General features: G+C 55.4%; 38 protein-coding genes. All 38 read right to left on the bottom strand.

Annotated elements, in window-relative coordinates; genetic code table 11:
* Positions 1-45 precede the first annotated feature (45 nt).
* A complete protein-coding gene (locus WMO23_RS03330) occupies positions 46-1,251 on the bottom strand; it encodes an MFS transporter (protein ID WP_020310498.1) in 1,206 nt (401 codons plus the stop codon).
* Between the two features lie 119 nt (positions 1,252-1,370).
* On the bottom strand, positions 1,371-2,264 hold the full coding sequence (locus tag WMO23_RS03325) for a LysR family transcriptional regulator (RefSeq protein ID WP_020310499.1): 894 nt from the start codon (positions 2,262-2,264) through the stop codon (positions 1,371-1,373).
* Between the two features lie 141 nt (positions 2,265-2,405).
* Positions 2,406-2,678 carry a DUF1292 domain-containing protein gene (locus WMO23_RS03320; protein ID WP_302491090.1) on the bottom strand — a complete coding sequence of 91 codons (273 nt, stop codon included), beginning with the start codon at positions 2,676-2,678 and terminating at the stop codon, positions 2,406-2,408.
* Positions 2,679-2,689: 11 nt separating this feature from the next.
* Entirely contained in the window at positions 2,690-3,106 is a 417-nt protein-coding gene (gene ruvX / locus WMO23_RS03315; protein WP_020310501.1) for a Holliday junction resolvase RuvX, read from the bottom strand.
* Between the two features lie 7 nt (positions 3,107-3,113).
* A complete protein-coding gene (locus WMO23_RS03310) occupies positions 3,114-3,374 on the bottom strand; it encodes an IreB family regulatory phosphoprotein (RefSeq protein ID WP_020310502.1) in 261 nt (86 codons plus the stop codon).
* A gap of 45 nt (positions 3,375-3,419) precedes the next feature.
* Entirely contained in the window at positions 3,420-6,020 is a 2,601-nt protein-coding gene (alaS, locus tag WMO23_RS03305) for an alanine--tRNA ligase (protein ID WP_302420369.1), read from the bottom strand.
* Between the two features lie 158 nt (positions 6,021-6,178).
* Positions 6,179-6,922 (bottom strand): C40 family peptidase, encoded by a 744-nt coding sequence (locus WMO23_RS03300; RefSeq protein WP_020310503.1) that lies wholly within the window; start codon positions 6,920-6,922, stop codon positions 6,179-6,181.
* 42 nt (positions 6,923-6,964) lie between these two features.
* Positions 6,965-7,891 carry a glycosyltransferase family 2 protein gene (locus WMO23_RS03295; protein WP_292298610.1) on the bottom strand — a complete coding sequence of 309 codons (927 nt, stop codon included), beginning with the start codon at positions 7,889-7,891 and terminating at the stop codon, positions 6,965-6,967.
* Between the two features lie 36 nt (positions 7,892-7,927).
* Positions 7,928-8,299: a thioredoxin family protein gene (locus WMO23_RS03290; protein ID WP_020310505.1), complete on the bottom strand. Its 372-nt coding sequence runs from the start codon at positions 8,297-8,299 to the stop codon at positions 7,928-7,930.
* A gap of 182 nt (positions 8,300-8,481) precedes the next feature.
* A complete protein-coding gene (yihA, locus tag WMO23_RS03285; protein WP_020310506.1) occupies positions 8,482-9,117 on the bottom strand; it encodes a ribosome biogenesis GTP-binding protein YihA/YsxC in 636 nt (211 codons plus the stop codon).
* A complete protein-coding gene (gene lon, locus WMO23_RS03280) occupies positions 9,117-11,450 on the bottom strand; it encodes an endopeptidase La (RefSeq protein ID WP_292281413.1) in 2,334 nt (777 codons plus the stop codon). Before lon ends, yihA begins: the two co-directional genes overlap by 1 nt.
* Before the next feature lie 72 nt (positions 11,451-11,522).
* Positions 11,523-12,761: an ATP-dependent Clp protease ATP-binding subunit ClpX gene (clpX, locus tag WMO23_RS03275; protein WP_020310508.1), complete on the bottom strand. Its 1,239-nt coding sequence runs from the start codon at positions 12,759-12,761 to the stop codon at positions 11,523-11,525.
* Between the two features lie 17 nt (positions 12,762-12,778).
* Positions 12,779-13,375 carry an ATP-dependent Clp endopeptidase proteolytic subunit ClpP gene (gene clpP / locus WMO23_RS03270; protein WP_020310509.1) on the bottom strand — a complete coding sequence of 199 codons (597 nt, stop codon included), beginning with the start codon at positions 13,373-13,375 and terminating at the stop codon, positions 12,779-12,781.
* A gap of 41 nt (positions 13,376-13,416) precedes the next feature.
* A complete protein-coding gene (tig, locus tag WMO23_RS03265) occupies positions 13,417-14,760 on the bottom strand; it encodes a trigger factor (RefSeq protein WP_349173254.1) in 1,344 nt (447 codons plus the stop codon).
* Positions 14,761-14,996: 236 nt separating this feature from the next.
* Positions 14,997-17,423: a phenylalanine--tRNA ligase subunit beta gene (pheT, locus tag WMO23_RS03260; protein WP_020310511.1), complete on the bottom strand. Its 2,427-nt coding sequence runs from the start codon at positions 17,421-17,423 to the stop codon at positions 14,997-14,999.
* A gap of 13 nt (positions 17,424-17,436) precedes the next feature.
* On the bottom strand, positions 17,437-18,462 hold the full coding sequence (gene pheS / locus WMO23_RS03255; protein ID WP_292108141.1) for a phenylalanine--tRNA ligase subunit alpha: 1,026 nt from the start codon (positions 18,460-18,462) through the stop codon (positions 17,437-17,439).
* A gap of 277 nt (positions 18,463-18,739) precedes the next feature.
* On the bottom strand, positions 18,740-19,879 hold the full coding sequence (locus WMO23_RS03250) for an acyl-CoA dehydrogenase family protein (RefSeq protein WP_292108140.1): 1,140 nt from the start codon (positions 19,877-19,879) through the stop codon (positions 18,740-18,742).
* Positions 19,880-19,922: 43 nt separating this feature from the next.
* On the bottom strand, positions 19,923-20,366 hold the full coding sequence (locus WMO23_RS03245) for a PaaI family thioesterase (protein WP_020310514.1): 444 nt from the start codon (positions 20,364-20,366) through the stop codon (positions 19,923-19,925).
* On the bottom strand, positions 20,359-20,778 hold the full coding sequence (locus WMO23_RS03240) for a PaaI family thioesterase (protein ID WP_239639618.1): 420 nt from the start codon (positions 20,776-20,778) through the stop codon (positions 20,359-20,361). The genes WMO23_RS03245 and WMO23_RS03240 overlap by 8 nt, the downstream gene beginning before the upstream one ends.
* 507 nt (positions 20,779-21,285) lie before the next feature.
* Positions 21,286-21,864 carry an outer membrane beta-barrel protein gene (locus WMO23_RS03235; protein WP_020310516.1) on the bottom strand — a complete coding sequence of 193 codons (579 nt, stop codon included), beginning with the start codon at positions 21,862-21,864 and terminating at the stop codon, positions 21,286-21,288.
* A 26-nt stretch (positions 21,865-21,890) separates the two neighbouring features.
* On the bottom strand, positions 21,891-22,940 hold the full coding sequence (locus WMO23_RS03230) for a glycosyltransferase family 9 protein (RefSeq protein ID WP_020310517.1): 1,050 nt from the start codon (positions 22,938-22,940) through the stop codon (positions 21,891-21,893).
* Complete coding sequence (locus WMO23_RS03225) at positions 22,937-23,968, bottom strand: glycosyltransferase family 9 protein (protein ID WP_020310518.1); 1,032 nt, start codon at positions 23,966-23,968, stop codon at positions 22,937-22,939. The genes WMO23_RS03230 and WMO23_RS03225 overlap by 4 nt, the downstream gene beginning before the upstream one ends.
* Positions 23,955-24,476: a D-glycero-alpha-D-manno-heptose-1,7-bisphosphate 7-phosphatase gene (locus WMO23_RS03220; RefSeq protein ID WP_020310519.1), complete on the bottom strand. Its 522-nt coding sequence runs from the start codon at positions 24,474-24,476 to the stop codon at positions 23,955-23,957. The genes WMO23_RS03225 and WMO23_RS03220 overlap by 14 nt, the downstream gene beginning before the upstream one ends.
* Positions 24,473-25,438, bottom strand: coding sequence for an ADP-glyceromanno-heptose 6-epimerase (gene rfaD / locus WMO23_RS03215; protein WP_292260593.1), 966 nt, complete (start codon positions 25,436-25,438; stop codon positions 24,473-24,475). The genes WMO23_RS03220 and rfaD overlap by 4 nt, the downstream gene beginning before the upstream one ends.
* Positions 25,435-26,916 (bottom strand): D-glycero-beta-D-manno-heptose-7-phosphate kinase, encoded by a 1,482-nt coding sequence (gene rfaE1, locus WMO23_RS03210; RefSeq protein WP_292108138.1) that lies wholly within the window; start codon positions 26,914-26,916, stop codon positions 25,435-25,437. The genes rfaD and rfaE1 overlap by 4 nt, the downstream gene beginning before the upstream one ends.
* Before the next feature lie 22 nt (positions 26,917-26,938).
* Entirely contained in the window at positions 26,939-27,403 is a 465-nt protein-coding gene (gene nrdR, locus WMO23_RS03205) for a transcriptional regulator NrdR (RefSeq protein WP_020310522.1), read from the bottom strand.
* Between the two features lie 78 nt (positions 27,404-27,481).
* Entirely contained in the window at positions 27,482-28,519 is a 1,038-nt protein-coding gene (gene ftsZ / locus WMO23_RS03200; protein ID WP_020310523.1) for a cell division protein FtsZ, read from the bottom strand.
* Between the two features lie 119 nt (positions 28,520-28,638).
* The gene (locus tag WMO23_RS03195) at positions 28,639-29,487 is read right to left on the bottom strand and encodes a cell division protein FtsQ/DivIB (RefSeq protein WP_349173250.1); all 849 of its coding nucleotides are present in this window, start codon (positions 29,485-29,487) and stop codon (positions 28,639-28,641) included.
* A 62-nt stretch (positions 29,488-29,549) separates the two neighbouring features.
* Positions 29,550-30,488 (bottom strand): D-alanine--D-alanine ligase, encoded by a 939-nt coding sequence (locus WMO23_RS03190; protein ID WP_292260602.1) that lies wholly within the window; start codon positions 30,486-30,488, stop codon positions 29,550-29,552.
* 4 nt (positions 30,489-30,492) lie between these two features.
* Positions 30,493-31,881 carry a UDP-N-acetylmuramate--L-alanine ligase gene (gene murC / locus WMO23_RS03185; RefSeq protein WP_020310526.1) on the bottom strand — a complete coding sequence of 463 codons (1,389 nt, stop codon included), beginning with the start codon at positions 31,879-31,881 and terminating at the stop codon, positions 30,493-30,495.
* 28 nt (positions 31,882-31,909) lie between these two features.
* A complete protein-coding gene (gene murG / locus WMO23_RS03180) occupies positions 31,910-33,031 on the bottom strand; it encodes an undecaprenyldiphospho-muramoylpentapeptide beta-N-acetylglucosaminyltransferase (protein ID WP_020310527.1) in 1,122 nt (373 codons plus the stop codon).
* 33 nt (positions 33,032-33,064) lie between these two features.
* Entirely contained in the window at positions 33,065-34,432 is a 1,368-nt protein-coding gene (gene murD, locus WMO23_RS03175; RefSeq protein ID WP_020310528.1) for a UDP-N-acetylmuramoyl-L-alanine--D-glutamate ligase, read from the bottom strand.
* Between the two features lie 55 nt (positions 34,433-34,487).
* Complete coding sequence (gene mraY, locus WMO23_RS03170; RefSeq protein WP_020310529.1) at positions 34,488-35,453, bottom strand: phospho-N-acetylmuramoyl-pentapeptide-transferase; 966 nt, start codon at positions 35,451-35,453, stop codon at positions 34,488-34,490.
* A gap of 5 nt (positions 35,454-35,458) precedes the next feature.
* Entirely contained in the window at positions 35,459-36,829 is a 1,371-nt protein-coding gene (locus tag WMO23_RS03165) for a UDP-N-acetylmuramoyl-tripeptide--D-alanyl-D-alanine ligase (RefSeq protein WP_020723824.1), read from the bottom strand.
* Positions 36,829-38,334 (bottom strand): UDP-N-acetylmuramoyl-L-alanyl-D-glutamate--2,6-diaminopimelate ligase, encoded by a 1,506-nt coding sequence (locus WMO23_RS03160; RefSeq protein ID WP_349173256.1) that lies wholly within the window; start codon positions 38,332-38,334, stop codon positions 36,829-36,831. The genes WMO23_RS03165 and WMO23_RS03160 overlap by 1 nt, the downstream gene beginning before the upstream one ends.
* A gap of 99 nt (positions 38,335-38,433) precedes the next feature.
* A complete protein-coding gene (ftsL, locus tag WMO23_RS03155; RefSeq protein WP_292281403.1) occupies positions 38,434-38,802 on the bottom strand; it encodes a cell division protein FtsL in 369 nt (122 codons plus the stop codon).
* A gap of 39 nt (positions 38,803-38,841) precedes the next feature.
* Positions 38,842-39,774, bottom strand: a complete 933-nt coding sequence (gene rsmH / locus WMO23_RS03150; protein ID WP_020310532.1) for a 16S rRNA (cytosine(1402)-N(4))-methyltransferase RsmH — start codon at positions 39,772-39,774, stop codon at positions 38,842-38,844.
* A gap of 8 nt (positions 39,775-39,782) precedes the next feature.
* The gene (mraZ, locus tag WMO23_RS03145; RefSeq protein WP_020310533.1) at positions 39,783-40,223 is read right to left on the bottom strand and encodes a division/cell wall cluster transcriptional repressor MraZ; all 441 of its coding nucleotides are present in this window, start codon (positions 40,221-40,223) and stop codon (positions 39,783-39,785) included.
* Positions 40,224-40,563: the final 340 nt, after the last annotated feature.

Genomic DNA, 40,563 nt, shown 5'->3' with positions numbered 1-40,563 from the left:
CCAAAAGCCCTCGAATCTGGGGATAGGATCTATTGTAATTACGTATTATGCGTGGATGTAGATGCGGACGGCCCGGTTGATGAGGTTGATCTTGCGTCCGTAGAAAATGTAGTACATGGCAAAGCAGGCAATGGCTACGATAGCAGCGACGGCATAGAGCTGGGGGAACGTGAGCAGGCCGTGGAGGCTGCCGAGGACATACGGGCCTACGCCGATGCCAAGGTCGAGGGCGACGAAGTACGTCGACAGGGCGACGCTGATGCGGTACGACGGAGTCAGTTTGATGCAGACTGCCTGACCGTTGGACATGAACGTGCCATAGCCGAGGCCGACGAAGACGCCCGATAAGAGAAGCTGCCACGAAGCACCGGTGATGCTGAGGAGGAACAAGCCGATGGCCAGGCAGATGTAGCAGGGATAGAGGACGTAATTTTCGCCTTTATGGTCGAAGATGACGCCCGTCATCGGACGGGTGATGGTGATGACGACGGCATAGACGACGAAGAAGAACGTGCCGGCCTGGACCAGGTTGATTTCACGGGCATAAGCGGCCAGGAAAGTCAGGACGCTGGAATAAGCGAAGCCCATGAAGAAGCCGATGATGGAGATGACCATGACGCGATATTCGACGTAATTGTCGAGGCTCATGGCTTTCATCTTGGCCACCTGTTCAGACGTGAGGGTAATTTCGTCGATGTGGAGGGCGATGCAGCCAATCATGCACAAGCCGACGAGGATGGCGCAGAGGGTGATGATAAAGGTGAAGTTCGTGACGACGATGAGGAACATGCCCAGGAAAGGTCCGACGGCAGCGGCCAGGCTAGTGCTCAGGCCGTAGTAGTTGATGCCTTCACCCCGCTTATCGGCAGGAATACAGGAAGCGACAATCGTGTTCGTCGCTGTCGAGACGATGCCATAGGCCATGCCGTTGAGGAAGCGGATAGCAAAGAGAATAGCGAGATTGGGAATATAAAAATATAATAACGTCGTTACAAAATAAAGGATGATCCCGCCATATAACGATTTGCGGCGGCCATACAATTCAATGGCTTTGCCGAACTGCAAGCGGGCCAGCAAAGTGCCGACGATGAAGATGCCCGAAGCCAGGCCGGCTTCACCGAGAGAAGCATGAAGCTGGTCTTTGGCGACGACGGCGATAATAACCATCAATAAATAATAAATGAGATAGACTACAAAATTGATACCTGTGTCGAGAAGGAAGTCTTTGTTCCAAAGTGATTGATTCGACATTCTGTATTCACTGCTCCTTTCGTATTTGCAAGCTAGATTCTACACCTTCTCTCCCCGCTTGTATAACGCAAAAAAAAGATACCTGTCATCGTTTTTTACGATGGCAGATACCTTTATCATTATTTTTTGATATGATACACGCGGCGGATATAGTCGACGAAGACCTGTATCGTCGCGTACTTGGGATTGTCCTTCTTATAGACCAGATAACAGGGCAAGCGCAGCGGCGGTTCCAATGCACAGTAGCCCTGGGTGATGCCCATGGCCTGGAGGAATCGTTCCGGCAGGATAGCTCCGATGCGGTTCTGCTGGCAATAGTTCATCATGGCATAGGGCGTAGAGAACCAGGCCTGCGTTTCCTGAGGCGGGCAGGCATGGGCCGTGAAATAGTGATTGATGTAGTTATTCATTTCGTATTGCGGCGAATATTGCGCCAACGGCTGGGATGCCACGTATTGAGGCGTCACGGCATGTTCCGGCAGATCCAGGTTCGGCCCGTAATAGACGAGGTTCTCGATGCCAAAAAAGACCTTCTCGTAGTCTTCCAGGTGCAGTGCCGGCAGATAAAAGAGGGACACGATATCCAGTTTATCGTCTTTCAGCCATTGGATCATCTCCCGGACTTCCAGGTTGTAGACCCGGAAAGAAGCGCCGCTGTGGTGCTCCTGGAAATAAGCGAGGTGGCGGTTCATGTGGACGTCGCCTAAGGACAGCATGATTCCCACCGACAGGGGCTGGGTCTTCCCTGTCCGCCCTGGCAGTTCGCTCATGGCTTCTTCTAATTCACCTAAAATGCGGGCTATTTTCGTGTAGAACATCTTGCCAGCCGGCGTCAAGTGACTTCCCCTGTTCGAGCGCTCGATGAGGCGGACGCCGACGAGGTCTTCCAGTTTCTTCATCTGCGCACTGAAAGCCGACTGGGTAATGTTGGCGGCATTGGCAGCCGTCGTGAAATTTCCATACTTCCCGTAAATGACGAAATTCCGCAGCTGCTGTATCGACGGTAAATCCATGGGACCTCCTTTTTTCGTTCCTCGTAGGTCGTTCCTCGTAGGTCGAAAAAAAGCATCCCATCACGATGAACGACGAACGATGAACGATAAAGCAAAAAGGCCTTGCATGATGGCCGAAACCTTCATGCAGGGCCCCTTCAATTACTTATCTAAGAGTTCATCGAATTTTGCATTGGCTGCGTCGAACTCTTCGTCCGTCGGTGCGACGTAGACGTCTTCGCCGTCTTCCTGGTCGACGCGGGCGATGATGGCATCGCCGCCTTCTTCGTCTTCCGTGACTTCGACGAGCAGGGCGAATACTTTACCATCGAGGTCGAGGCGCTGTACTTCCTGATATTCCACTTCGTTGCCTTGGTCATCCGTAGCGGTCACGATGATGACTTCTTCCAATTCGTTGTTCATTTCTTCCGACATAGTAGTCCTCCTTAATGAGCATGAGCGTCTAAATAATTCTGTAAAATAAGGATTGCTGCCATTTTATCGACAAACTGCTTGCGCTTTTCGCGCCGCACATTGCCTTCCTTTAATACATTCTGGGCCATAACGGTCGTCAGGCGTTCATCCCAATAGACAATGTCTATATCCGGGACGGTTTGCTGGAATCGTTCGACGAATTCTTCGATTTTTTTCATATTATCGCTGTAGTCACCGTTCATATGACGCGGCTTGCCTACGACGATGCGGTGTACTTCTTTTTCTTTGATCAGTTCGCGCAGACGGGCAAAGTCTGCTTCATCGGATTTACGGCGGATCGTTTCTACGCCCTGGGCCGTAATCAGCAAGGCATCGCTGCAGGCGACACCGATGGTCTTGGAACCGACATCGAGTCCTAAAATTCTCATATGTCTCCTATAAGTTGTGCTGTTTGACGTACGAACGGACTAATTCTTCGATGAGTTCATCTCGTTCGATGCGCCGGATATTGCTGCGAGCATTGTTGTGGCTCGTGATATACGTCGGGTCACCGGACAGGAGATAGCCTACGATCTGATTAATCGGGTTGTATCCTTTTTCTTCCAATGCGTGATATACATCTTCCAGAATCATGGATGCAACGGTCTGTTCTTCACTTCGGTTTTGCATAATCATCGTTTCGTCGCTTACTGCCATGTTCACTCACATCCTTTTTATTCAACTGGCATGACTGCCAAAAATTTATGCTAACATATCGCGTACGGCTGCGGCACCGGCTTTAAGGGCATCGCCCAATTTTTCCGGTTCCTTGCCGCCGGCCTGGGCCATATCGGGACGGCCGCCGCCATTGCCGCCAGCTGCCTGAGCAGCAGCTTTGATGATCTTGCCGGCATGGAGGCCTTTCTTGGTATCGCTCTTGGCGACTTTGCAGACGAAGTTGACTTTATCGCCATTGGTCATCCCCAAGAGGACGACGCCGCTGCCGAGCTTGTCGAGGACCGTATCAGCCAGGTCGCGCAGGTTATCCATAGAATCAGCCTGAGTGACGGCTGCGACGACAGGAACGCCGCCGATATCTTCTTTAGCTGCCAGGATGCTGTCCATATCGGACAGGGCTGCGTCTTTCTTGAGCTGAGCCAATTCTTTTTCCGTATCCTTGAGCTGGGCCAGGAGAGCTTCCAGTTTGGCCGGCGCATCGCTGACCTTGCCTTTCAAGAGGCCTGCCAGCTGCTGCAGTTCCTGCGATTCATCCTTAGCCAGCTTGAGGGCAGCCGGACCGGTAACGGCTTCGATACGGCGGACGCCGGAGCCAGTCCCGGTTTCGCTGGTAATGCGGAACGTACCGATGACCGACGTGTTGGCCACATGAGAGCCGCCGCAGAGTTCGCAGCTGAAGTCGTCGACGGAGACGACGCGGACGATATCGCCGTATTTTTCACCGAACAAGGCCATAGCGCCCTTTTCTTTGGCCGCATCGAGGGCCATTTCTTCGATGGTGACGGGGACGGCCTTGAGGATTTCTTCGTTGACCAGGGCTTCGATCTTATCCAGTTCATCCTGCGTGACCGGCGAGAAATGGGTGAAGTCGAAACGCAGGTGGTCCGGTGTGACCAGCGAGCCGGCCTGGTTGACGTGATTGCCCAGGACTTTGCGCAGGGCAGCCTGCAAGAGGTGTGTTGCCGTATGGTTGCGGGCCAGGTTCATATGACGCTGCTTGTCGACAGCGATATCGACGGCATCGCCCGTGCGGAGGACGCCTTCAGTGATTTCAGCGATGAGGTATACCAGGCCATTGGGCAGAGCCTGGGCATCAGTGACCTGTGCCTTGCCTTCAGCAGCACAGAGGACGCCTGTATCGCTGAGCTGACCGCCGCCTTCGGCATGGAAGGGGTTGTCGTCGAGGATGATCGTCACTTCCTGGCCGTCGCGGGCTTCGCTGATTTCGACGCCTTCCTTGCCGAGCATGGCAATCGTCGCTTTGACAGCCGTTTCGTCGTTGACCAGTTTCGACTGGTCCAGCTTGGTCGTATCCGGCGTAGCGACTTTGGCCGATACTTTGGTATGGGCAGCGCGGGCCCGTTCCTGCTGTTCCTTCATGGCTTCCTGGAAGCCGTCTTTATCGACTTTGAAGCCCTGTTCGCCGGCGATTTCTTCGGTCAGTTCCATGGGGAAGCCATACGTATCGTAGAGTTTGAAGACTTCAGCGCCAGTGAGGACTTTGTCGTCGCCCACATGGGCCATCATATCGTTGAGCAGTTCCATGCCCTGTGCCAGGGTAGCGCTGAACTGTTTTTCTTCTGTATTGATAATCTGTTTGATGAGGGCTTCGTGTTCCCGCGTTTCCGGATATTCATCGCCGAGGATGTCCAATACCGTATCGACGAGACCTGCCAGGAAGAGGTCCTTGATGCCCAGGAGGCGGCCGAAGCGGACGGCACGGCGCAGGATACGGCGCAGGACGTAGCCGCGGCCTTCATTGGACGGCAGGATGCCATCGGAAATCATGAAGGTAATGGCGCGGATATGGTCAGCAATGACCTTCATGGCCATCTTCTGACGGGGGTCATTGTAGTCGCCGCCGGAAATGGCGATGACTTTTTCGATGATTGGGAAGATGAGGTCCGTTTCAAAGTTCGATTCTTTCTGCTGGATGACCGAAGCCAGTCGTTCCAGACCGCAGCCCGTATCGATGTTCTTCTTGGCCAGCGGTTCGTACTTGCCGTCTTTAGTGCGGTTGTACTGGGTGAAGACGAGGTTCCAGATTTCCAGGTAGCGGTCGCAGTCGCAGCCGACGGTACACGTCGGTTTACCGCAGCCTCGTTCCGGGCCGAGGTCATAGAAGATTTCACTGTCCGGACCGCACGGGCCTTCGCCGATTTCCCAGAAGTTATCGTCGAATTTGAAAATCCGTTCGTCAGCCAGGCCAATCATATTATGCCAGTAGTCATAGGCTTCTTTGTCATCGGGATAGATGGTGACATACAATTTATCCGTATCCAGTTCCAGGACTTTGGTCAGGAATTCCCAGGCCCAGGAAATGGCTTCTTTCTTAAAGTAGTTGCCAAAGGAGAAATTGCCCAGCATTTCAAAGAACGTATGGTGACGGGCCGTACGGCCTACGTTGTCGATATCGTCAGTGCGGATGCACTTCTGACTCGTCGTGACGCGGTACGACGGCGGTACGAGCTTACCCGTGAAATATGGTTTGAGCGGTGCCATGCCGGCGCCGATGAGGAGCAGGCTGGGGTCGTTTTCCGGAATGAGCGGAAAACTGTGCAGGATCAAGTGCTCCTTGCTCTTAAAGAACTGTAAATAGGCTTTGCGGATTTCATTACCCGTCATGTACTTCATATAGTAAACACTCCCTCTAAATATCTTTCTACATGGGAAAATTATACGCTCATTTCCCCCTGTTCGGCAACCTTTTCTTGTGATTTTTTATCTCACAGCCCGGTTGTATAAGGAAAGGCTAGAGGACGACTGTTTCCTAGCCAGTTTGCCTATCTCCGGACCCGTGTAGCACCGACATAGCGCGGCGACCAATAGCCGCTGTCGAGGCTGTCTACGCGGATGCCGCCACTGCTGGTGGCACTGATGAAATTGTTATTGCCGACATAGATGCCCGTATGGGATACACCCGGTTCATACGTCGTGAAGAAGACCAGGTCGCCCGGCATGAGTTCGCTGCGGCGGACCCGCTGGCCTACTTCATATTGTTCATCTGCCAGGCGCGGCAGATTGATGCCATTATGGGAAAAGACATATTTCGTAAAGCCTGAGCAGTCGAAGCCTTCAGCCGGCGTATTGCCGCCGAATACGTAAGGGATGCCCAAATACTGGTATGCCGAATCGACCAGCTGGTTGCCGAAAGCATCGCCGCCGCTGAAATGACGGTATTTGCTGATAGCGCCATTGTTGAAGCGCGTCCCCTGCCCTCTCTTCATGACCGGCTTAGGCGGCAGCATGGAACGATTGCCTGTCAGGAGATAATAGGTCCAGCCGCCGACTTTACCGCTGACCTGGATTTTCTTATCTTTCTGATACTGCGATACGGCCCGCGCCGTATCATTGGTGTAAACGCCGTTGACATTGACCCGGTAGCCTTTACTGCGAAGAATCTGTTGAATCGAACGGACTTCATCGCCCCGGCTGCCAATGGTCAGCGGAGAAGCTGCCAGCGCCGGCAGTGCGGCAAAAACGAAAAGTGCGGCAAATATCCAAACTTTACTGATTTTTTTCCACATAAATACTCCTCTCTGTCTCGAAGGCCATACAACGCACCGTTCCTACCTGTCTTTATGCTGGCCGAGTTCAGCCCGCAGCCAATACAGAGGCCTATGTTTCACCTCTTCAAATATACGTCCTATATACTCTCCGATGACACCAATAAAAATGAGCTGGAACCCACTGAACAGGCAGTCGACGATCATCGTCGTCGTCCATCCCGGCACGGCTTCGCCCATTATATTACAATAGATGACATGCAAAATCAGGAGCAGGCTCAACAAACCGCTCAGCATGCCGATATAAAAGGAAACCCGCAGGGGAATCTTGGAATAGGCCATGATCCCGTCCAGGGCAAAATGAAGCATCTTGCGTACGGAAAACTTCGATTTCCCGGCATAACGCTTGGGTGCTACGAAATGAATAAAAGTCTGTGTGTAACCGATGTCCCCGATGAGGCCGCGGATGAAACGGTCGTGTTCGCGGAACTGCTTGAATGTTTCCAGGACCCGCTTATCGATGAGGCGGAAGTCGGACCCGCCTGGTGTGATGTGGACCGGGGATACGGCATTCAGTATACGATAATACCATTTCGACGTTATGCGCTTGAGGAAGCCCGCATCGTCCGTCGCTTCCCGTATGGTCTGGACGACGTCGTTGCCTTCGCGCCATTTCTGGACCAATTCGGGAATCATCGACGGCGGATGCTGCAAGTCACCATCCATGGTGATGACGGCGTCGCCAAGGGCATGATCCATGCCGCAGGTAATGGCCAGCTGATGGCCGAAGTTACGGGCCAGGATAAAAGCCCGCACGTGCTCATCCTGCTGGGTCAAGCGGCTGAGGATGAGGGGCGTTGCATCTTTAGAACCGTCGTCGACAAAGATGATTTCATAATCCATATCGAGTGCCGCTGCGGCTTTCGTCGCCTCTTCATAGAATTTCTCAATGTTCGGCTGTTCATTGTATACAGGAACGACAATAGACAATAACTGTCGTCCCGTCCCTCTCGTTTCTGAATTCAATTATATCATCCCAATATTTTTGTTGTCAAAACCGGCAGCCTTGTTTTCTGCTACGACAGATGCCAGGAACTTGCTGATTTCCGCCTGCGAGGCATAGCCGATAATGCGTTTGAGTGGCTTACCGCCCTTAAAGAACAATAATGTCGGAACCGCCATGATTTCATATTTTTCGGCAATATTCCGCATCGTATCGACATTGATGCGTACTACTTTCACAGCATCGCCAAAATTCGCGGCAGCCTGGCTGATTTCCGAATGAACCATCTTGCACGGTTCGCACCAGGGAGCCCAGAAGTCTGCGATGACAATGCCCGGCTGATGAAGGACTTTCACAGAAAAATCAGCATCACTGTCAATCGAAACTACTGCCATGATTATACAACCTCCCATCTGGCCGATGTAAATCAAATCCATTATACCACTTTCGCTTAATGAAGCCAACTAGAAACATCGTTCGCTATAAAAGGAGCAAAAAAGGGGCTGTCCTTTGAAGACAGCCCCTTTTTAGGGGGTTAGCAGTTAGGGGTTCGTGGTTCGTGGCTAGCGGCTAACTGCTACCTGCTGACGGCCAGCACCCGTTCAAAGAGGTTCTTGGCCAGGGGGCCGAAGCCGTCGCGTTTTAGCGACGAGTAGGCCAGGGCCGGCCGGTCTGACGGGAAGAGTTTGTTGAGCTGGGCCAGGTTGCGGTTCTTTTCATTGGCCTTGAGCTTGTCCGCCTTGGTCCCTACGATCTGCAGGGGAACGCCGGCGCTGGCCAGCCAGTCATAGGCCTGCTGGTCGATGGCCAGGCCGGGATGGCGCAGGTCGACGAGCAGGCAGAGGACGCAGAGGTTCGGCGACTGCGTGACGTATTCGCCGATGAAGGCACTCCACATGTCACGGTTCCTGCCGCCAGTCTTGGCAAAGCCATAGCCCGGCAGGTCGACTAAGTAGAACGGCAGGCGCTGCTCCCCTTCTTCTTCATCGCGCCGCCGCAGGGCTGCGCTGAAGTAGTTGATAGTCTGCGTCTTCCCCGGTGCGCCGCTGACACGGGCCAGGCCGCGGTGGTTGCACAGGGAATTAATCAGGCTCGACTTGCCGACGTTGGAACGGCCGAGGAAGGCGACTTCCGGCACGTTCCCTTCGGGGTACTGGTCGCGGCGGACCGCCGTCGTGGCATAGGCCGCCTTGATGATATCATACGAAGCCATCAGGACTTCACCAGTGCCTGAGCCAGCACTTCATCCATATGGTGAACGAAGACGAATTTGACGTCTTTTTTGACCGACTGCGGCACTTCGTCCATGTCGCGCTTGTTTTCTTCAGGCAAGAGGATCTTCTTGATGCCTGCCCGGTGAGCGGCGATGACTTTTTCCTTGATGCCCCCTACGGGCAGGACCGTCCCGCGCAACGTGATTTCACCGGTCATGGCTACGTCGTGGCGGACGGCTTTGCCCGTCAGGGCCGACGTAATGGCCGTGGCCATGGTGATGCCTGCCGACGGACCGTCTTTAGGGATGGCTCCTTCGGGCAGGTGGATGTGCAAGTCCATGTTGGCGTAGAAATCGGCATCAATGCCCAGGACATCGGCCCGGCTGCGGACGTAGGTCACGCCGGCTTCAGCCGATTCCTTCATGACGTCGCCGAGCTGGCCCGTGAGCAGCAGGCGCCCTTTGCCCTTGACGGCAACGGCTTCCGTTTCCAGGACTTCACCGCCGACCTGGGTCCAGGCCATACCGGTGACGATGCCGACTTCGTCGTCTTTGTGGACCGTTTCCGGCAGGAATTTGACCGGACCGAGCAGTTTTTCCAGGTTCTTGACGGAGACGCTGAGCGGTACTTCGTCGTTCATGAGCAGGGATTTGCCGATACGGCGGCAGACCGTACCGATGGTCTTTTCCAGGCTGCGGACGCCCGATTCGCGCGTATAGCCTTCGATGATATGGCGCAGAACGGCGTCGGAGAACTTGGCCTGACTCGGTTTAAGGCCATTTTCTTTGATCTGTTTCGGCACCAGATAGCGCTTGGCGATCTGGACCTTCTCTTCTTCTGTATAACTCGTGAAGTCGATGATTTCCATGCGGTCCATGAGGGGCCGGGGAATATCGCCGAGGACGTTGGCCGTCGTGATCCAGAAGGCTTTCGACAAGTCGAAGGGCAGTTCCAGGAAATGGTCACTGAAAGTATTGTTCTGTTCCGGGTCGAGGACTTCCAGCAGTGCCGACGACGGGTCGCCGCGCATGTCGGACGTCATCTTGTCTATTTCGTCGAGGAGGAAGACCGGGTTCTTGACGCCGGCCTGTTTCATACCGGCCAGGATACGGCCCGGCAGGGCACCGATATAAGTCCGGCGATGGCCGCGGATTTCAGCTTCATCGCGGACGCCGCCCAGGGATATGCGGACGTACTTGCGGTTCATGGCCCGGGCGATGGATTTGGCGATACTCGTCTTGCCCGTGCCCGGAGGACCGACAAAACAGAGAATCGGCCCTTTCAGGCTGTGCGTCAGCTGTTTGACCGCTAAATATTCGATGATTCGGTCTTTGACCTTCTTCAGGCCGTAATGGTCTTCATCGAGGACTTTCTGCGCTTCGTTGAGGTCCAGGCGGTCCTTGGTTTCCTTCTTCCAGGGAAGGGCCATGGCCCAGTCGAGGTAGGTGCGGATGATGGCCGATTCCGCCATCATGGGCGGCATGGAGTCGAGGCGGTCCACTTCCTTGAGCAGGGCCTTTTCGATGTCTTCGTCGAGCTTCATCTTCTTGATCTGGTCGCGGAGTTCCTGGACTTCCGTGTCCTTGTCGACTTTGTCGCCCAATTCTTCATGGATGGCCTTGATCTTTTCCCGCAGGTAGTATTCTTTCTGCTGCTGGTCCATCTTGCCGCGGACTTCCATGTTCAGCTTCGATTCCAGGTTGGCAATGTCGACTTCCGTATCCAAGAGCGACGCAATGCGGCGCAGGCGGGCTTCGACGTCAGCCGTTTCCAGGAGCTGCTGGCGGATGACCAGGCGCAAGGGCAGCTGGGATGCAGCGAAGTCAGCCAGGACGCCCGGTTCGTCGATGTTCTTGGCATTTTCGCTGGCTTCTTCGCCGTCGCGGAGATTGCCCATCCAGTCCAGGAGCCGCTTGAGGACGACCCGGCGCAGGGCTTCTTCTTCGACTTCGTTGCGGCTGATTTCAGCCACTTTGACGGCAGCCCCTTCGAGGTAATCGGCTTTCTGGGAAAAGCCCTGCATGCGGACGCGGGAAATGCCGTTGACCAGGATGCGGACCAGGCCGCCAGGCATGCGCAGGAGCTGTTCAATCTTGACCAGGCAGCCGATGGTATAGACATCGTCAAAACCCGGATTGTCTTCGTTTTCATCGACCTGGGTCGCTACCAGGAGCTGCCGGTCGTGTTCCATGGCGTAGTCGACGGCAGCCAGGGACGTATCGCGGCCGATGTCGATGTGGCTGACCAGCTTCGGATAGACGACGATGCCCCGGAGCGGGACAAAAGGCAGGGCCAGGATATCTTGCTCGTTGAGCACAACGTTTTCGTTCATACACTTCACCTTCTTCTATGGAAAAATAAAACTCATTTCCGGTTTAAGAAATGAGTTTTATTGTACATTATATCATTTTGCCTCTTTCAATACGAGGTCGGGCTCAGCGCCTTCTTTGACGCATTTTTCCGTGACGATGCACTTGGCTACGTCGTCGCGGCTCGGTACATCAAACATGACATCGAGCATGATCCGTTCGATGATGGAGCGAAGCCCGCGGGCACCGGTATTGCGCCGCAGCGCTTCCTTGGCAATGGCCTGGAGAGCTTCCGGCGTAAATTCGAGATCTACGTCGTCCATGGACAGCATCTTCTGATACTGTTTGACCAGGGCGTTCTTCGGTTCTGTCAGGATGTGTACCATCGCATCTTCATCGAGAGGATTGAGAGTAACCAATACGGGCAGGCGGCCGATCAATTCCGGGATGAGGCCGAACTTCTGGAGGTCCGTCGGGATGATTTCCTTGAGGAGCGATTCCATGGAGTGTTCGGACTTGGAGTGGATGTCCGCACCGAAACCCATATTCTTGTCCGTCGTACGGTTGAGGATGGTCTTGTCGATACCATCGAAAGCGCCGCCGCAGATGAACAGGATGTTCGTCGTGTCGATCTGGAGCATTTCCTGGTGGGGATGCTTGCGGCCGCCCTGAGGCGGAACGCCGGCAACGGTCCCTTCGAGGATCTTCAACAAGGCCTGCTGGACGCCTTCACCGGAAACGTCACGGGTAATGGACGGGTTTTCCGATTTGCGGGCAATCTTATCGATTTCGTCGATGTAGATGATGCCCCGTTCAGCTTTGGCAATATCGTAATCAGCGGCCTGGATGAGCTTGAGCAGGCAGTTTTCGACGTCTTCGCCGACATAGCCGGCTTCGGTCAGGCTCGTCGCATCGGCGATGGCAAAGGGCACATCGAGGAGGCGGGCCAGGGTCTGGGCCAGGAGGGTCTTGCCGCTCCCAGTCGGGCCGACCATGACGATATTCGACTTCTGGAGCTCTACATCATCATCAGAGGCACTGAAATTGGTCTGGAGCCGCTTGTAGTGGTTGTACACTGCAACGGAAAGGGTCTTCTTGGCTGCTTCCTGGCCGATGACGTATTCATCAAGGGTAGCCTTGATTTCATGCGGCGTCGGCAGGTCCTTGAGCTGGAAGTCCGGCGTTTCTTCCGCCTTTTCTTCTTCCATGATGTGCTGCGCTACGGCAACACATTCGTCGCAGATATAGACACCCGGGCCGGCAATGAGCTTCTGTACTTCGCTCTGGGGCCGGCCGCAGAAACTGCAACGCGGTTCATCATTCCTATCGTTCATCTTGTCTTCCTCCTGTCCTATTTCGTTTCATCCGGCAGCGGACGGGTCAGGATTTCATCGATGAGGCCGTATTCCTTGGCTTCTTCGGCAGTCATGAAATTATCCCGTTCCGTATCCTTCTGGATGACGTCAATGGGTTGTCCTGTGTGTTCAGACAAGATACCGTTCAATTCCTTGCGCATGCGCAGGATTTCGCGGGCATGGATTTCGATTTCCGTAGCCTGGCCCTGGACACCGCCGAGAGGCTGGTGGATCATGACCTGGGAATGCGGCAGGGCGAAGCGTTTGCCCTTGGCACCGGCCGTTAGGAGTACCGACGCCATGCTGGCAGCGGAACCGACGCAGATCGTCGAGACGTCCGGCTTGATGTACTGCATGGTATCGTAGATGGCCATGCCTGCCGTGACGACGCCGCCAGGACTGTTGATATATAAGTGGATATCCTTGTCAGGATTTTCTGCTTCCAGGAAAAGGAGCTGGGCGATGATGCTGTTGGCAACGGTATCATCAATCGGGCCGCCGAGGAAGACGATGCGGTCTTTCAACAGGCGGGAATAGATATCATAGCTCCGTTCCCCTTGTGCCGTCTGTTCGACGACGATGGGTACATACATATTTGTCAAAACTAACACCTCCGGAGAATGCGTTTCCGGGATTAGTCTTCAGCCTTTGCGTCTTCAGCTTTAGCTTCTTCTTTTTTGTCTTCGTTCGGGTCGACGGCATTTTTCAGGATGAAGCTGGCTGCTTTTTTACGGCCGACAGACTGTACGAGCATGGGAACGCGATGTTCTTTCAAAATGATCTTGTAGACTTCTTTCGGATCGGCACCGAAGTTCTGAGCCATCGTGATGATTTCAGCCTGGAGATCGATGTCTTTGACTTCGATGTTTTCAGCTTTGGCGATAGCTTCGAGGACGAGGTCCATCTTTACGTTTTCTTTAGCCGGTTCAGCGTAATGTTCTTTGAGTTTGTCCATATCCTGGTTCATGTATTTGAGATAATCGTCGAGGCTCATGCGCTGTGTTTCCAGTTTCATGGCCAGTTCTTCGATCATCTGGTCGATTTTGTCGTCGATCATGACCTGCGGGATATCGACTTCGGCATTGTTGACAGCCGTCTTCAGGACTTCAGAGTTGAATTTTTCCAAAGCCTGGAAGGATGCTTTCGATTCGAGGCGTTTGCGGATGTCGGCTTTGAGGTCGTCGACGCTGTCGAATTTGCCGGCTTCTTTAGCGAATTCATCGTCGATGGCCGGGAGTTCGCTGCGTTTTACGTCGTTGACTTTAACGGCGAAGACAGCTTCTTTGCCAGCCAGGGATTTTTCAAAGTAATCTTCCGGGAAGGTGACTTTGACGTCTTTTTCGTCGCCAGCTTTGCAGCCGATGAGCTGATTTTCAAAGCCCGGGATGAAGCTGCCGGAGCCGATCTGGAGCGGATAGGATTTGCCTTCGCCGCCTTCGAATGCGACGCCGTCGACAGTGCCTTTGAAATCGATGACAGCGAAGTCATCTTTTGCAATTTCCGTGCCTTCCGGAGCTACGACGAGTTTCGCATGCTGTTTCTGGAGGTTAGCCAGTTCTTTGGCTACGTCTTCGTCGGTTACGTCGACTTTGTCTTTGGCAACGGTAATGCCCTTGTATTCGCCGAGTTTGACTTCCGGTTTCTTGGTGACCGTAGCTTCAAATACGACGTCTTTGCCTTTTTCGTCGGTAATGACGTTCAATTCCGGTTCAGTTACAGGAACGATGCCTTCCTGGTCGAGGGCGTCGCTGTAGGCTTTATTGGCAATAGCTTCAAAAACTTCCTGTTTGACAGCATCTTTGCCCAAGAAGCTTTCCAGTACCATGCGCGGTGCTTTCCCCTTGCGGAAGCCCGGGATATTGACACGGCTTGCCAAGTTCTTGCAAGCTGCTGCTGCCTGTTTGGAAGCGTCTTTAGCAGGCACTTCAATGTGCAGGGTTACTTTGTGCTGGTCTACTTCATTCACTGTTACGTTCATTCTAAGTATGTCCTCCTTATGGGCCGGTAGAGCCCTGAATATCTCTAAAATACCATATTACGCTCTACATCATACCACAACTTTACTTTTTTTACAATATGGGTAAAGGCGCTGTCGCATAAAGACAGCGCCTTTTTGAGTTTGAAGTTTGTAGTTTTTAGTTTGCAGTGAAATGGTTAAAAATTAAAGGCCATCTTCTACAAACTACAAACTTTGTATTACAAACCAATCACTCCCTACCGCAATTCGCAGCCGAATTTTTCTTTCAGGTCTTTGACGATGGCGTCGACCGGGGCCTGGATGTCGGCGTCGGTCAGGGTCCCTTCTTCGGAACGGAAGACTAAGGAATAGGCCAGGCTCTTGTAGCCCTGCGGTACCTGTTTGCCCGTGTACATGTCGAAGAGGTGGACGGCTTCCAGGTTGTCGCCGCCGTCTTCTTTGATGACGCTGACGATGTCGGCATTGGCCGTAGCCAGCGGTGCCAAGAAGGCCAGGTCGCGGCTCGATGCCGGGAACTTGGCGACTTTATGGTAATCCGGCAGGAGGTTGACCAAGGGCAGGATAGCGTCCATATGCATTTCAAAGACATAGACCGGGCCGGCGACATCGTAATTGTCGATAGCCTTGGGGTGGAGTTCGCCGAAGTCGCAGAGGACTTTGCCGTCTTTGACGTAGCGGGCAGCCTTGCCCGGATGGAGCAGCGCCCAGTCGGAGACTTCCAGGTCGGCCTGGATGCCCAGTCCCTGGAGGACGGCTTCGACGAGGCCCTTGACGTCATAGAAGTCATAATTTTCCGCTTTGGCCGGCCATTCAGCAGGCGTGCGCTGGCCGTAGAGGAGGCCGCTGACATAGAATTCCTGTTCCGGCAGTTCCGTCAGGGGCAGCTGTTTCGGCCGATAGACCGGTGCGATTTCGTAGATGCCGACAGACGGATTCTTGACGGCCTGGTTGCGGACCAGGACATCCATCAAGGTCGGTACCAGCGTCGTCCGCATGAGCGGGAAGTCTTCCGTAATCGGGTTGAGGATGGGCACGGCGTTGTATACGGCATCGCCGTCCTTGAAGAGGAGCTTCTTCAGCTGGTCCGGGTGCATGAAGCTGAACGTGACCGTTTCGTTGAGGCCGCTGCTGCTGAGGATGGACGAAATCTTTTCGCCTACGTCGTGGTGGAAGCCGGCTTCGCCTTTGGAAATGGGAGCGGCCGGGCGCGTAGACGGGATGTTTTCATAGCCGTAGACGCGGGCTACTTCTTCGGCGATGTCCGGCATTTCCGTGCAGTCGCCGCGATAGCTGGGAACGACGGCCGTCAAGGTATCGCCGTCTTTTTCAATGCCGAACTGCAGCGTTTCCAGGATATGGACCATGTCGGCTTCCGGGATTTCCGTGCCCAGGAATTTGTTGACCTGAGCCGCCGTAAAGGCGATGCGCGTCGTAGCCTGCGGTTTCGGATAGACATCGACGACGCCTTGGGCTACGTCGCAGGCGCCCATTTCCTGGAGGAGCTGGGCACAGCGGTCGATGGATTTGATGCAGCTGTCCGAATCGAGTCCTCGTTCAAAACGGCCGGAAGCTTCGGAACGCAGGCCGAGCATACGGCCCGTATGACGGATGTTGGAGCCTTTGAAGGAAGCACATTCGAGGATGACCGACGTCGTCTGGTCCGTGACTTCCGTATCCATGCCGCCCATGATGCCGGCGACGCAGCAGGCTTTTTCTTCATCGGCGATGACCAGCATGTTGTCGGTCAATTTACGGTCTACATCATCCAGAGTCTTCAAGGCTTCATCGGCTTTGGCCCGGCGGGCGATGAGGTGATGGCCGGCGACTTTATCGTAGTCATAGGCATGGAGTGGGATGCCCAGTTCGATCATGGTGTAGTTGGTAGCGTCGACGACGTTGTTGATGGGACGGACGCCGGACTTGCGCAGGCGCTGCTGCATCCACATAGGCGACTTGCCGATCTTGACGTTCAGGAGCAGGCGGGCGGCATAGCGGCTGCACAGTTCTTCGTCGTCAATGGATACTTTGACCTTGCCGTCGATGGGCGTGTCACATTCTTTGACGGAAATATCCGGGTAACGGGCTTCTTTGCCGCTGAGGACGGCGAATTCACGGGACAGGCCGACCATGGAGAAGCAGTCGGCGCGGTTGGCCGTCAGTTCATATTCATAGACGACGTCGCGGACCTGGAGATAGTCGGCCGCATCGACGCCGAGGGGCGTATCGGGCGGCAGGATCCAAATGCCTTCCCGTTCTTCCGGCAAGAGCAGGCTGTCGTCGAAGCCGAATTCGTGGGCCGAGCAGAACATGCCGTTGGACAAGACGCCGCGCAGCTTCGAGCGCTTGATCTTAGTGCCGCCCGGCAGATGAGCGCCGTGGACGGCGACGGGGACGATCTGGCCGACGCGGACGTTGGTCGCAGCCGTGACGATCTGGAGCTGTTCATCCCCCATGTCTACCTGGCAGACGACGAGTTTATCCGCATCGGGGTGCTTGTCGATCTGAAGGATCTTCCCGGTCTTTACTTTCTTGACTTCTGTCCCCCAGTATTCCACCTGTTCGACAGGGATACCGGCAATGGTCAATTTATCGGCAAATGCCTGCATGTCCTGGTTCATGTCGACGTCGACATAATCCTGCATCCAAGTTAAAGAACTTTTCATTATTCATACCCTCCTAGAACTGGTTCAAGAACCGCATATCGTTTTCATAGAACAAGCGCAAATCATCGATGCCGTATTTCAACATGGCAATGCGTTCGACGCCCATGCCGAAGGCAAAACCCGTGACGACGTCCGGGTCATAGCCGTTCAGGCGCAGGACGCTGGGATTGACCATGCCGCAGCCGAGGATTTCCAGCCAGCCCGTGTGGGAGCAGACACGGCAGCCCTTGCCGCCGCACATGACGCAGGAAATATCGACTTCGGCGCTCGGTTCCGTGAAGGGGAAGTAGCTGGCGCGGAAGCGGACTTTCGTCTGCGGTCCGAAGATGTCGCGCAGGAAGTCTTCGAGCATGCCCTTGAGGTCGGAGAAGCGGATGTCCTTGTCGATGATCATGCCTTCCATCTGGTGGAAGACCGGCGAATGGGTCGCATCGTAGTCGCAGCGGTATACCTTGCCCGGTGCGATGATCTTGAAGGGTTCGTTAGGCTTGTGGGCCTGCAAGGTCCGTGCCTGCATGCCCGATGTATGGGTCCGCAGGAGGATGTTATCCGTAATGTACATGGAGTCCTGCATGTCCCGGGCCGGATGGTCTTCCGGCAGATTCAGGCATTGGAAGTTATAGTAATCCGATTCGATATCCGTCCCTTCGACGATGGAGAAGCCCATGCGCAGGAACGAGTCTTCCATCAGGCGCAGAGTCTGATGAAGGGGATGTTCGTGGCCCATGACCGGTTTGCGGCCCGGCAGGGTAATGTCGATTTTTTCCGATTCGATCTTCGCAGCCAATTCCTTGGCCTTGACTTCTTCCATCTTGGCCTTGATCTGTTCTTCGATGGCATTGCGGGCCGTGTTGACGAGCTGGCCGACTTTAGGCCGTTCTTCTTTGGAAAAATTCTTCATTTCCTTCATAATTGCCGTCAGTTCCCCTTTTTTACCCAGGAACTTGACGCGGATATCCTGTACGTCCTGAAGATGTTCGCTCTTGGCGAGCTGTTCATTGACGGCCGCTTTGATGGCCTCGATCTTATCACTGATCATACTTTCTTCCTCCTACTGGCAAGTACAAAAAAAATAGACTCCCGCCCCCTAAGGGGCGAAAGTCTCATTCGCGGTACCACCCTACTTGATTCTCGATTGTCCTGTAACGGGAACCCCCGTCCTGCCTACTCCGTTCAGCAGGAGGCTCTAAAGTGAACGCATGGAACATCCGGCACGAGGCTCTCAATCTGCGGCCTCGATTCCCTGTAGGCGGAGTCAGTTCCATCCCCTCTTTATCATTGCCATAAATCCCTCTATGGGTTTGTTATATATTGTATCAGTAAAGTGTCTTATTTGCAATAACCAACCGCTGAATTTGGTTGGTGCCTTCGAAAATCTGCATGATTTTGGCGTCACGCATGTATTTTTCGACAGGGTATTCCTTGATATAGCCATAGCCGCCCATGACCTGGACTGCATCGGTCGTGACCTGCATGGCCACGTCGGACGCGTTGCACTTGGCAATGGCCGCTTCACGGCTGAAGTCCATACCCTGGTCTTTCATCCAGCAGGCGCGGTGGACCAGGAGGCGGGCTCCTTCGACTTTCATGGCCATATCGGCAATCATGGCCTGGACCATTTCAAAGGAAGCGATGGGTTTGCCGAACTGTACGCGGACCTTGGCATATTCGCAGCAGGCACGGAAAGCGGCTTCGGCAATGCCGACGGAAACGGCACCGACGAAGGGACGGGCTGCATCCAAAGTATCCATGGCGATGCGGAAGCCATGGCCTTCGCGGCCGAGACGGTCTTCGACAGGGACGAAGCAGTCCTGGAAGATGAGCTCCGTCGTATTGGAAGCGCGGATGCCCATTTTATTTTCAGCCTTGCCGACTGTGAAGCCCGGCGTCCCCTTGCGGACGATGAAGGCCGTCAAGCCGCGGATGCCGCTGCTCTTGCGGGTGTTGGCGAAGACGACGAAGACTTCGGCCAGGGCGCCGTTGGTAATGAAGCATTTCGTACCATTGAGGATATAGCCTTTGCCGTCTTCGGTCTTCATGGCCCGCGTCGAAACGGAACCGGCATCGGAACCGGTGCCCGGTTCAGTCAGGGCAAAAGCGGCCAGGTTGTCTTCATTGATGATATCGAAATAGCGTTTCTTCTGGTCGTCGTTACCGGCAATAATGACGGGATACGAGGCCAGGGCATTGGCAGCGACGGTCGTAGCGACGCCGGCACAGCCTTTGCCTAATTCTTCATAAATAGCGGCGATAGTGATGGCGTCGAGGCCGGCACCGCCGAATTCTTCCGGAATGGCGACGCCCAGCAGGCCCTGGGCTGCCAATTTTTCCAGGAGCCCTTCATGGAGTTTTCCCGTTTCATCCATTTCCGAAGCGTAGGGGACGATTTCTTTTTCCACCAGGTCGCGGACAACCTTGATGATTTCTTTCTGTTCGTCGTTATAAGCAAAATCCATCTTTGTACTAACCAACCTTCCCTATAATTACATGATTATCCTATCAATCGAGTTTTTTCAAAATATAAAAAGACGACCGCCCTTTTACGATAATATTACCGCTGGCATCATAACATTCACATTCGACGACAATGGTCTTCCGGCCGTGGTGAATGACCTGGCCCACGCCGGTAATGTGCTCGCCGCCTTTGACACTGCGGATATAGTTCATGTTGATTTCCAGCGTCGTCACCTGGAAGCCCAGGGTCCGGCTGGCCATGCCCATGAGGGTATCGCAGAAAGCGGCCAGGACGCCGCCCGAGGCAATGCCCCGGTAATTGCAGGAATGACGGCTGATATCGAAGCCGATGCGGACGCGGCCGACGTCGAGCTTTTCTACCGTACAGGGCATGCTCTGGAAATAAGGTGTATGCGAATAAATACTGTCCAGCATACGATGCAGCCGTTCTGCCACTTCCGGGCTCACTGCTTCTTCTGGTTCATTCATCCGTATGCCCCCTTTCTCCCTCAAAGACGTAGGCCCCTGTCACAAAGAAGGTGCCCTTGCCATGAGCTAAATAGCGCTGGTCATTATCGTAAAAATCACAGAGGGCGACCATCGTCGTACGGCCGTTATGGATGATCCTGGCTTCGGCCCGGATGACCGTATTGGCAAAAGCCGGACGCAGGTAATTCATACCCAGGTCCAGTGTGAGGACGGCTTTGCCACAGACAGCACAAGCAGCCTCCATCGCCGAATCGGCCATGGAATAGAGGACACCGCCGTACATGGTACCATTGGGATTATCCCATTTCGAGCCTTTATTCTCAAAAGTGAGGATCGTACTCTCTGGTTCAGCCTTTTCGACGTGGAAATCCATAAAGGTATCGAAGGGATTTTTGTGAATTTCTCGTTCCAACCGCTTAGCATCCATTATGACTCCACTCCTTAGGCTAATAACATAAATACCCTTACATTTTACTATACGAACAATCATCCGTCAAACGAAAATACAAAAAAGAGGCTGTCACATCAAGACAGCCTCTTTTAAGGGGCTAGGGGCTAGGGGCTAGTGGTTAGCGGATGGTTTGAAATTTATGGCCATCTTCTATAAACTACAAACTATAAAGAAAAAGGGACTGCGCATGATGGCAGAATCCTTCATACGACAGCCCCTTTCCCTGACATGCCTGACCTGGTCTTTACCCCCACACTCGCCTGCTGGGACGTTCGCTCATAGACTGCTGTCCCCCACTACTAGCCCTCTCGCGGTATTTCCGCGGCAGGTCTTACTTCTAGGCCGCACTATGATCAGCACCGCTTTGGGTGCCTTACGTGGATCGCTTGGTCTGCGACTGACATCGACTTTCAACCACAGCACATGTCATTGGTACATTATACGGGACGGATCCGCCCCTTGTCAATATCAGAACTTATAGCCCATGCCGACCTGCCAGCCTTTGACATCGTCGTCGTAGTTATCGACGTCGACGCTGCTGCTGCGGTATTTTACGTGGGCATCCCAGTTCGGCGTAATGTCGTAGCCGACACCGACTTCATAGGTATTGACGTCATCGCCGACACCGACGGACGCAAAGCCCTGCCAGCGGGCTGCCAGGGGAATCTGGCCTTTGAGGCCGACCTGATAGCCATAGGACTTGGTCGTATTATACGTTTCCGTCTTGACGTAGGAGCCGCCGGCAAAGGCCGACAGATACGGCGTAAAGCGGTAATTGCCGACGAGATAGTTTTCGTTGATCTTGTTGTCGTTGTCGCCCTTGGTGTAGTTGTTGACGTACTGGATATCCCAGTGGTTGCTCAGGACGTAGGTGACGTCGCCGCCAGTCAGAAGGCTCTTGGCACTGCGGCCGCCTTCTTTCTGGTCGAAGCCATAGTTGGCGTTGGCCTTCAAGTCACCGGGCTGAGGATCGCGGATGGGCGCTGCCATGGCAGCCGAAGTCATGGCCAGGGCGGCCAGGGTCGCTGCGATAATAAGTTTTTTCATAACCTTCCACCTCCATATAATACGGGTTATTTTCTTCCATAATAACGGCTCAGGAGTTCTTCGCCGGCGGCGATGACCTGGCTCATGGGAATAACCGAAATACCTTTATAATTACCTTCGCGGATAATCTGTTTCATGCTCTTGCCCACTTCATAATGGTTCGTCGATTCCAGGACGATGGCCCGGTCCGTATAGGGGCCGTAAAGCTTGGGATTGCTCGGCCCGTAGAGGGCGACCAGGGGAACGCCCTGGCTGACAGCGACGTGCATAGGGCCACTGTCGTTGGTGATGAACAGCGAGCAGCAGCGGATGGCCGAGGCCAGTTCGCCGATGGTGAATTTCCCGGTGGCAATGATCGGGTCCGATTCCATCTGGGACGTCGCTTCTTTGACCATGGCTTCATCCATGGGTCCGCCAAAGAAGACGCACTTGAAACCGCGGCGGGCGAAGTAGTCGGCAACGGCGGCAAAGCGCTTGGCCGGCCAGCGTTTCTGCGGGACGGCGCTGCCGATATTGAAGCCGATGAGGGCATCGCTGTTGTGGACGCCCTGGGTACGGTAGAATTCCGTCGCCTTGTCATCCCAGGCCTTGCAGGTGAAGAACTGCAGGCCGTCGCTGCGGTAGTCGTCGATGCCCAGCTGGGCCAGGACGTTGATGTACATATCGGCCGCGTGGAGATGGATACGGTCCAGGCGGGTATAGCGGTCCATCAGGGGCCGGACCAGGAAATGGCTCATGCCGACGAACTGCTTGGCGTGGATGACGGCCGCCAGGAAGGACGTCCGTTCATTGGGATGCAGATTGATGAGGATATCGTAGTGATGCTGATGCAAGTGCCGCCCGATACGCCACAGGGCCCGGACGGAATTGTCTTTACCCTTCTTGTCGACCGTGACCAGGTGGTCGATATTGGGGTTGTAGCGGACGACGTCGGCCACTTTCTCATCGACGACGAGGGTAATTTCCGAGCCCTGGGCATGACGGCGCAGGACCTGCAGGAACGGGGTGATGAGGATGAGGTCGCCTAGATGCATGAGAAAGGTGACGATTATTTTTTTGTTGCGCAGATTAATCATAGTTCCACCTTCTTCAGGACGCCTTCATAGACCTGCCACAGCGCATCGGGCGTAATCTGGGCCATGCAGTCCGGATCATCGACCAAGGGCCGTTCCGGCGTCGCCTGGGACGTCGGCGACAGGACCATGTGGATGTAGGCGTCGTCGTTTCCGCCGTAAGGGCCGGTCCGCTGGGGACACGTCGGCCCAAAGAGGGCGATGAGTTCTTTTTTCAAGGCATTGGCCATGTGCAGCGGCCCCGTATCGGCACTGATATAGAGGGCGCTTTCAGCAATGGCCGCCATGAGCTGCCGCAAATCGGTGCGGCCTGTATAGTCGAAGACCTGGCCCGACGAATCATGGTCCTTCAGGGCCTTCCCTTTGGGGACGTCGTCGCCGCTGCCTAAGAGGACGGCGGCCATGCCGGACGCCGTCAGGCGCTGCAGGAATTCCTGCCAATGGGACAAGGGCCATTCCTTGACGCTCCAGCGGGCACCGGGCACGATGGCCACATAGGGTCCGGTCAGGCCGTCCGCCGCCAGACGCTGGCGCCAGGCCCGTCTTTCACCGGTAATATCGGGAAGCGGGAATTCGATGGCATCGACGCGGCCGCCGAGGACGCGGACCGTATCGAGATAGCGTTCGATGACGTGGTCGTACTTGTGGGGACCCGTGAGGCCCTTGCTGACCAGGAAACTGCCTTCGCGCATTTCCCAGTAGCCATAGCGTTCTTCAGCACCGCTCAACCAGGCGACGATAGCGCTCTTGGCCAGGCCCTGGAGGTCAAAGGATACGTCGAAATGATAGGCATGGAGCGTCCGGCGCAGCTCTTTCCAGTACGACAGGGATTTCAGTCGCTTCTTGTCGATATAGATGACTTCATCGATATAAGGTTTTCCCGGCAGGACCGGCGCGAACTGTTCATGGACGGCCCAGACGATGCGGGCGTCCGGGCAGTTCTGACGCAATGCGTAGAGTGTCGGCAGGGCGTGAAGGACGTCGCCGAGAGAGCTCATCTTGATGACCAGTATGTTCTTATATGCTTTCACGGCCCTTCCTTTCTGCGACGATGGCCCGGACGAAATCGTCCAGCCTGCCGCCAGTAAATAAATAGCCATCCATGCCGGCCCGCTGCCCACATTCCACATCGCGGGGCATATCGCCGATCATGAAAGAGTGTTTCAAATCGATATCGTAATCTTTCGCCGCCTGCAGGACCATGCCCGGCGCCGGCTTGCGCCAGTCGCTCTTCTTGTCATAGGCCTTGACCGGCGCCCCTTCAAGATAAGGGCAGTAGTAGACGGCCGTAATGATGCCGCCGGCTTTGGCCGCTTCCCGGCACATCCAGTCGTGGAGGACCTTCACGTCGTCTTCCGTATAATAACCGCGGGCGACGCCGCTCTGGTTGGTGACGACGATGATGGCATAGCCCTCTTCCGTCAGATAGGCCAGGGCCTCTTTGGCCCCGTCCATCCATTCAAAATCCTTGATGAAGCCCAAATAGGATTTGTCGACGTTGAGGACGCCGTCGCGGTCGAAAAAGACGGCCTTCCTCATTCGTAATACCCGTCGCTCTTTTCCAGGATGCTGCAGTATTCCTTGACGGCTTCCGGGAGCAGGGTAAAGCCGCGGTCATAGCCGGCTTCCATGAGCTTCGTCGTGTCGGCCTGGGTATAACTCTGGTACTTGCCCTTGAGGATGTCCGGGAAGGGGACGTATTCGATATGGCCTTTGCCGCAATAATCGATGACGCCCTGGACGAATTCATTGAACGTATGGCCGATGCCGGTGCCGCAGTTGTAGATGCCTGACAGTTCCGGATGTTCCCAGAAATAGAAGATGACGTTGACTACGTCGTTGACGTAGATGAAATCGCGGATCTGGCCGCCATTTTCATAGCCTGCCGTCCCTTCAAAGAGGGTAATCTTCCCTTTTTCCTGGAGTTCATGGTACTTCTGGTAGATGAGCGAAGCCATGCGGTCCTTGTGGTTTTCCTGGGGACCGAAGACATTGAAATAGCGGAAGCCGACAATCTGGCTCTTGGCCAGGGGCATGACGCGGCGGACGAAGCGGTCGAACTGGAGCTTGGAATAGGCATAGGGATTCAGCGCCTGTTCGCAGGCCGGGTCTTCGCGGAAGCCGTGCTTGCCGCTGCCATAAGTCGAAGCCGACGAAGCGTAGAGGAAGGGAATCTTGCGCTGCATGCAGTAGCGCAGGAGATTCTTGCTGCCTTCATAGTTGTTCTTCATCATGTAGCGGCCGTCGTAGTTCATCGTGTCCGAGCAGGCCCCTTCATGGAAGACGACGTCGATGTAGCCGCAGTCGAAGGTGTCGTCGGCCATCTGTTCGTCGAAGTCGGCATAGTCCATGTAATCAAAGAAATCGAGGCCCTGGAGGTTGCGGCATTTGCGGCCGTCCGTCAGGTCGTCGACGATGAGGATGTCGTTGATGCCCCGGTTGTTCAACTGTTTTACGATATTGCTGCCGATAAAACCGGCACCGCCTGTTACAATTTTCATAGTTTCCCCTTCTTTACTAAATCAGCTATTTTCTGGATCAGGCCTGTCGTCGAATATCCGTCTTCAAAGGAAATGATCTCGACGCGCTCGACCGATTCCCGGCCGACGACTTCATCAGCTTTGTAATCGCCGCCTTTGACCAGGATATCCGGACGCAGGACCTGTAAAAGTTCTTTCGGTGTATCTTCCTCGAAGATGACCACTTCATCGACGCAGGCCAGGGCACTCAAAAGGATGGCCCGGTCTTCCTGTTTGACCAGGGGCCGCGTTTCCCCTTTCAGGCGCCGCACGGACGCATCGGAGTTGAGGCCGACGACGAGGTGCTGGCCCAGCATGGCCGCCTGCTGCAGGTAGAGGACGTGGCCGCGGTGCAGGATGTCGAAGCAGCCATTGGTAAAGACGACGGTATCGCCCTTCTTCTGCCATTGGCGTATCTTTTCAGCCGCTTCTTCCCGACTCAGGGGCTGATACGGATGCCAGTGGGCCGGCTGCCATTCCTGCCATAATTTGAGCAATTCGTGGCGATGGATGGGATAGGTCCCGACCTTGGTGACGACGATACCCGCTGCGGCGTTGGCGATCTGCAGGCTCGTGCGAATCGACAAGTGGCCGGCAATAGCCGACAGGAAAGCTGCGGCTACGGTATCACCGGCACCGGATACGTCGAAGACTTCCTGCGCCGTCGCCGGGTTGTTCCACACCTTGCCGTCCCGGCCGATGACGGTGATGCCCTTTTCCGAGCGGGTCACCATGAGGTGGGCGAACTGATACTGCTCATGCAGGATTTCCGCTGCCGCTACGACGGCCTGTCCTTCATTGGCTACAGGCCGTCCCAGGCAGTCGCTCAGTTCTTTCATGTTCGGCGTCACGAAATCGGCGCCGTTGTATTTCGTCCAATCGCTGCCCTTGGGGTCGACCAGGACGGGAATCCCGGCCCGATTGGCTTCTTTGATGATGCTCTGAGCCAGGGAATCGGTGAGGACGCCTTTCTTATAGTCCGACAGGATGATGCCGTCCAGGCCGGCTGCCACGCAGTTGTACAGCCAGGTCATGAGTTGTTCCTCTTCCGTAACGGCCAAGGGCGTCACTTCTTCAAAATCCAGGCGTACCATCTGCTGGCGGGCGCCGAGGATGCGCATTTTCGTCGTCGTCGCGTGGTCCTGGCGCACGACCAGGCCCGACCCGTCGATATGGGCGTCTTCCAGCAGCTGGTGCAGGAGAGACGCGTTTTCATCGTCGCCGATGAGGCCGCCCAGAAAGACGTGACAATCGAGATTGGCCAGGTTCGAGGCTACGTTGGCAGCCCCGCCCAGGACGGACGTCATGTGGTCGACTTTATTGACAGGTACGGGCGCTTCCGGCGAAATGCGTTCCACTTTACCGAACACATAGCGGTCGACCATGATGTCGCCGATGACGGCGATGCGCAATTCCGGCAGGACATGGTTCAAAAAATGATCGATATAATTTTCTGTCATAATGTTCCTCGATTCCGGTCTCTTATTTCTTTTCTTTCGTGCCCATGAGATGCTGCAGTTCAGCCATGAAACTGTCCAGATCGGCGAATTCGCGGTATACGGAAGCAAAGCGGATATAAGCGACTTCATCGACAGAGCGCAGCTCGCTGAGGACCATTTCCCCTATCTTTTCACTGGACACTTCCTGGGCCAGGGTATTGCGGATGTTACGCTCGACCTTGGTGACGATGTCCTCCAGCTGCTGCCGCGTGACTTCCCGCTTGTTGCAGGCCCGGAGCAGGCCGTTCAATAATTTGTTGCGGTCGAATAATTCATGACGGCCATCTTTCTTGACGACGACGAGCGGCACTTCTTCGACCATTTCATACGTCGTGAAACGGCGGCCGCACTGCTGGCATTCGCGTCGGCGACGGATGGCCTTGCCGTCATCGGTAGCCCGCGAATCCGTTACTTTTGTATCTGCACATTGGCAAAATGGGCATCTCATGTTTTTTCCTCCTACCTTCTTCTCGACGGTATTTTTAAAAAAAAGCGGGTCCGCCGGGATCCGCTTTTTTCATGCTGATTATCTCATCCACGTAGGAATTTCTACGCCGCCGGCATTGTCTTTCGTATCGCCGGCTTTGGCTGCTGTACCAGTGCCCTGGCCAAATGCGGGAATCGAAGACGGTTCTTTGCCAAAACCCGTAGCCACGACAGTGATGCGGATGGAATCTTCCATATCCGGATCAATGACGGAACCAAAGATGATGTTGGCTTCCGGATCGACAGCTTCAGCCACTTTTTCAGCTGCTTCGTTGATTTCGTACAAGCTGATATCCGGGCCGCCGGTAACGTTGAGCAAGATGCTCTGGGCACCGTCGATGCTCGTTTCCAGGAGGGCGCTGTGGATAGCTCCATCGACAGCTTCGACAGCACGGTTTTCACCGGAGCCGACGCCGATACCCATGATAGCTTCGCCCTGGTCGGACATGATGGTCTTGACATCGGCGAAGTCGAGGTTGATGAGGCCTGTCGTCGTAATCAAATCGGAAATGCCCTGTACGCCCTGGCGGAGGACATCGTCAGCGACGAGGAATGCGTCCTTGAGGGGCGTCTTCTTGTCGATGATCTGGAGCAATTTATCGTTAGGGATAGTGATGATCGTGTCGACCTTTTCTTTCAAGTAGTCGGCACCTTTATCAGCGACTTCCTTACGGCGTTTCCCTTCAAAAGAGAACGGCTTGGTAACGACAGCCACCGTGAGGGCCCCCATTTCCTTGGCACATTCGGCAACGATAGGAGCTGCACCGGTACCGGTACCGCCGCCCATGCCGGCTGTGACGAAGACCATGTCGGCACCCTGCAGGGCCTTGACGATTTCTTCTTTGCTTTCCAGGGCAGCCTGTTCGCCGACCTGGGGATTGGCACCGGCGCCGAGGCCGCGCGTCAATTTTTCACCGATCTGGATCTTGACATCGGCTTTGGATACTTCCAGGACCTGGTCTTCCGTATTGACCGAAATGAACTGGACGCCCTGCAAGCCGCTTTCTATCATACGGTTGACAGCGTTGTTACCGCCGCCACCGACACCTATTACTTTTATGTTTGCAAACTCTGCCATATCGCATTTTCCTCCTTCAGACTCTATAACGCACACCCTGTGCAGTAGGATTCCTTATTATTTTACACTATCTTAGAAAATTTATCTACCTGTTTTTGAAAATCAAGGCCCTATGCGCCTTATTTCGTCTTGACAAGGGGCGAGCGCACATCCGTGTCGATGTATTGGACGGCCAGATGATTTTCCTGAACTTCGGCCAGCAGCGTTTCCGTCAGCTTCGCCCGTTCTGCCGGTTCATCGCCGCTGCCCAGGTGGATAGGGATGGAATCGGTCGTATAGGCGACGATGCTTTCGGGATTTCCCACGTTGATTTCAGCGATATTCTTGAGAATATCCGGCGGCAGGCTCTGGAGATAGACCATGGCCGAATGGAGGGTCGGATCTGTCACCGTATCGCCTAAGAGCAGGTTATCGACTTTCTTGCCCGTCATGATTGGCAGGGATACACCCTTGATCTGCGGCCCCAGTTCGATGACCCGCCCCGTCTTGTCGACATAGGCGAAGCCGTATAGCGTCGTGATGACAGCGGCTGGCTTGCGTTCTGTCAGGGTGACGTGGATCGTCGCCGGGAATTCCCGCGTCACTGTCGCCTCGGCAATGCGCAGGTCTTTCTTCAACCGTTCTTCCACATCGTCTGTCGACAACTGGACGACGTTGACATAGGAATAAGCCCCGCAGGCCCGGTAGACGTCTTCAAAGGACATGTTCTCGTTGCCATCGACGATGATCGTCCCGAAAGAGACCGGCGCCAGGCGCAGGAAGAGCCAGATAACGAAGACGCCGAGGACCGTAAAGATACAGCCGATACGGCGGCGCCGGGCCCAAATCTGTTTCTGCCGAGCCTTTTTCTTCTTCAGCCGTGCTGCCTGGCGGGCCTTGCGGCGGCGCTGGGCTTCTTTCTTGGCGGCCAGGGCTTCCCGGTCCGGTTCGTTCAGCGGGTCGTTCTCAAGATGAGGAGGAACAAACACATCATGAGAATCGTTAGGCAGCACGACCCGTCGCTGCCCCGTATGATATGATTTCTTTCCCATTAAAACTTACCTACCGATGCTTCCAGCAAAATCTTTTCACACAAATCTTCAAAGGACATTCCCATGGCCCGGGCGGCATCGGGGACCAGGCTGGTCGCCGTCATGCCCGGGACGGTGTTGATTTCCAGGACGAACGGATGGCCTTCTTTGTCGGTCATGATATCGACGCGGGATACGCCGCTGCAGTGGCACAGATGGAAGACATTCAGGGCCAGGTCCTGCATTTCTTTGGTCAGTTCCGGCGAAATCGGAGCCGGGCAGAGATGCTTGGCGACGCCAGGGGCATACTTGGAATAGAAGTCGTACTTGCCCGTGCTGGACACGATCTGGATGACCGGGAAGGCGACGTCGTCCATGACGGCGACGGTGAATTCATCGCCATCGATGAAGGCTTCGGCTACCAGCGAAGCGCTGTACTTGAAGGCTTCTTCCAGGGCCGGACGGAGTTCCTCCTTGGTCTGGACAATGACCGTGCCGATACTCGAGCCCTGACCGGACGACTTGATGACGACAGGCAGGTCGAAGCGCTGTTCAATGTCGGCAGCGATGGCTTCGCGGTCCTGAGTGGCGAAATAGTAGGCAAAGGGCGCTGTAGCAATGCCGGCCCCCTGGAAAGCGGCCTTGCTCATGACCTTGTTCATGCCAACAGCACTGGCCATGACGCCGGGACCGGTATAGGGGATCCCCATCATTTCACACAAGCCCTGGATGACACCGTCTTCGCCGTAGCGGCCGTGAAGGGCGTTGAAGACGATGTCGATACCCTTTTCGGTCAAGGTCTTGGCGAATTCTTTCGGTACGAGTTCGATCGTTTCGATGTGATATCCCTTTTTCGTCAAAGCGTCAGCAATGGCAGCCCCAGTGCGGCGCGATACTTCTGCTTCTGTCGAAGGACCGCCGACGACGACGGCAATTTTTTTATCTTTCATGTCTTCCATTTCCTTATTTCTCCATTTCTTTAGCTTCAGCGAGATAGGCTTCGCCGACTTTATAAATGTCTCCGGCCCCCATGGTGATGACCAGGTCGAGAGGCCGGGAATTTTCCTTTAAATAAGCCACTAAGTCTTCTTTGTGCGGGATATAGGTGACATCTTGTCCCGTCGTTTCCTTGACCTTCTTGGCAATGAGTTCCCCTGATACACCGGGGATGGGGTCTTCACCGGCACTGTAGACGTCGGTGACGATGAGTTTATCGGCTTTGGCAAAGGCGCTGCCGTACTGGTCGAGGAGCAGCTTCGTCCGCGTGTAGCGGTGCGGCTGGAAGAGGCAGACGACGCGGTGCGTCCCCATATCGCGGGCAGCCGTCAAGGTCGCATTGATTTCCGTCGGATGGTGGGCATAGTCGTCGACGACCCAGACGTCACCGACGAAGCCCTTGGTCTGGAAACGCCGTTTGGCGCCGTGGAAATGGCTCATGGCCGACGCGATGCCGTCGAAGGGCAGGCCGCAGGCATCGGCGACGGCTGTCGTCGCCAGGGCGTTGAGGACGTTGTGGCGTCCCGGTACGTTGAGGACCATATCCCCCATCTTTTCGCCGTGCTTATAGACGGAAAAATGGAGCTTGCCCTTGAGGTAATGCAGGTCGCTGGCCTGATAGTCCGCCGGCTGTTCGATGCCGTAAGATACGTAGCGGCGGCCCGTCTGCGGGGCCAGGGCGCGGATCTTGTCGTTTTCAAAGCACAAGACGGCCAGGCCTTCTTCAGGGTCGAGCTTCTGGATGAACTGCTTGAAAGCGGCGATGACGTTTTCCAGCGAGCCGTAATGGTCCATATGGTCGGCGTCGATATTGGTGACGACGGCGATATAAGGGTTCTGCTTGAGGAAAGTCCCATCGCTTTCATCAGCTTCGGCGATGACATAGGCGCCTTTCCCCAGGATGGAATTGCTATGCAGGTAATCGACTTCGCCGCCGATGACGATGGTCGGGTCCTGATGACATTCTTCAAAGACCTGGCCCAGCATGGACGATGTCGTCGTCTTGCCGTGGGCACCGGCTACGGAAATCCCCTTCCCCCAGCTCATGATATGGACCAGGGCATCCGAGCGATGGATGACAGGAATACCGCGGCGGCGCGCTTCGGCCAGTTCCACATTGGTATCGCGGATAGCCGATGAAATGACGACGACCTGGGCGTCCTGCAGGTTTTCCGGACGCTGGCCGATACAGATACGGGCCCCTTTTTTGGCGAACTGTTCCGTTACCGGAGACGCTTTGAGGTCCGAACCGGACACATGATATCCTTTTTCAATGAAAACATTGGCAATTGCCCGCATCCCAGCGCCGGCAATGCCGATAAAATGAACGTTGGTAACATCGTTCAGATTAACCATAGGTTTATTCCACACCCTTCTTTTCCTCTTACGGACGACGTTTGCGGGCAATCGACAAGGCCAGTTCGGCAATATCGTGTGCCGCCTGTGGCTTGCCCATGGAGCGGCTGGCTTTCGCCATCGCTGCCAGTGCCTTCGGATCGTCTTTTAAATGAATGATTTCTTCTAACAATTCCCGGCCTGTCAGCATCTTGTCGAGGATCATCTTGGCAGCGCCGCACATGACCAGGGCCTGGGCATTGTAGCGCTGGTGGTCTTCGGCTGCATAGGGATAGGGAATGAGGATAGACGGCACGCCGCGGACGGTCAGTTCAGCCAGACCGACGGCACCGGCCCGGTAGACGGCCAGGTCGCAGGCGGCCAGGGCGTCGGGCATATGATGCAGGTACGGGATGATACGGCTTCCCTTGCCATAGCGGCCGCGGCATTCGATGCCCGGCAGCTGCTTGACGACGCGGTCGTATTCATGGTCCCCCGTGACGTGGAGAATCTGGATATGGTCGTCGTTGCGGAAATACTTGTGGACTTCGATCATCGCCGTGTTGATGCTGCGGGCGCCGCGGCTGCCGCCGGCGACGAGGAGCGTAAACTTATCCGGGTCCAGGCCCAGGGCCTTGCGCCCTTCTTCCCGCGTCACCGTGAGGATATCCTTGCGGACGGGATTGCCCGTATAGACCAGGATATCCTTGCGCTTGAAACGGGCCGCTGCCTCTTCATAGCCCAGGGCTACGCGGTTGACGAAGCGGCTCAAAATCGTATTGGTAACGCCGGGGATGACGTTCTGTTCCTGTATCAGTGTGGGCACACCACTCAGGCTGGCTGCCAAAAGGACCGGACCGCAGACGAAACCGCCCGTCCCGATGACGACGTCCGGTTTGAATTTGTGGATAATGCCTTCTGCCTTGATCAGACTGCCTGCCGTCTTGCCCAGGGTGACGAGGTTGCGGACGGAAATCTTCCGTTCCAGGCCCCGCACGTCGAGGGTGACGAAAGGCAAGCCTTCTTTAGGGATCAATGTATTTTCCAGGCCGATTTTGGAGCCGACGTAGAGAAATTCGGTGGGCTCAATGTCGGCAATCGCCCGGGCAATGGTAATCGCCGGGTAGATATGGCCGCCTGTGCCACCTCCGGAAATAATGACTCGACGCATGTTCCTGCCTCCTGTTGTTTCTTCTAAATATCGTTAAATGGCGTTGACGATGCCCTTGAAGACACGTCCGCGCTGTTCAAAATTATCATACATGTCAAAGCTCGAGCAAGCCGGCGACAAGAGGACGGCCTGCGGTGCCTTGGCAATTTTGCGGGCCAGCATGATGGCCCCTTCCATGCTGTAACCAGTGCGGCGGATATCCTGGATACCCGCCTTCTTGGCAGCGGCTTCGAAGCGTTCGGCCGCATCGCCGATGAGGATCAGCGTATCGACGCGTTTCGCCGCCAAGGCCATGAAGTCATCGAGGGGCGTCTTCTTGTCATAGCCGCCGGCAATGAGGATGAGGTGCCCCTGCGGGAAGGCTTCCAGGGCCTTCATGGACGCATCGACGTTGGTCCCCTTCGAGTCGTTGTAATAGGTGACGCCGTGGATGGTCCGCACTTTTTCCAGGCGGTGTTCGACGCCTTTGAAAGCCTTGAGGACCTGGCGGATGACGTCGAGGGGCGCTCCGGCAGCATAGGTCAAGAGAATCGCAGCCAGGCAATTCTGGATATTATGCTTGCCGAAGAGGTGCAGGTCCGTTTCGGCACAGACGACGGTATCCTGGCCATGGAGGCGCAGGATAAGCTGTCCGTCCCGATAAAAGGCCCCTTCCGGGACTTCGCCGCACGTCGAGAAATAGACGACCGTACCGGTCATGTCTTTCGCCATGGCCCGTACCCGTTCGTCATCGTAATTGAGGACAGCGTAATCGCCCTTGTCCTGGTTGAGGAAAATCCGTTCCTTGGCAGCGGCATAGCCTTCCATCGTATGATGGCGGTCCAGGTGGTCCGGCGTGATGTTGAGGATTGTCGCGGCCTTGGCCTTGATGCTGTGCGTGAATTCGAGCTGGAAACTGGACAGTTCAGCGACGACGACGGCTTCTTTTGGCAGGTTGTCGGCCTGGGCCGACAGGCCGTAGCCGATATTGCCGCCGACGACGGTCTGACGGCCTGTGGCCTTCATGATTTCGCCGACCAGGGTCGTCGTCGTCGTCTTGCCATTGGTCCCAGTAATGCCGATCATGTCAGCATCGGTGACCCGGCAGGCGACTTCGACTTCACTCCAGATTGGCAGGCCGCGGCGGGCCGCTTCTTTCATGATCGGGATTTCCGGAGAAATGACCGGCGACGGGACGACGACATCCATGCCGTCCAAAAGAGCCGTTTCCTGGCTGCCGAAGACCAGCTGGACGCCGGCGGCCTTTATATCCGGCCACGGCTGTTCCGCCGTATCGATGGCCTTCATATCATTCAGCGTAACGGACCCGCCATGACCTGCCAGGGCCAGAGAGGCAGCGCGGCCGCTGATGCCTGCGCCGATGACTAAGAAATGTTTTCCAGAAAAATCCATGATGCTCATTGCCAACACCTGCTTTATATAAAATATCGTAGTTCAATCAGAAAAGCCGCAGGCCCTATTTGCAGGCCAGTACGACGATAATGGACAGGATCGCCATGAGAGCCGAGAAGCTCCAGAACACAGTGACGACCTTGACTTCACTCCAGCCAGACAGCTCAAAGTGGTGGTGGATCGGGCTCATCTTGAAGACGCGGACACCGCGGGTCTTGAAGGAAATGACCTGGATGATGACCGACAGGGCTTCGATGACGTACAAGCCGCCAGCCAGGATGAGGAGCAGTTCCGTCTTGGTCAAAATGGCCATAGCTGCCAGGGCACCGCCCAGAGCCAAAGAGCCCGTATCGCCCATGAACATCTTGGCCGGATGCTGGTTATAGAAGAGGAAGCCCAGGCAGGCCCCGGTCAGGGCCGTGCCAAAGATAGCGAAATGGGTATAGCCCAGGGCGACGGCGATGACGACGTAGGCAACGGACGTAATGGCGCAGGACCCGGCAGCCAGGCCGTCGAGGCCGTCGGTCAGGTTGACGGCATTGCTCGTGCCGACGATCATGACGAAGACGAAGAGATAGTAGAACATGCCCAAATCGACAGTGATGGAAGTAAAGGGAATCCACAAGGTCGTCGGGAAATGGAGAAAGGCATCGAGGATGTAGCAGAAAATCGCGGCCATGACGAACTGGCCGGCCAGTTTCTGTTTCGCCGTAAGACCCAGGTTGCGGTGCTTGATGGCCTTGATGCTGTCATCGAGGAAGCCGATGACGCCATGCCCCAAAGCCAGGAATAAGGCCAGGCCTTTGCGCAGGTCCATCGGATCGAAGATGAGGCACGATACGGTCAGCGCCGTCAGGATGAGGATGCCGCCCATAGTCGGCGTCCCGGCTTTATATTTGTGGCTCTGCGGCCCTTCTTCCCTTTCGGACTGGCGGGCATGGAATTTTTTCAATTCCTTGATGACCAGCGGTCCGAAGACCAGGCCGATGACCAGGCTGACGATGAAGCTGAGAATCAGCATTTTAAACATTCACATTACTTCCTTTCAAAATAGGGCAGTATTTTTTCCATGGCAAAGCTCCGCGAGCCCTTGAGGAGGACTGTATCGCCATCGTGGAGGAGTTCTTTCAGCTGGCGCGCCGCCTGTTCATGCGTATCCGTCGTATAGACGGCCGTCATGCCTGCAGCTTTCGCCGATTGAGCGATATCTTTGGCTAAATCGCCCATCGTGATGAGGGCATCGAGACCGGTCTGGGCGACGAGGCGGCCAATGGTTTCGTGTTCCCGTTTCGCCCAGTCTCCCAGTTCGCCCATGCCGCCGAGGACGGCGATCTTGCGGCCCTTTGTCAGCAGGTCCAGCGTGCGGATGGCTTCGGCCATGGACGCGGGATTGGCATTATACGTATCGTTGATGAAGGTATACGGCCCGATATGCAGCAGTTCCTGGCGCATGGCCATGCCGTGGTACGATGCCAGGCCGCGCTGTATCTCAGCCGCGCTCAGGCCCGTCAGCTGGCCGACGGCAATGGCTGCCAGGGCATTGTAGACGTTGTGGCCGCCGATGACCGGCACGGAAACGTCGAAAGACTGGCCGGCGCCGCTGCAATGGAAGCGGACGCCCTGCTGGTCGCAGACGATATGGTCTGCCCGTACAGCCGCCTGGTCATCGGTCCCATAGAGGACAGTCTTCCCTTTGCACAAAGCCGTCATCGGGCGGACGAAGGGATCGTCGCCGTTGAGGACAGCCGTCCCCTTTTCATCCAGGGCCTGGACGAGTTCGGCTTTGGCCTTGGCGATATTTTCCTGCGAGCCCAGCAGTTCGATATGGCTCTTGCCGACGTTGGTTACGACGCCGATAGTCGGTTCGCCGATGGCAGCCAGTTCGGCAATCTGCCCTAAGCCGCGCATACCCATTTCTACGACGCAGGCTTCGTGGTCCGGCGTCAGCTGCAAGAGCGTCTTGGGCAGGCCGATTTCGTTGTTGAAATTCTTTTCCGTCTGCAAGACACGGTACTTTTCGCTGAGGACGGTAGCGATCATATTGCGCGTCGACGTCTTGCCGACCGAACCGGTGACGGCTACGACGGGGATGGCAAAGCGGCGGCGGTGGAAGCGGGCCAGGTCCTGATAGGCCTTGAGCGTGTCGGCGGCGACGAAAATCGGCGCCGTCAGCCCTTCATATTCCGGACGCACTTCCGATACGACTGCCCCGGCAGCGCCGGCAGCCAGGGCCTTATCTACGAAATCATGGCCGTTGAAAGACGTCCCTTTGAAGGCGACGAACAACGAACCCTTGGCGATGGCCCGCGTATCCGTGCAGACATCGCTGAAAGACACAGAGGCGGCCGGCTTCAGGAGCCGGGCGCCAGTGGCCTGGATTATTTCTTCGCTAGTAAAAGCAGCCATTATTTATCTCCTCTGTGCAGTGCATGGACGGCGTTGCGCGCTTCTTCGCGGTCATCGAAATGAATGGTCCCGTCGTTGAGGATCTGATACGTTTCATGGCCCTTGCCGGCGATGACGATGATGTCGTTGGTCCGGGCCAGTTCGACGGCGCGGTAAATGGCGTCGCGGCGGTTGACGATGACTTCATGGTGCTGACCCGGTTTCAAACCTTCCTTGACGCCCGCTTCGACTTCGGAAACGATGGTTTCCGGGTTTTCCGAGCGGGGGTTATCAGACGTGACGATAGGGATATCGGCCAGTTCGGCGCCGATGCGGCCCATGATGGGGCGCTTGGTCTTATCGCGGTCGCCGCCGCAGCCAAAGACGGCGATGATGCGGTTCGGCTTCATGGCCCGCGCCGTTTCCAGAGCCTTCTGCAGGCTGTCCGGCGTATGGGAATAGTCGACGACGATGGCGAAATCCTGACCGGCTTCGACGAGTTCAAAACGGCCCGGTACGGAGTGAAAGGTCTGGATAGCCTTGTCGATAGTGGCTTCATCGACGCCTTCGGCATGGGCTGCGCCGATGGCAGCCAGCGTATTGTAGACATTGAACAAGCCCGTGATATTCATGTTGAGGTGGACGTTGACGAAGGGGCCGACGACATCAAAGGAGGATTTCTTCAATTCGACTTTCAAGTTGGACCCTTTGAGGTCGGCATTCTTTTCGACACCGTAGGTCAGGACCTTGCAGTGGCAGGCCTGGAGGATATCCTTGGACCAGGGATCGTCGATATTGACGACAGCCGTCTTGTTTTCCTTGACGTGGTCGGCAGCGGTCAGGCTCTGGAAGAGCTTGGCCTTGGCGGCGACGTAGTTTTCCATGGTCTTGTGGAAATCGAGGTGGTCCTGGGTCAGGTTGGTGAAGACAGCCGTATCGTATTCGATGCCGGCGACGCGGTTCAAGGCCAGGGCATGGCTGGAAACTTCCATGACGACATGGGTCATGCCCTTTTCCTGCATGAGGGCCAGGAAGTGCTGGAGTTCGACGACATCCGGCGTCGTGTTGTGGATCGGCAGTTCTTCATCGTCGATGAGGGCGTGGATGGTGCCGATGACGCCGACATGATAGCCTGCAGCCCGCAGGATATGGGCGATGATGTGAGTCGTCGTCGTCTTGCCGTTAGTGCCGGTGACGCCGATCATGCGCATCTTCTTGCCCGGATAATCATAAAAGAACGGGACTATGTCTTCCAGGGCGTGATGGATGTCCGGTACCTGGATCTGGATAGTGCTCTTGGGCAGGTCGAGGTGTTTCGTCGTCAAGACGGCGACGGCCCCTTTTTCGACAGCCTGGGCTGCAAAGGCGGCGCCATCGACGTGGACACCGGAAATGCAGACGAAGAGATAGCCCGCTTCAATCTGGCGCGAATCCGATGAAATACCGGTGATCACCGTATCGGCACTGCCATTGAGATTATAAATGCCCTTGATCTGTTTACAAAGTTCTCCTACCGTTTTGGTCATAATCATAGGTCCTCCTTGTGACTTCTTTCTGTATTCTCTACAAGCTAAACAACAATGAGGTCGTCGCACGAAGTGCGTCGACCTCTCGGTTTTAAGCAATTATCGACGTTTTCCCCTTGCGGCCTGGTCCGTCTGGCTCCCGTAAAAGATCCGTGACGGTGCTACCATGCCCAGTCGCTTCGTCGCGGTCGTGTAAATTCGTTCCGGTGTTTCCAATTTGGAAATCTCGACGCGCAGTTCATCGTTTTCACGCTGCAGCTGCTGCGTCTCGCGCTTCACCTCCATGAGTTCTCCACTCTGCTGATACGTCCAGGATGTCAGTAGATTGGACACGATCACGATAGCCGCAATCATTCCAATCGGCAGCAGGACGTAAGCCGCCCCCCGCCGGATTGCGTCTACGGCAGCCGTCCGCCATAAGGGTATGCTCTTATCACCATGTATGTTCCCGGCTTTCCTCACCAGCATACGCAACACATCCATTTCCATGATCATAGCCCGGCCCCGTTACTTGCGGATGCCGACGCGGAGCTTCGCACTGCGGGCCCGCGGATTCGTATCCAGTTCTTCCTGCGACGGCAGGATGGGCTGGCGCTTCGTTTTTAGGATGGCATGATGATGGCACGTACAAACGGGCATGTCCGGCGGGCAGATACAATCTGTCGCCAAGAGCCTCAACGTCTGTTTGGCAATGCGGTCTTCCAGGGAATGGAAGGTAATGACGCACAGCCGTCCGCCCGGCTTCAGGCGCTGGGCAGCCTGTTCCAGGGAATCGTGAAGGATTCCCAGTTCATCATTGACTTCGATACGGATGGCCTGGAACGTCCGTTTGGCCGGATGGGGTCCGTCCTTTCGGGCACCGGCCGGGATGGCCTTCTTGATGACCTGGACCAGTTCTTCTGTCCGTTCCAAGGGCTTTTCCCGCCGCGCCTCGACGATGAAGGCCGCAATGCGCTTGGCCCACCGTTCTTCGCCGTAGGTCTTGATGATGCGGTATAAGTCGGCCTGGCTGTAGCCATTGACGATATCGTAAGCGCTGCGCTTCTGGTCCCGGTCCATGCGCATGTCCAGGGGACCGTCCTGCATGTAGGAAAAGCCCCGTTCCGGCGTATCGAGCTGATAGCTGGACACGCCGAGGTCGAACATGACGCCGTCCACCTTTTCTATCCCCAATTCATCGAGCACGTCTGGCAGATAGCGGAAATTCCGCTGTACCAGGATACGCCGGCAGGCCGTATCCTTCAGCCGTTCCGTCGCCGCTGCAATGGCGTCCCGGTCCTGGTCGAGGCCGATGAGCGTCGCTTTAGGCGACAAGCGTTCGGCCAGCGCTCGGGAATGACCACCGCCGCCGAGTGTACAATCGACATAGATCCCGTCAGGGTCGGTAATTAAGTTATCTATGGTTTCTTTACGAAGCACACTGACGTGATGAAAATTCATAATTCCTCCTAAAAGTCCAAGTCCAGGGCATCGTCGAGACTTTCCGCAATTTCTTCCATGACCGGTACGGTCTTGGCAGCATACGCTTCATAAGCGTCTTTGCTCCAGATTTCGACCTTATCCCCTGTCCCCAGGACAGTCACATCCTTGACCAGCTTGGCATAGGCCCTCAATGTCGCCGGAATCAGGATGCGGCCTTGTTTATCGAATTCTACTTCGGCAGCACTGCCGAAGACAAACCGCTTGAAGGCGCGGACATTTTCTTTAGAAGCCCGGAGTTTTTTCAAACTGCCGGCCAACCGCATCCACGCCTCCATCGTATAGACAGAAAGGCAGCCTTCCAAACCGCGGGTAACGACGAACTTTGGCCCTAGTTCGTCCCGAAATTTGACAGGCAAAATAACGCGACCTTTTGCATCGATGGTATGTTCATATTCACCCATAAACATAAGGCCGCAACTCCTTTCACTTTTCACCACATTTTACCACATTTCCACACGCCGTGACAACATAATGGCGAAAAAAAGAAGTTTTGCCTGAAAGTTTCTTCTTTCAGACAAAACTTCTTGGGGAGATTCGTGGTTCGTAGTTCGTAGTCCAAGTTAAAAGTTTGCAGTTTGAAGTTTGTAGTGAATAGTTTTAAATTTAAAGCCATCTTCTACAAACTCCGTACTACAAACTATAGAGAAAAGTAACTTCGCATAATGACAGGAACCTGAGTGCGTCTCCTCTGGCGGGGGGGGGGGGGGGGGGGGGGGGGGGGGGGGGGGGGGGGGGGGGGGGGGGGGG

The organism is Megasphaera intestinihominis (assembly GCF_040096415.1).
Lineage (GTDB): Bacteria > Bacillota > Negativicutes > Veillonellales > Megasphaeraceae > Megasphaera > Megasphaera intestinihominis.
The sequence above is the reverse complement of the archived record's forward strand: the minus strand, read 5'-3'. Positions and strand labels throughout refer to the sequence as shown.

Coding starts and splice junctions, on each gene's coding strand:
- pheS (WP_292108141.1), bottom strand. CDS start 18,462: ATGATCAGTGATAAGATCGAGGCCATCAAAGCGGCCGTCAATGAACAG.
- WMO23_RS03250 (WP_292108140.1), bottom strand. CDS start 19,879: ATGGATTTTGCTTATAACGACGAACAGAAAGAAATCATCAAGGTTGTC.
- tig (WP_349173254.1), bottom strand. CDS start 14,760: ATGAACGTAACAGTGAATGAAGTAGACCAGCACAAAGTAACCCTGCAC.
- clpX (WP_020310508.1), bottom strand. CDS start 12,761: ATGAACGATAGGAATGATGAACCGCGTTGCAGTTTCTGCGGCCGGCCC.
- WMO23_RS03325 (WP_020310499.1), bottom strand. CDS start 2,264: ATGGATTTACCGTCGATACAGCAGCTGCGGAATTTCGTCATTTACGGG.
- pheT (WP_020310511.1), bottom strand. CDS start 17,423: ATGAAAAGTTCTTTAACTTGGATGCAGGATTATGTCGACGTCGACATG.
- lon (WP_292281413.1), bottom strand. CDS start 11,450: ATGAACGAAAACGTTGTGCTCAACGAGCAAGATATCCTGGCCCTGCCT.
- mraZ (WP_020310533.1), bottom strand. CDS start 40,223: ATGTTTATGGGTGAATATGAACATACCATCGATGCAAAAGGTCGCGTT.
- rsmH (WP_020310532.1), bottom strand. CDS start 39,774: ATGAATTTTCATCACGTCAGTGTGCTTCGTAAAGAAACCATAGATAAC.
- yihA (WP_020310506.1), bottom strand. CDS start 9,117: ATGGCTTCGTATGATATCATCAAGGCGGCCTATGCCACGACGGCGGTC.
- murD (WP_020310528.1), bottom strand. CDS start 34,432: ATGAGCATCATGGATTTTTCTGGAAAACATTTCTTAGTCATCGGCGCA.
- rfaE1 (WP_292108138.1), bottom strand. CDS start 26,916: ATGACAGAAAATTATATCGATCATTTTTTGAACCATGTCCTGCCGGAA.
- clpP (WP_020310509.1), bottom strand. CDS start 13,375: ATGTATGTACCCATCGTCGTCGAACAGACGGCACAAGGGGAACGGAGC.
- mraY (WP_020310529.1), bottom strand. CDS start 35,453: ATGTTTAAAATGCTGATTCTCAGCTTCATCGTCAGCCTGGTCATCGGC.
- rfaD (WP_292260593.1), bottom strand. CDS start 25,438: ATGAAAATTGTAACAGGCGGTGCCGGTTTTATCGGCAGCAATATCGTA.
- WMO23_RS03165 (WP_020723824.1), bottom strand. CDS start 36,829: ATGGCTGCTTTTACTAGCGAAGAAATAATCCAGGCCACTGGCGCCCGG.
- WMO23_RS03220 (WP_020310519.1), bottom strand. CDS start 24,476: ATGAGGAAGGCCGTCTTTTTCGACCGCGACGGCGTCCTCAACGTCGAC.
- ruvX (WP_020310501.1), bottom strand. CDS start 3,106: ATGAGAATTTTAGGACTCGATGTCGGTTCCAAGACCATCGGTGTCGCC.
- WMO23_RS03245 (WP_020310514.1), bottom strand. CDS start 20,366: ATGAATGAACCAGAAGAAGCAGTGAGCCCGGAAGTGGCAGAACGGCTG.
- WMO23_RS03310 (WP_020310502.1), bottom strand. CDS start 3,374: ATGGCAGTAAGCGACGAAACGATGATTATGCAAAACCGAAGTGAAGAA.
- WMO23_RS03290 (WP_020310505.1), bottom strand. CDS start 8,299: ATGGCAGTAGTTTCGATTGACAGTGATGCTGATTTTTCTGTGAAAGTC.
- WMO23_RS03230 (WP_020310517.1), bottom strand. CDS start 22,940: ATGATTAATCTGCGCAACAAAAAAATAATCGTCACCTTTCTCATGCAT.
- murC (WP_020310526.1), bottom strand. CDS start 31,881: ATGGTTAATCTGAACGATGTTACCAACGTTCATTTTATCGGCATTGCC.
- WMO23_RS03190 (WP_292260602.1), bottom strand. CDS start 30,488: ATGGAAGACATGAAAGATAAAAAAATTGCCGTCGTCGTCGGCGGTCCT.
- WMO23_RS03330 (WP_020310498.1), bottom strand. CDS start 1,251: ATGTCGAATCAATCACTTTGGAACAAAGACTTCCTTCTCGACACAGGT.
- WMO23_RS03320 (WP_302491090.1), bottom strand. CDS start 2,678: ATGTCGGAAGAAATGAACAACGAATTGGAAGAAGTCATCATCGTGACC.
- WMO23_RS03160 (WP_349173256.1), bottom strand. CDS start 38,334: ATGACCAAAACGGTAGGAGAACTTTGTAAACAGATCAAGGGCATTTAT.
- ftsZ (WP_020310523.1), bottom strand. CDS start 28,519: ATGGCAGAGTTTGCAAACATAAAAGTAATAGGTGTCGGTGGCGGCGGT.
- WMO23_RS03235 (WP_020310516.1), bottom strand. CDS start 21,864: ATGAAAAAACTTATTATCGCAGCGACCCTGGCCGCCCTGGCCATGACT.
- murG (WP_020310527.1), bottom strand. CDS start 33,031: ATGCGTCGAGTCATTATTTCCGGAGGTGGCACAGGCGGCCATATCTAC.
- nrdR (WP_020310522.1), bottom strand. CDS start 27,403: ATGAGATGCCCATTTTGCCAATGTGCAGATACAAAAGTAACGGATTCG.
- ftsL (WP_292281403.1), bottom strand. CDS start 38,802: ATGCTGGTGAGGAAAGCCGGGAACATACATGGTGATAAGAGCATACCC.
- WMO23_RS03300 (WP_020310503.1), bottom strand. CDS start 6,922: ATGTGGAAAAAAATCAGTAAAGTTTGGATATTTGCCGCACTTTTCGTT.
- alaS (WP_302420369.1), bottom strand. CDS start 6,020: ATGACGGGTAATGAAATCCGCAAAGCCTATTTACAGTTCTTTAAGAGC.